This is a genomic window from Nocardia sp. NPDC050435 (assembly GCF_040655395.1).
Taxonomy (GTDB): domain Bacteria; phylum Actinomycetota; class Actinomycetes; order Mycobacteriales; family Mycobacteriaceae; genus Nocardia.
Genome location: NZ_JBFAJW010000008.1, coordinates 341,186 through 398,297, shown reverse-complemented (window position 1 = coordinate 398,297; position 57,112 = coordinate 341,186). Strand labels below are relative to the sequence as shown.

General features: G+C 67.5%; 53 protein-coding genes, 1 pseudogene and 1 riboswitch (2 of these 55 cut by a window edge). Of the genes and pseudogenes, 31 read left to right on the top strand and 23 right to left on the bottom strand.

Annotated elements, in window-relative coordinates:
- Positions 1-179, bottom strand: the 5' end (the start) of a protein-coding gene (locus AB0I43_RS25615) for a CrcB family protein (RefSeq protein ID WP_356974216.1). It extends 271 nt beyond the left edge of the window; only the first 179 of its 450 coding nucleotides appear in the window; its start codon is at positions 177-179; the stop codon falls past the left edge of the window.
- Positions 180-560: 381 nt separating this feature from the next.
- Here AB0I43_RS25615 and AB0I43_RS25610 point away from each other — a divergent pair, with 381 nt between their 5' ends.
- Positions 561-1,226: a PAS and ANTAR domain-containing protein gene (locus tag AB0I43_RS25610; RefSeq protein ID WP_356974217.1), complete on the top strand. Its 666-nt coding sequence runs from the start codon at positions 561-563 to the stop codon at positions 1,224-1,226.
- 27 nt (positions 1,227-1,253) lie between these two features.
- On the opposite strand, the gene AB0I43_RS25605 is transcribed toward AB0I43_RS25610, so the two are convergent.
- The gene (locus AB0I43_RS25605) at positions 1,254-2,087 is read right to left on the bottom strand and encodes an SDR family NAD(P)-dependent oxidoreductase (protein WP_356974218.1); all 834 of its coding nucleotides are present in this window, start codon (positions 2,085-2,087) and stop codon (positions 1,254-1,256) included.
- Positions 2,088-2,161: 74 nt separating this feature from the next.
- Here AB0I43_RS25605 and AB0I43_RS25600 point away from each other — a divergent pair.
- Positions 2,162-2,518 (top strand): annotated as a pseudogene (locus tag AB0I43_RS25600) (helix-turn-helix domain-containing protein); the annotation flags it as partial.
- Positions 2,519-2,548: 30 nt separating this feature from the next.
- Here AB0I43_RS25600 and AB0I43_RS25595 read toward each other — a convergent pair.
- The 4 genes from AB0I43_RS25595 to AB0I43_RS25580 all read right to left on the bottom strand — a co-directional run bounded on the left by AB0I43_RS25595 (position 2,549) and on the right by AB0I43_RS25580 (position 6,550).
- Positions 2,549-3,316, bottom strand: coding sequence for a 2-phosphosulfolactate phosphatase (locus AB0I43_RS25595; RefSeq protein ID WP_356974219.1), 768 nt, complete (start codon positions 3,314-3,316; stop codon positions 2,549-2,551).
- 78 nt (positions 3,317-3,394) lie between these two features.
- Complete coding sequence (locus AB0I43_RS25590; RefSeq protein WP_356974220.1) at positions 3,395-4,411, bottom strand: NADP-dependent oxidoreductase; 1,017 nt, start codon at positions 4,409-4,411, stop codon at positions 3,395-3,397.
- Positions 4,412-4,456: 45 nt separating this feature from the next.
- Positions 4,457-5,251 carry an SDR family oxidoreductase gene (locus AB0I43_RS25585; RefSeq protein WP_356974221.1) on the bottom strand — a complete coding sequence of 265 codons (795 nt, stop codon included), beginning with the start codon at positions 5,249-5,251 and terminating at the stop codon, positions 4,457-4,459.
- A gap of 78 nt (positions 5,252-5,329) precedes the next feature.
- On the bottom strand, positions 5,330-6,550 hold the full coding sequence (locus tag AB0I43_RS25580; protein WP_356974222.1) for a cytochrome P450: 1,221 nt from the start codon (positions 6,548-6,550) through the stop codon (positions 5,330-5,332).
- Positions 6,551-6,791: 241 nt separating this feature from the next.
- On the opposite strand from AB0I43_RS25580, the gene secY reads away from it, so the two are divergent.
- Positions 6,792-8,102: a preprotein translocase subunit SecY gene (secY, locus tag AB0I43_RS25575; RefSeq protein WP_356974223.1), complete on the top strand. Its 1,311-nt coding sequence runs from the start codon at positions 6,792-6,794 to the stop codon at positions 8,100-8,102.
- A gap of 25 nt (positions 8,103-8,127) precedes the next feature.
- The gene (locus tag AB0I43_RS25570; RefSeq protein ID WP_357432701.1) at positions 8,128-8,955 is read left to right on the top strand and encodes a response regulator transcription factor; all 828 of its coding nucleotides are present in this window, start codon (positions 8,128-8,130) and stop codon (positions 8,953-8,955) included.
- Here AB0I43_RS25570 and AB0I43_RS25565 read toward each other — a convergent pair.
- Positions 8,952-10,610 carry a hypothetical protein gene (locus AB0I43_RS25565; RefSeq protein ID WP_356974225.1) on the bottom strand — a complete coding sequence of 553 codons (1,659 nt, stop codon included), beginning with the start codon at positions 10,608-10,610 and terminating at the stop codon, positions 8,952-8,954. The two genes, AB0I43_RS25570 and AB0I43_RS25565, sit on opposite strands and share 4 nt — an antisense overlap.
- A 257-nt stretch (positions 10,611-10,867) precedes the next feature.
- On the opposite strand from AB0I43_RS25565, the gene AB0I43_RS25560 reads away from it, so the two are divergent.
- Complete coding sequence (locus AB0I43_RS25560) at positions 10,868-12,382, top strand: AMP-binding protein (RefSeq protein WP_356974226.1); 1,515 nt, start codon at positions 10,868-10,870, stop codon at positions 12,380-12,382.
- Between the two features lie 22 nt (positions 12,383-12,404).
- The gene (locus AB0I43_RS25555) at positions 12,405-13,268 is read left to right on the top strand and encodes a LysR family transcriptional regulator (RefSeq protein WP_356974227.1); all 864 of its coding nucleotides are present in this window, start codon (positions 12,405-12,407) and stop codon (positions 13,266-13,268) included.
- A 7-nt stretch (positions 13,269-13,275) separates the two neighbouring features.
- On the opposite strand, the gene AB0I43_RS25550 is transcribed toward AB0I43_RS25555, so the two are convergent.
- Positions 13,276-13,479 carry a hypothetical protein gene (locus AB0I43_RS25550; RefSeq protein WP_356974228.1) on the bottom strand — a complete coding sequence of 68 codons (204 nt, stop codon included), beginning with the start codon at positions 13,477-13,479 and terminating at the stop codon, positions 13,276-13,278.
- A 214-nt stretch (positions 13,480-13,693) separates the two neighbouring features.
- Between AB0I43_RS25550 and AB0I43_RS25545 the strand changes: the two genes are divergently transcribed.
- The 4 genes from AB0I43_RS25545 to AB0I43_RS25530 all read left to right on the top strand — a co-directional run bounded on the left by AB0I43_RS25545 (position 13,694) and on the right by AB0I43_RS25530 (position 20,640).
- Complete coding sequence (locus tag AB0I43_RS25545; RefSeq protein WP_356974229.1) at positions 13,694-14,269, top strand: molybdopterin-binding oxidoreductase; 576 nt, start codon at positions 13,694-13,696, stop codon at positions 14,267-14,269.
- Between the two features lie 204 nt (positions 14,270-14,473).
- Positions 14,474-15,262: an rRNA adenine N-6-methyltransferase family protein gene (locus AB0I43_RS25540; RefSeq protein ID WP_356974230.1), complete on the top strand. Its 789-nt coding sequence runs from the start codon at positions 14,474-14,476 to the stop codon at positions 15,260-15,262.
- Positions 15,263-15,379: 117 nt separating this feature from the next.
- Positions 15,380-19,276: an amino acid adenylation domain-containing protein gene (locus AB0I43_RS25535; RefSeq protein ID WP_356974231.1), complete on the top strand. Its 3,897-nt coding sequence runs from the start codon at positions 15,380-15,382 to the stop codon at positions 19,274-19,276.
- A complete protein-coding gene (locus tag AB0I43_RS25530; protein ID WP_356974232.1) occupies positions 19,273-20,640 on the top strand; it encodes an MFS transporter in 1,368 nt (455 codons plus the stop codon). Before AB0I43_RS25535 ends, AB0I43_RS25530 begins: the two co-directional genes overlap by 4 nt.
- Here AB0I43_RS25530 and AB0I43_RS25525 read toward each other — a convergent pair.
- Together AB0I43_RS25525 and AB0I43_RS25520 are read right to left on the bottom strand one after the other, a co-directional pair.
- Positions 20,637-21,608, bottom strand: a complete 972-nt coding sequence (locus AB0I43_RS25525) for an alpha/beta hydrolase family protein (protein ID WP_356974233.1) — start codon at positions 21,606-21,608, stop codon at positions 20,637-20,639. The genes AB0I43_RS25530 and AB0I43_RS25525 overlap by 4 nt on opposite strands.
- A gap of 70 nt (positions 21,609-21,678) precedes the next feature.
- Entirely contained in the window at positions 21,679-22,221 is a 543-nt protein-coding gene (locus tag AB0I43_RS25520) for a tetratricopeptide repeat protein (protein ID WP_356974235.1), read from the bottom strand.
- 211 nt (positions 22,222-22,432) lie between these two features.
- Here AB0I43_RS25520 and AB0I43_RS25515 point away from each other — a divergent pair, with 211 nt between their 5' ends.
- Complete coding sequence (locus AB0I43_RS25515; protein WP_356974236.1) at positions 22,433-23,038, top strand: nitroreductase/quinone reductase family protein; 606 nt, start codon at positions 22,433-22,435, stop codon at positions 23,036-23,038.
- On the opposite strand, the gene AB0I43_RS25510 is transcribed toward AB0I43_RS25515, so the two are convergent.
- From AB0I43_RS25510 to AB0I43_RS25495, 4 genes are all read right to left on the bottom strand, one after another.
- Positions 23,008-24,540: a hypothetical protein gene (locus AB0I43_RS25510; protein ID WP_356974237.1), complete on the bottom strand. Its 1,533-nt coding sequence runs from the start codon at positions 24,538-24,540 to the stop codon at positions 23,008-23,010. The two genes, AB0I43_RS25515 and AB0I43_RS25510, sit on opposite strands and share 31 nt — an antisense overlap.
- Before the next feature lie 230 nt (positions 24,541-24,770).
- Positions 24,771-25,244: a GrpB family protein gene (locus AB0I43_RS25505; protein ID WP_356974238.1), complete on the bottom strand. Its 474-nt coding sequence runs from the start codon at positions 25,242-25,244 to the stop codon at positions 24,771-24,773.
- Between the two features lie 193 nt (positions 25,245-25,437).
- Positions 25,438-26,028, bottom strand: coding sequence for a LysE family translocator (locus tag AB0I43_RS25500; RefSeq protein WP_357432735.1), 591 nt, complete (start codon positions 26,026-26,028; stop codon positions 25,438-25,440).
- Positions 26,029-26,438: 410 nt separating this feature from the next.
- Positions 26,439-26,801 (bottom strand): MerR family transcriptional regulator, encoded by a 363-nt coding sequence (locus AB0I43_RS25495; protein WP_356974240.1) that lies wholly within the window; start codon positions 26,799-26,801, stop codon positions 26,439-26,441.
- Between the two features lie 58 nt (positions 26,802-26,859).
- Here AB0I43_RS25495 and AB0I43_RS25490 point away from each other — a divergent pair, with 58 nt between their 5' ends.
- Complete coding sequence (locus tag AB0I43_RS25490) at positions 26,860-27,627, top strand: SDR family oxidoreductase (protein ID WP_356974242.1); 768 nt, start codon at positions 26,860-26,862, stop codon at positions 27,625-27,627.
- 104 nt (positions 27,628-27,731) lie between these two features.
- On the opposite strand, the gene AB0I43_RS25485 is transcribed toward AB0I43_RS25490, so the two are convergent.
- A complete protein-coding gene (locus AB0I43_RS25485) occupies positions 27,732-28,331 on the bottom strand; it encodes a hypothetical protein (protein WP_356974243.1) in 600 nt (199 codons plus the stop codon).
- Between the two features lie 689 nt (positions 28,332-29,020).
- On the opposite strand from AB0I43_RS25485, the gene AB0I43_RS25480 reads away from it, so the two are divergent.
- Positions 29,021-29,521, top strand: coding sequence for a YbjN domain-containing protein (locus AB0I43_RS25480; RefSeq protein ID WP_356974244.1), 501 nt, complete (start codon positions 29,021-29,023; stop codon positions 29,519-29,521).
- 322 nt (positions 29,522-29,843) lie between these two features.
- Here the strand turns inward: AB0I43_RS25480 and AB0I43_RS25475 are convergent, their stop codons facing one another.
- Entirely contained in the window at positions 29,844-30,440 is a 597-nt protein-coding gene (locus AB0I43_RS25475) for a TetR/AcrR family transcriptional regulator (protein WP_356974245.1), read from the bottom strand.
- A gap of 142 nt (positions 30,441-30,582) precedes the next feature.
- Here AB0I43_RS25475 and AB0I43_RS25470 point away from each other — a divergent pair, with 142 nt between their 5' ends.
- Complete coding sequence (locus AB0I43_RS25470) at positions 30,583-31,002, top strand: VOC family protein (RefSeq protein ID WP_356974246.1); 420 nt, start codon at positions 30,583-30,585, stop codon at positions 31,000-31,002.
- A 345-nt stretch (positions 31,003-31,347) separates the two neighbouring features.
- Here AB0I43_RS25470 and AB0I43_RS25465 read toward each other — a convergent pair whose 3' ends face one another.
- Positions 31,348-31,623, bottom strand: coding sequence for a hypothetical protein (locus AB0I43_RS25465; protein ID WP_356974247.1), 276 nt, complete (start codon positions 31,621-31,623; stop codon positions 31,348-31,350).
- Positions 31,624-31,988: 365 nt separating this feature from the next.
- Here AB0I43_RS25465 and AB0I43_RS25460 point away from each other — a divergent pair, with 365 nt between their 5' ends.
- Positions 31,989-34,631 (top strand): SMI1/KNR4 family protein, encoded by a 2,643-nt coding sequence (locus AB0I43_RS25460; protein ID WP_356974248.1) that lies wholly within the window; start codon positions 31,989-31,991, stop codon positions 34,629-34,631.
- A 1,336-nt stretch (positions 34,632-35,967) separates the two neighbouring features.
- On the opposite strand, the gene AB0I43_RS25455 is transcribed toward AB0I43_RS25460, so the two are convergent.
- Both AB0I43_RS25455 and AB0I43_RS25450 read right to left on the bottom strand, forming a co-directional pair.
- Positions 35,968-36,933 carry a hypothetical protein gene (locus tag AB0I43_RS25455; protein ID WP_356974249.1) on the bottom strand — a complete coding sequence of 322 codons (966 nt, stop codon included), beginning with the start codon at positions 36,931-36,933 and terminating at the stop codon, positions 35,968-35,970.
- Between the two features lie 31 nt (positions 36,934-36,964).
- Positions 36,965-37,546 carry a hypothetical protein gene (locus tag AB0I43_RS25450; protein WP_356974250.1) on the bottom strand — a complete coding sequence of 194 codons (582 nt, stop codon included), beginning with the start codon at positions 37,544-37,546 and terminating at the stop codon, positions 36,965-36,967.
- 205 nt (positions 37,547-37,751) lie between these two features.
- Here AB0I43_RS25450 and AB0I43_RS25445 point away from each other — a divergent pair, with 205 nt between their 5' ends.
- The 12 genes from AB0I43_RS25445 (at position 37,752) to AB0I43_RS25390 (ending at position 48,769) form a co-directional block, all read left to right on the top strand.
- Positions 37,752-39,128, top strand: coding sequence for a helix-turn-helix domain-containing protein (locus AB0I43_RS25445; protein ID WP_356974251.1), 1,377 nt, complete (start codon positions 37,752-37,754; stop codon positions 39,126-39,128).
- 446 nt (positions 39,129-39,574) lie between these two features.
- Positions 39,575-40,387 carry a hypothetical protein gene (locus AB0I43_RS25440; RefSeq protein WP_357432700.1) on the top strand — a complete coding sequence of 271 codons (813 nt, stop codon included), beginning with the start codon at positions 39,575-39,577 and terminating at the stop codon, positions 40,385-40,387.
- Between the two features lie 169 nt (positions 40,388-40,556).
- The gene (locus AB0I43_RS25435) at positions 40,557-40,787 is read left to right on the top strand and encodes a hypothetical protein (protein WP_357432699.1); all 231 of its coding nucleotides are present in this window, start codon (positions 40,557-40,559) and stop codon (positions 40,785-40,787) included.
- A gap of 203 nt (positions 40,788-40,990) precedes the next feature.
- A complete protein-coding gene (locus AB0I43_RS25430) occupies positions 40,991-41,701 on the top strand; it encodes a GAP family protein (RefSeq protein WP_357432698.1) in 711 nt (236 codons plus the stop codon).
- A 163-nt stretch (positions 41,702-41,864) separates the two neighbouring features.
- Positions 41,865-42,081: riboswitch (cobalamin riboswitch) on the top strand.
- 28 nt (positions 42,082-42,109) lie between these two features.
- Complete coding sequence (locus AB0I43_RS25425; protein WP_357432697.1) at positions 42,110-43,147, top strand: ABC transporter substrate-binding protein; 1,038 nt, start codon at positions 42,110-42,112, stop codon at positions 43,145-43,147.
- Positions 43,144-44,142 carry an iron chelate uptake ABC transporter family permease subunit gene (locus AB0I43_RS25420; RefSeq protein WP_357432696.1) on the top strand — a complete coding sequence of 333 codons (999 nt, stop codon included), beginning with the start codon at positions 43,144-43,146 and terminating at the stop codon, positions 44,140-44,142. The genes AB0I43_RS25425 and AB0I43_RS25420 overlap by 4 nt, the downstream gene beginning before the upstream one ends.
- Positions 44,139-45,206 carry an iron chelate uptake ABC transporter family permease subunit gene (locus AB0I43_RS25415; RefSeq protein ID WP_357432695.1) on the top strand — a complete coding sequence of 356 codons (1,068 nt, stop codon included), beginning with the start codon at positions 44,139-44,141 and terminating at the stop codon, positions 45,204-45,206. Before AB0I43_RS25420 ends, AB0I43_RS25415 begins: the two co-directional genes overlap by 4 nt.
- Positions 45,203-45,991: an ABC transporter ATP-binding protein gene (locus AB0I43_RS25410; RefSeq protein ID WP_357432694.1), complete on the top strand. Its 789-nt coding sequence runs from the start codon at positions 45,203-45,205 to the stop codon at positions 45,989-45,991. The genes AB0I43_RS25415 and AB0I43_RS25410 overlap by 4 nt, the downstream gene beginning before the upstream one ends.
- Positions 45,988-46,617, top strand: coding sequence for a (2Fe-2S) ferredoxin domain-containing protein (locus tag AB0I43_RS25405; protein ID WP_356974260.1), 630 nt, complete (start codon positions 45,988-45,990; stop codon positions 46,615-46,617). The genes AB0I43_RS25410 and AB0I43_RS25405 overlap by 4 nt, the downstream gene beginning before the upstream one ends.
- 225 nt (positions 46,618-46,842) lie before the next feature.
- A complete protein-coding gene (locus tag AB0I43_RS25400) occupies positions 46,843-47,229 on the top strand; it encodes a hypothetical protein (RefSeq protein WP_356974262.1) in 387 nt (128 codons plus the stop codon).
- Between the two features lie 443 nt (positions 47,230-47,672).
- Positions 47,673-48,050, top strand: coding sequence for a hypothetical protein (locus AB0I43_RS25395; RefSeq protein WP_356974263.1), 378 nt, complete (start codon positions 47,673-47,675; stop codon positions 48,048-48,050).
- 233 nt (positions 48,051-48,283) lie between these two features.
- Positions 48,284-48,769 (top strand): hypothetical protein, encoded by a 486-nt coding sequence (locus tag AB0I43_RS25390; RefSeq protein ID WP_356974265.1) that lies wholly within the window; start codon positions 48,284-48,286, stop codon positions 48,767-48,769.
- Between the two features lie 123 nt (positions 48,770-48,892).
- Here the strand turns inward: AB0I43_RS25390 and AB0I43_RS25385 are convergent, their stop codons facing one another.
- Together AB0I43_RS25385 and AB0I43_RS25380 are read right to left on the bottom strand one after the other, a co-directional pair.
- A complete protein-coding gene (locus AB0I43_RS25385) occupies positions 48,893-49,744 on the bottom strand; it encodes a PHP domain-containing protein (protein WP_356974267.1) in 852 nt (283 codons plus the stop codon).
- 174 nt (positions 49,745-49,918) lie between these two features.
- Entirely contained in the window at positions 49,919-50,398 is a 480-nt protein-coding gene (locus AB0I43_RS25380) for a hypothetical protein (protein ID WP_356974269.1), read from the bottom strand.
- 28 nt (positions 50,399-50,426) lie between these two features.
- Here AB0I43_RS25380 and AB0I43_RS25375 point away from each other — a divergent pair, with 28 nt between their 5' ends.
- Positions 50,427-50,669 (top strand): hypothetical protein, encoded by a 243-nt coding sequence (locus AB0I43_RS25375; protein ID WP_356974270.1) that lies wholly within the window; start codon positions 50,427-50,429, stop codon positions 50,667-50,669.
- 145 nt (positions 50,670-50,814) lie between these two features.
- Here the strand turns inward: AB0I43_RS25375 and AB0I43_RS25370 are convergent, their stop codons facing one another.
- Positions 50,815-51,363, bottom strand: coding sequence for a hypothetical protein (locus AB0I43_RS25370; protein ID WP_356974271.1), 549 nt, complete (start codon positions 51,361-51,363; stop codon positions 50,815-50,817).
- A gap of 369 nt (positions 51,364-51,732) precedes the next feature.
- Here AB0I43_RS25370 and AB0I43_RS25365 point away from each other — a divergent pair, with 369 nt between their 5' ends.
- Entirely contained in the window at positions 51,733-52,839 is a 1,107-nt protein-coding gene (locus tag AB0I43_RS25365; protein ID WP_356974272.1) for an IS110 family transposase, read from the top strand.
- Positions 52,840-53,008: 169 nt separating this feature from the next.
- Here the strand turns inward: AB0I43_RS25365 and AB0I43_RS25360 are convergent, their stop codons facing one another.
- Positions 53,009-55,360 (bottom strand): helix-turn-helix domain-containing protein, encoded by a 2,352-nt coding sequence (locus AB0I43_RS25360; protein ID WP_356974273.1) that lies wholly within the window; start codon positions 55,358-55,360, stop codon positions 53,009-53,011.
- Between the two features lie 500 nt (positions 55,361-55,860).
- On the opposite strand from AB0I43_RS25360, the gene AB0I43_RS25355 reads away from it, so the two are divergent.
- Both AB0I43_RS25355 and AB0I43_RS25350 read left to right on the top strand, forming a co-directional pair.
- Positions 55,861-56,790, top strand: coding sequence for a carbon-nitrogen hydrolase family protein (locus tag AB0I43_RS25355; protein WP_356974275.1), 930 nt, complete (start codon positions 55,861-55,863; stop codon positions 56,788-56,790).
- Positions 56,791-56,876: 86 nt separating this feature from the next.
- Positions 56,877-57,112: the beginning of a GNAT family N-acetyltransferase gene (locus AB0I43_RS25350; RefSeq protein WP_356974276.1), read on the top strand. 292 nt of this gene lie beyond the right edge of the window; 236 of the gene's 528 nt are visible here — the first part of the coding sequence; it begins with the start codon at positions 56,877-56,879; its stop codon lies beyond the right edge, outside the window.

Sequence of the window (57,112 nt, the reverse complement as noted above, 5' to 3'; positions counted from 1 at the left end):
ACGTTGATGGTGAACACCGCCCAGGGGAAGCCGCCCGGCGACGCGGGCCAGGCCAGGGTCAGTCCGTAGCGCCCCAGCGCCCCGAGCGCTCCGCCGAGCGCGATCACGACCAGTACCGCCGCGACCGGTTCGCCGCGGACGTTTTCGGTGTCGGGATCGACGGGCGGGTCGGCGGGCACGGTCGTCTCCTACTCCATGGTCGCCCGGAGGTGAGCCGTCGATCCTAGGCCATCGCCGGTGTGCGCGATCACGCCACACGCCCGAAATGACCGAGCTATCAGATAGCGGGCCTGCCGAAATCATCCGTTCGCCGCAGTTTTTCACCGTTCAATACACAGTTCTTGGATTCGCTGGCGATACGCTGGGGCCAGCGTGCCGGTTCCGTCGACTGCGACGGAAAACCGCTGTGGCACCGATTAACAACCACGATCTCGGGATATTCGAACAGGGCCGGTCGGGGTTGAGGAGCCCAGCCCCTCCGGCGCGGGACCCCCGCCCCTGCCAGGCTCCGCACCCGACGCGGCATCGCACCGTCGCACGACGAAGGAGCCGACTCGCCGATGGAAAAGGCGACAGATATCAACGTCCTGCTCAGCACCGGCGGCCCGAGCGTCGGTAGCTTCCGTTTCTGGTTCGCGACCCAGCGCTGGGAATGGTCGCCGGAGGTCTACCTCATGCACGGCTACACCCCCGGTGAAGTGGAGCCGACCAGCGAACTCCTGCTCTCGCACAAGCATCCCGACGACGACACCGACGTGGCCGAGGCGATCACCAGCGCCCTGAGCCGCGGCGAGCCGTTCGTCGGCCGGCATCGTTTCCTGGACACCACCGGGAAGGTGCGAGAGGTGATGCTGGTGTCGGACAGCATCCTCGATCCCGCCGGCGGCGTGGTGGGCACGACCGGCTACTACATGGATCTCGGCGAGACCATCGCCACCGCCGAACGCGCCACCCTGGACACGGTGGTGCCGGACCTACTCGAGGCGCGCGCGGCGATCGAGCAGGCCAAGGGCGCGCTGATGCTGATGTACTCGATCAACGCCGAGCAGGCCTTCAAGATTCTCATCTGGCGTTCCCAGGAGACCAACACCAAGCTACGCGACCTCGCCGAGGCGCTGACCGCGGCGGTCCCCAAAATTCCCCCGCTGCAGGCGAGTTCGATCACCGCGTTCGACCACCTGCTGCTCAATATCCACGAGAACCAACCCCGGCAGGACGATTCGTGACCGCGGAGCAGGCGGTCGCCGACGGGCTCATTCCGTCGGCGACGCGCTCTTCGCCAGCAGCAGCGCGGTGAGTTCCGCGAGCCGCCGGGCGGCGACAGGGTCCAGCGTCGGCAGCGACAGTGGCAGGCGGCGGCCGCGATCGAGGGCGGTGAGCGGCTCGGCGGGCGGCTGGTCGACCAGCGCGTGCAGCGGCCGGACCGCCGCCTCGACCGGTTGCGCGGCGACTCGGCCGAGCACCCGAATGATGGTGCTCGCGAACGGGTTCAGGACCGACAGGTCACCGCTGCGGGTGAAGCCGGGGTGGTAGTGCACGAACGGCACCGCGCCGCCTGCGTTCCCGGCATAGGAGACGCCGAGCAGGTCGTTGGCGCGTCCGGCCTGCAACTGGGCGCGCACCGTGCTGAAGCCGCGGGTCAGCTGCGGGTCGTCCCAGTGGATCGCGCCCTTGGTCGTGCCGACGCCGCCGACGCTGACGATCACCGGGCGGTCGGCGCGCCGCAGTAGCGGAGTCAGGTTGTGCGCCAGCAGGTATCGGCTCAGGTAGTACAGCGCGAAGGTCTGCTCGAAGCCGTCGGGCGTCTCCTGCCGCCGCCGGCTGAGCCGGTTGGCGAACAGCAGCAGGGCGTCGATCGCGCCGGTCCCGATCGCCTCGACGACGCGCTCCACCTCGGCCACCACGCTCAAGTCGGCACGCAGGAAACGCAATCGCGGCGCCGCCGGGCCCGCCGCGCGCACCAGCGCCGCGCCCTTGGCCGGATTGCTGCCGATACCGATCACCCGGTCGCCGCGGGCGAGCCGTTCCAGGGTGAAGGCGCGGCCCATTCCATCGGTAGCCCCACTGACGACAACGGTTCTGGTCACGGTTCCTCCATTAGGCTCGGTGCTACTGCTTCGATCCTCGGCACATCCCGCCACCAGCGGAAGAAGGCACTTTCATGACCGATGCGCACACCGATGTGCCTGCCCTGGTGGCCCACCGCCTGCCCACGCCCGTCCCGCTCGCCGACTACGAGGCGTGCCCGGTGAGCGCGGTGTTCCGCCGCGTCGGCGACAAGTGGACGCTGCTCGTGCTGGTGCTGCTCGGGCGTCGTCCGCACCGCTTCAACGAACTGCACCGCGCGATCGAGGCGATCAGCCAGCGGATGCTCACCCGCACGCTGCGGACGCTGGAGGACGACGGCCTGGTGACGCGCACGGTCTTCCCCACGGTGCCGCCGAGCGTGGAATATCGCCTGACGCCGCTGGGGGATTCACTGTTGATCCCGTTGTCCGCCATGGCGGACTGGGCTGTCGCGCACGGTCCCCAACTCACTCGCGAACGGTCAGGACGCGTCGATGAACGCGCCGTCGACCAGCAGCGGGACGGCGGTGCTCACGCCGAGTTCGACCGCCACGGCGACATCGGCGGCGAAACCGATGGCCGCGAGTTCCCGGCCGGACGCGGAGTCGGCGATCAGCGCGGCGACATCGGCGAGCCCGTCGTAGGCGGCCGCGGCGGCCCGCGCCTCCGGTGACAGCGGCCCGGCCCCGTGCCCGGCGAGCGCCGAGATGACGGCGGCCGCGCCGAGCCAGTCCTCTATGGCGGGCCGCAACTCGTCCTGCCCCGGCCACTGCTCGCCCGCGGCGATCACCGCGACCGGCTGCCGCTCGGTCCCCCAGCCCTGCCGCACGATCCAGTCCGCCACCGCGGCCGCGTTGCGCAGGCACGCGGCCAGCACCGGCGTGCCGGCGACGGCGGCCGCGATGGCCGAGCCGTTCGGCGAGGGCAGGACCAAGCGCTCGGGCGCGGGCGCGGCGCGCAGCGCGGCCGGCGAGAGCGACCACGGTTGCCGCGCGGTGGCGGCCGTGCGGCCGACCGCGAGTTCGGCGTGCCGACCGGCGGCGAACGCCGCGGCGGTGGCGTCGCGCCACCGATAAGGGAACACCCGGGTCCCCGCCTCGACGGCGACCGAGACCGACGTCGTGAACGACAGCACGTCGACCACGACCACGACCGCGCTCTCGGGCCCGAGCGCCCGCGCCCCCGCCTGCCCCCACTCGATCCGCACTCCCGCACGCGATTGCTTCGACCAGTCCGGAAACTCCGCCATTCCACCCTCCCGCACCAACCGGCACAGCCTGCCGGACACGCACCACCGCAACAGTATTCGAATCGGCGCGAGCCGAAGTCAGCGCACGCGAACGAGTTGCTTGCCGAGGTTGGCGCCTTCGAACAGACCGCGCAGTGCCGACGGCGCGGACTCGAGACCGTCGACGACGGTCTCCGCCAGGACGATCCGTCCCGCGCTGTGCCAGCCGTGCAGGGCGGCGAAGGCCTCGGGGAAGCGCTCGAGGTAGTCCAGGACGATGAAGCCTTCCATCCGGGCGCGTTTCATCGCCAAGGCCATGTAGTTACGCAGGCCGGTGGCGGGCGCTTCGGCGCCGTAGCCGGAGGCGATGCCCCCGCACAGCACCACTCGGGCACGCAGCGCGAGCCGCTCCAGGCCCTGGTCCAGCAGCGCGCCGCCCACACTGTCGAAGAAGACGTCGATGCCCTCGGGGGCGAGGTCGGCCAGCTGCCGGCCCACCTGTTCGTGCTTGTAGTCGATCGCGGCGTCCAGGCCCGCGGTCTCGGTGAGCCAGGCGCATTTGCGAGGACCGCCCGCGATGCCGATCACCTTGCACCCCAGCGCTTTCGCGAGCTGCGCCGCGACGGAGCCGGTCGCGCCCGCGGCCGCGGTGACCACCACGGTCTCGCCCTCGGCGACGCGGCCGATGTCGACCATGCCGAAGTACGCCGTCAGGCCGGTCACGCCGAACAGGCTCAGCATCAGCTTCGGGTCGACGCCCGGCGGCACGATGTTCAGCCCGAACAGGCCCTGCCCCGAGGCCACCGCGTAGTCCTGCCAGCCGACCATGCCCGCGACCCAGGCCCCGACCGGATACTCCGGGTTGTCCGACGCGACGATCTCACCGACGCCGCTCCCCCGCATCACCGTGTCCAGGGGAACCGGATCGAGGTAGTTCGCCCCCGCGTTGAGCCAGCCCCGCTGGGTGGGGTCGATGCCGAGCCAGTGCACCCGCACCAGCGCCTCGCCGGGGCCGGGCACGGGCACGGCGTTCCGCACCAACTCGAAATCCTCGTCGCGCACCGCACCCTCGGGCCGGCGGCGCAGCACCCACTGCCGATTGCCGAACTCAGTCACTCGCCGCAGTGTGCCAGCCTCGCCCGACGCCCGGCCAGCGAATAATCACGGCAGGATCGAGTCGACGTAGCCGCCGTCGACCCGCAGCGCGCCGCCGGTGGTGGCGGAGGCGAAGGGCGAGCTGAGATAGACCACCATGTTGGCGATCTCCTCGGGCTCGATCAGGCGCTGCAATAGCGATTGCGGGCGATGCCGGACCATGAACTCGTGCTGGGCCTGCTCCCAGGGCAGTTCGTCGCCGACCAGCTCGCGCACGAAATCCTCGACGCCGCCGGTGTGGGTGGGCCCGGCGATCACGGAGTTGACGGTGACGCCGGTCCCGGCGGCTTCCTTGGCGAAGCCGCGGCTCACCGCCAGCAGCGCCGTCTTGGTCATGCCGTAGTGGATCATCTCGGCCGGGATCGCGACCGCGGAATCGCTGGCCAGGTTGAGTACGCGGCCCCAGCCGCGCTCCCGCATCGCCGGCAGGTAGGCGCGGATCAGCCGCACGGCGGCGAGCACGTTGACCTCGAAGTAGTCGCGCCACTGGGCGTCGTCGATCTCCAGCGCCGGGGTGGCCCCGAAGATGCCGAGGTTGTTGACCAGGATGTCCACCCGCGGCACCAGGTCGAGCACGGCTCGCGCGCCCGCCTCGGTCGCCAGATCGCCTGCGGCGCCGTCGATCTCGGCGTTGCCCGTCTCCGAGCGCAGCTCGGCGACGACCTTGTCGACCCGGGCGCTGTCGCGGCCGTTGATCAGCACCCGCGCCCCGGATCGGGCCAGGCCCGCGGCGATGGCGCGGCCGATGCCCTGGGTGGAGCCGGTGACCAGCGCGTCACGTCCGGACAGGTCGATGTGCACGGGTGCTGCCTTTCGTCGCGGGGCCGTCCGCGGGCACCGTAGCGCCGAATTCGCGCACCGGCAAAGGCGACATGCGTGTCACTCGTAGGCGACTTCCCAGCGCTTGATGCCGTTCAGCCAGCCCGAGCGCAGATGCTCGGGTTCGGCGAGCTGGCGCAGGTTGGGCATGGCGTCGGCGATGGCGTTGAACATCAGGTCGATGACCAGGCGGGCCAGGTTCGCGCCCAGGCAGTAGTGCGTGCCCGCGCCGCCGAATCCGACGTGCGGGTTGGGGTCGCGCAGGATGTCGAAGGTGAACGGGTCGGTGAAGGCGTCCTCGTCGAAATTGGCCGAGCCGTAGAACATCGCGACCCGCTGTCCCCGCTTGATGAGCTGGCCGCCCAGTTCGACATCGCGGGTCGCCGTGCGCTGGAACACCGAAACCGGAGTCGCCCAGCGCACGATCTCGTCGGGCGCGGTGCGCGGGCGTTCCCGCTTGTACAACTCCCATTGCGCCGGATGGTCGACGAACGCCTTCATGCCGTGGGTGATCGAATTGCGGGTGGTCTCGTTGCCCGCCACCGAGAGCAGGATGACGAAGAACGCGAATTCCTCGGAGCCGAGATGCTCGCCGTCGATATCGGCGTGCACGAGCTGGGTGACGATGTCCTCGGCCGGGCAGGTGCGGCGCTCCTCGGCCAATTTCCAGGCGTAGCCGCTGAGTTCGAGTCGCGCGGTGACCGATTCGCCGGCGAATTCGGGATCGTCGGAGCCGATCATCGAATTGGACCAGTGGAAGAGCATTTTGCGGTCCTGCTGCGGCACGCCGAGCAGTTCGGCGATCGCCTGCAACGGCAGTTCGGCGGCGACCTCCTCGACGAAGTCGCCGCGCCCGGCCTTCTTGGCCTCGGCGACGATGCGCGCGGCCCGCTCGGTCAGGGCGGCGCGCAGGCCCTCGATGGCGCGCGGGGTGAACCCTTTCGAGACGATGCGGCGATTCTTGGTGTGCGCCGGGGGATCCATGTTGAGCATGATCACCTTTTGCATGTCGAGCTGTTCGCGGGTGGTCTCGGCGGTGTAGCGGACGATCGCGCTGTTCTCGGCGGAGGAATAGATTTCCGGGTGCTTGGAGATCTCCCGGATGTCGTCGAGTTTCGTGACGGCCCAGTAGCCGCCGTCGGGGAATCCGCTGTCGCGCTGCTCGCACCACCACACCGGCGCGACACGGCGGAGCTCGGCGAATTCCGCGGCCGGCCTGCGGTGCGCCCACAGGTCGGGATCGGTGAAGTCGAATCCGGCGGGTATCGACGGTGTCGCCATGGCTGTCTCCCACTGCTCCGCGCGTGTGATCTGGAACACGTTCTACGGCTCGATTGAAACACCGAATCCCGGTGCGCCACCGGGCTACCGCGAAATTCGCTCGCCTCCCCCGATCGGGGGATCCGGAAATCGGTCTGCGGGCCGACGCCGATGACCAGCCGTTTTCCTACCGTCGACAGGACCCTGCCGAGCCGGTCCCGTGCGGACGCGGAGCGGCCTCCAGCGTCTGTCAGGAGTCGCAGTGCCTTCCGCTTTCGTATCGGCTGTCCGGAGCCCGGAATTGCGGCGCAAGGCGGGGTGGACGCTGGGACTGCTCGCGCTGTTCCGGCTCGGGGCGGCCCTGCCGGCGCCGGGGGTGGACTTCGCGGCCGTGCGGGTCTGCGTCGAACTCAACACCGGCGGCGAGGCGGCCGGGATCTATCAGCTGATCAATCTGTTCTCCGGCGGATCGATGCTGCATCTGACCGTGTTCGCGGTCGGGATCATGCCCTACATCACCGCGAGCATTATCACCCAGTTGCTGACGGTGGTGATCCCGCGCTTCGAGGAACTGCGCAAGCAGGGACAGACCGGGCAGGCCCGGATCACCCAGTACACCCGGTATCTGGCGATGGCGCTGGCGCTGCTGCAGGCCTCGACGCTCATCGCGCTGGCGGCACGCGGTCAGCTGCTGCGCGACTGTCCCGAGGACATCCTCGCCGCGGACTCGCTGTTCGCCATGATCACCGCGGCGCTGGTGATGACCGCGGGCGCTGCCCTGGTCATGTGGTTCGGCGAGCTGATCACCGAGCGGGGCCTCGGCAACGGCATGTCGCTGCTGATCCTGGCGGGCATCGCCGCGCAGCTGCCCGCCCAGGGCCGCTCGATCCTGGACAGCCAGGGCGGAATCGCCTTCACCGGAGTGTGTTTCGCGCTGGGCGTGCTGCTGGTGGGCGTGATCTTCATCGAGCAGGGGCAGCGGCGGATTCCGGTGCAGTATGCCAAGCGGGTGGTCGGGCGCAAGAGGTACGGCGGGTCGTCGACGTATCTGCCGCTGAAGGTGAATCAGGCCGGTGTCATCCCGGTGATCTTCGCCTCGTCGCTGCTCTACATCCCCAACCTGGTCGCGCAATTCGGTCAGGGCAGTTCGGGCGCGCTGCGGGAGCTGATCCAGAAGTACCTGGTCGATCCGAACCATCCGGTGCACATCGCCGCGTATTTCGGCCTGATCGTCGGCTTCAGCTACTTCTATGTGGCGATCACCGTCGACCCGCGCGAGCGCGCCGAGGAGATGAAGAAGTACGGCGGCTTCGTTCCCGGCTATCGCCCGGGCAAGCCGACCGCCGATCACCTGGGCCACGTGCTGAACCGGATCACGCTGCCGGGCTCGTTCTACCTCGGCGCCGTCGTGGTGCTGCCGAACCTGGTGCTCGGGCTCGGAGCGACCGGCTCCACCGCCGGTCTGGCGTTCGGCGGCACCTCCGCGCTGATCATGGTGAGCGTCGCCCTGGACACCGTGAAACAGCTGGAAAGCCAAGTGCTGAACCGGAACTACGCCGGGTTCCTGCGTTGAGTACGCACCTGGCCATCGGCGCCCGATGAGCATACGGTTCGACAGCATGGTCCCGATTCCCTCGAACCACCCGCTGCTGCGGCTGGTCTCCTCGCTCGTCCTCGCGATCACCGCGATGGCGCTGTCGGTGCCGGCCGCGCACGCGGATCCGCGCGCGCCCAGCTGCGCCGCAGGCGAACTGCCCGGCCCGCGCCCGCCCGCCGCGGGCACCGGTGCGACCGCGCCGATCACGGTGCTGCTGGCCGACGGCCAGGTGTTCTTCCGGCTCGGCATGCAGGCGGCGATCGCGGGCCAGCCGGATCTGGCCTGCGTCGCGGAGGTGGGCGACGGGGCGGCCGCGGTGGCCGAGATCCAGCGGCTGCGCCCGGATGTCGCGCTGGTCGACCTCGACCTGCCCGGACTGGACAGCGCGGCGCCGGCCGATTTCGCCGCCACCCGGGTGCTCGCGCTGGCGGGCGAGCACACCGACGAAAACCTCTATCGCGCGCTGCGTCTCGGCGCCGCCGGATTTCTCCCGCGCTCCGGCCCGGTGGACGGACTGCTCGCCGCCGTCCGGACCGCGGTGCACGGCACCGTACTGCTCGACCCGGCCCTGACCCGGCGGCTGGTCACTCGCCTGTCCGCCGGCGCCGACCCGTTCCCGGCGGCCCCCGAACTCGGCACGCTCACACCCCGCGAGCGTCAAGTGCTCGGACTGATCGCACACGGGAAGACGAACCCCGAGATCGCCCAGGCCCTCGGCATCGGCGAACAGACCGTCAAAACCCACGTCTCCCGGGTGCTCACCAAGCTCGGTGTGCGCGACCGCGTCCACGCCGCCGTGTACGCGCACACCCACCGGGTCGAAATCTAGTTCGCTCCGGCGATTTCGGCTCGGAAGGGCCCGCCGACACTGTTGAACAGCAGGTCACCGTCGGGCAGGCCCTCGACGATGGCATAGGCGCCGTTGCCGAGGTTGGACTGGCCGAAGATGGTGCGGTGCACGGTCTCTCCGGTCTTCCAGTCCAGGCCGGTGACCTCCCAGCCGTCGGCCTCGCTGTAGCCGTTGACGAAGACGATGCCGGTCGTGCTGGAGGTGGCGGGCACCATCGAGGTCGACACGACATCGCCGCGGGCCCACACCGAATTCCAGTGGTGCGCCGCGGAATCCCATTGGAAGCGCTGCACACCCCGCGGCGGGGTGGCGACCGGCCCGTTGGCGAGCACGTCGATCAGGCGGTCGGGCTCGCCACCGCCGCCGATGTTCTGCACGACGAACGCGCCGTCGCCCTGCACCACGACCGACTGCTCGGACTGGACGAACTTCGGCAGCGGCTCCGGCAGCCCGGCCGTGACCTGGATCTGATCGGCGATCCGGTTCGAGGCGGTGCCCGGTTTCTGGGTGAAGCCGCCGGGAATCTCGTTGCGCCAGAACGCGACCAGATGCATCTGATTCGCGCCGTCGGTGAGGACGACGAGCTCGTCGGAGGCGCCGTCGAAGCCGAGCAGCGTGGGCGTCGAGCCGGTCCCGGTGCCGAACTTCACCGCCGGCGGCTGTTCACCGGAGTCGTAGGGCGAGGACCAGGCGCCGTCGGCGGCGTCCGTCGACAGCTTCGAGCCGGTCCACACCACCTTGCGCATGAGCTTGTCGGAGGCGATGTAGATGCCGTTGTCGGCGTCGACCGCGATCGAGTTCGACACGGTCTCGTCCTCGCCGAAGCGGACCTGCTGCGGTTCGGCGTCCAGGTGCTCGCGATCGAAGGCCAGCAGTTCGCGCGAGGCGGCGACCAGCAGGTGGCCGTCGTAGGTCATGCCGACGCCGACCACGTTCTCCGGAATTCCGAGCGAGGTCGTTCCGGTGCCGAGGAACGGTTTCAGATCGACGTGCTGAACGACCTCCACGCCTTCCTCGGGCCTGTCCTGGTTCTTCAGCCCGAAGACGTACAGCTGGGAGTCGCTGGTCGTGTAGTAGACCCGGTTGTCCTTGTCGACCAGGCTGTAGACGCCGTTGGCGATGCGCTGCCAGGTGGCCCCGCCCCAGTCCTGGGCGACCGCGTTCTGGATCTGGGCGACATCGGTGAACCGCTGATTCAGCACGGTGTCGAGCTGCTGCGCGGAGATCGGGGGCACGCCCGGTGCGTCCAGGCCCGCGACTTCCCGGAAGCCGCCGTCGGACACGTCGACGTAGCGCACACCGGACGAGGACGAGACCCACCGGTAGTCCTCGTCGGTCGAGGCCAGGGTGATGATGTTGACCGGCCCGACCGGCACCCGCGGCATCCGCGCCGGATCGACGCGGAAGGTGCCGCGCGGGACGGGGTCGGTGAACGAGTCGGACTGGCCGGAGTCCAGATGCGTGATCGCGTACTTCTCCGCCGCCAGATACGGGTTGCGCGCGGGTCCCGCCGGAGCCGGACCGGTCGAGGAAGCCGAGCCGGTGGAATCCGCGGAATCGTCGCCACAGCCTGCCGAGATCAGCAGCACAGTCGACGCGATCGCCCCCGCCAGCCGATATCGCCGCTTCCGCACGAGTCACTCCTCACGATCGATGACGTCAGGAAAGAACCAGGTGAACAGCGCCTCGGCCGGAACCCGGGCCACGGGAAACTAGCACGCGCGTCCCGGCCCGGTGGGCGAAGGTTGCCAAAGCGTTGCCATCGGTGTTTGCCACTGCGCGGTGCGGCTCCGTGGCAGCCGGGAATCGCCGACTTCGGCGAAATCCGCGACCGAACCGCCTGCGCTACCGAAGAATCCACCCTGAGCGCCAACCCATTCGGAGGGACCCGATGCAGTTTCCACTCACCGTGAACGACTTCCTGGATCGCGCGTGCACCACCTATCCCGAGCGGGTGGCGATCGTCGACGAGCCCGAGCAACCGGCGGCGTCCTGGGGCGCGATCACCTATGCCGAGCTGGGGGCCCGGGCGCGGGCGCAGGCGGCGGCGCTGGACGCGCTGGGTGTGCGGGCGGGGGCGCGGGTGGCGGTGGTGTCGCAGAACAGCGCCCGGTTGCTGAGCTGCTTCTTCGGGGTCAGCGGTTGGGGGCGGGTGCTGGTGCCGGTCAACTTCCGGCTCGGCGCGGACGAGATCGCCTACATCGTGGAGCACTCCGGCGCGGAGGTGGTGCTGGTCGATCCGGCGCTGCAGCCCGCGCTCGATCGGCTGGACTGCCGATTCCGGTTCGTCTTCGGCGAGGACGACGACAAGATCTGGTCCGAGGCCGCCGAACCGCTTGCCTGGCACGAGATCTCGGAGATGGCGACCGCCACCATCAACTACACCTCCGGCACCACCGCCCGCCCCAAGGGGGTGGAGCTGACCCACCGCAACCTCTGGCTCAACGCCACCGTCTTCGGCTGGCACGCCGGAGTCGACGACCGCGACGTCTACCTGCACACGCTGCCGATGTTCCACGCCAACGGCTGGGGCCAGCCCTTCGCCGCCACCGCGATGGGCGTCGCGCAAGTGGTGATCCGGCAGATCGACGGGGCGGAGATCCTGCGCCGCGTCGCCGCGCACGGCGTCACCTACCTGTGTGCCGCGCCCGCGGTGATCAGCGCGGTGCTCGAAGCCGCGCGCACCTGGGACGGCCCCATCCCGGGCCGCGACCGCGTCCGCGCCATCGTCGCCGGCGCGCCCCCGCCGACGCGGGTGATCGAGCAGGTGCGCGCCGAACTCGGCTGGGAATTCATCCAGATCTACGGCCTCACCGAAACCGCTCCGCTGCTGACGATCTCGCGGATGCGCGCGGAATGGGACGAGCTGCCCGCGCCCGCCCAGGCTCGGCTGCTCGGCCGGGCCGGGACCCCGGCGCTGGGCGTGCGCCTCGACATCGACCCCACCGGCGAGGTGCTCGCGCGGTCCAACCACAACCTGCGCGGCTACTGGAACAATCCGGAGGCCACCGCGCAAGCGCTGGCGGGCGACTGGTTCCACACCGGCGACGGCGGCACCTTCGCCGACGGCTACCTCACGATCAGCGACCGGAAGAAGGACGTGATCATCACCGGCGGCGAGAACGTCTCCTCGATCGAGGTCGAGGACGTCCTGCTGCAGCACCCGGCGGTTCGCGAGGCCGCCGTCATCGGCATTCCGGACGAGAAGTGGGGTGAACTGGTGACCGCGCTGGTCGTGACCGGGGCCGAGGTGAGCGCGGCGGACCTGCTGGCGCACTGCCGCACCCAGCTGGCCGGCTACAAATGCCCCAAGCGCTTCGAGTTCCGGACCGAGCTGGCGCGCACGGCGACCGGCAAGCTGCAGAAGTTCAAACTCCGCGAACAGTTCGCCGCCGAAGGCGACTGACCGGCGGGACTACCATCGCGCCATGGAGTTCAGGCAGGTCGAGCACTTCCTGGCGGTCGCGCGGACCGGGAGCTTCACGGCCGCCGCCGCGCAGGTGCACGTGGTGCAGTCGGCGCTGAGCGCCTCGATCCGCAAACTCGAAAGCGAGCTCGGCGCACCGCTGTTCGAGCGCACCACCCGCCGGGTGATGCTGACCGAGGCGGGGCACGCGCTGTTGCCGCTGGCTCAGCGCATTCTCACCGATGTCGGCGCGGCCCGCGACGAGGTCGCCGCGATCGCCGAACTCACCCGCGGCCGGGTCGCCATCGGCACCATCCAGACCCTGACCGCCATCGACCTGCCCGCGCAGCTGGGGCGGTTCCGGCAGCGCTACCCCGGCGTGCACCTGCACGTGCGCGACGGCACGGTGCCCGCGCTGGCGGCGGCGGTCGGCAACGGCGAACTCGATCTGTCGTTCCTGGCCGGGGTGGAGCCACTGGCCGATGGCCTGATCAGCTTCAGTCACTGGAATCAGGAGCTCGTGCTGGTCTGCCCGCCGGGGCATCGGCTCGGCGCGCGGCGGCGGATCGCGCTGGACGAGCTGGCGGACGAACCGTTCCTGGTGTTCCGGCGCAGCGGCATCCAGGAGTTGCTCGAACAGCAGTGCGCCGCGGCCGGGGTGCGGCTGAATCCGGTGTGCGAGGCGACGCACGTGCCGCTGCTGTTCGAGCTGGTCGCGGCGGGCCTCGGGGTGACCGTGCTGCCGCGGCCGGTCGCCGAGCGGTCCGGACTGCCGTGCGCCGGGTTCGATCATCCCGGGTTCGAGCGCGAGATCCACCTCGCCGGGCGGGAACGGACGCCGTCGAATCCGGCCGCGCGCGCCCTGCTGGCGCATCTGCTCGGCTGACGGCGGTTCAGTCGCGCAGCCCCGCCCACAGCAGCGCCGCGGCCCCCGCCCCGGCGACGGCCGCCAGGATCGGATAGCCGCCCAGCGCGACGATCACCGCCAGGACCAGCGCATACACCCCGAACCGGCGGAACAGCCAGCCCGCGGCGGCGCGTTCCCCGGCCGCGCCGGGCTCGGCCTCCAGAGTCGACTCCCCGAATCTCTCCGCCATCAGCAGCCTCGATCCGTCGTCCGCGACCAACCGCGGAATCCAATCTATCCCTCGCAGTATTCGACCGGACCCCACCCTTCGTCCAACGCTCATAATCGCTCACATTGAGCGATTTGATCGATAAATCTCAGATGAGGTTCTGATGGCGAAAAACATCCGTGAATGCGTGAGTTAGACCTAGCAAAGTACCGATTATCAGCGAGAGGATGAGCGGGTGAACTCTTTCTCGTCGACACTCCGCACCGCGACCCACCGATCCCGGATCGCGGCGATCATCACCCTGACCTGCCTCGCACTCGTAACAGGCTGCGGCACAAACGATTCGAGCGACGCCACACCCTCGGTGACTCCGCAGAACGTTTCGGCCGTCGACGGCGTGCGGCTCGAAGGGGCGCTCGGCGCTCCGCAGGCGCTCACCCTCGACGCGCTGCGCGGGTTCGCTTCGCGATCCCAGCAGGTGTCCTTCGACTCCAGCGCGGGCCGCCAGACCCACAGCTACGACGGGCCGCTGCTGCTCGACGTGCTGAACACCGCGCAGCCGAAGGCCGATCCGGCCGCGAAGAACGGGCTGCTCCGCTTGGCGATCGTCGTGACGGGGGCGGACGGCTACAGCGCCACCCTCGCCTGGGCCGAGATCGCACCGGAATTCGCCGGGCAGCAGGTGCTGCTGGCGCTCAGCGAGGACGGCCGGCCGCTGGCCCGCCCCAGGCTCACCACCCCCGGAGACCGCAAGGGCGGGCGCTACATCTCGGAGGTCGTGCGCATCCGGGTCGTCGACGCCGCGAGGTAGCGCGCGTTAAATCGGTTGCGGGGCGGCGGCGGTCGTTTCTAGGGTGGCCACCATGTATTGCCGTGTCGCCCCGTACTTCATTCGTCTGCGCAGCGCTCGGGCTCTGGCCCGCTAGCGGACGCGGAGACGACTGCTTCGGCGTCCGCGAGCGCGCCCAGGGCCCTTCGAGATCCATTCACTCGAAGACCCGAAGGAGCAAGCGCTGTGGCGCAAGATTTCGCATACCGGAACTATTCTCATACGCAGGGCAAGGTCAAGAACGGCGGCGGCCGCGCGGCGCGGCAGCGGTCCGGGCCCGAACCGACCCGGCATGTCCTGATCGACCACGACGCCGCGGCGGCCGTGGTGGCGGTGGCCGATCCGCGCGGGCCGATCCTCGAACCCGAGGCGGGGCAGGGGCTGCTCACCCGGGCGCTGGCCCGCGGCGGAGCCGAGGTCACCGCCTTCGAGCAGGACCCGCTGCTGGCCGCCAAGCTGGGGGCGCACACCCGCGGAATCCGCGTGGTACGTGCCGATTTCGCCGGCGTCAAGGCGCCGCGCGCGGCGTTCGCGGTGGTCGGCGGACTCACCTCGGCACGCGTCGTGGACTGGTGCCTGGCCGCGGCCGCGCTCACCTCGGCGACGCTGGTGATCCAGGCGGCCGCGCTGTCGGGCGAGGGCCCCTGGGATCTCGCGACCGTCCGCAGCTGGCCGTGGTTCGACTGGCAAGCGCACGGAAACGTGGCGCGCACCGCGTTCCGGCCCGCGCTCGCCGGCGACGCCACGATCGTGCGGATCACCCGCCGAGCCGAACCGCTGGTGCGCGACGGCGACGCCTACCTGGCGATGATCCGGGCGGCTTTCGCCGGACCGGACACCGTGCACGCCGCCCTGGGCGTGAGCTACCCCGGCTTGGACGCGGCGCTGGCGGCGGCCGGAGTGGACGCCGCCGATCCGGCCGGCCGGGTGCATCCCGCCCGATGGGTGCGGCTGCACGAGCGGCTGAGCGCGTGAACGCGGGCGGGCCGCCCGATCCGGGGCGGCCCGCCGGGCCGGGTTCACGGTGGCCGCGCGCACGGTGCCGTATCTTTGCGCCAGCATTTGCCCTGCATTTGCCTGGTGCCAGGAGGCGTGTTGACGGTCGTCCCAGAAGCTGCGGTGTGCCCGAGTTATCCGCTGTCGCAAGCACAGTGGGCCTGGTGGCTGGCCCAGAAGCTGCATCCGCGGGTACCGGTCACGGTGGCGATGTACCTGGATGTCACCGGCGACCTCGACCTCGACCTGACCGAGCGGTGCGCCCGGCAGGCGGCCGCGGAACTCGGTGCGGCGCAGCTGCGCTTCCGGATCGTCGACGGCGCGCCCCGGCAATACCTCGATCCCGACGCGCGGTTGCGCCTCGAGGTCGAGGACCTGACCGCCGAGCCGGATCCGGTCGCCACCGCCCTGGACCGGATGGAACGCGACTACAGCACGCCCCTGGACCCGCTGGCCGACGAGCTGACCGTCGCCAGGTTCTACCTCGTGGGTCCGCGGCGGCGCCTGCTGTATCTGCGCAGCCATCACATCGTCCTCGACGGGGTCGGCGCGGCGGCCGTCCTGCGCCGCACCGCCGACCTCTGCCGGGCGGAGCCCACCGGCCCGCCGCCGGAGTCCGGCGCGCTGACGATCGCGCAGATCCTGGCCGACGAACGCGCCTACCGGGAATCGGCGCGTGCCCAGGACGACCGCGAATACTGGCGGGGCCAGCTCGCCGGAATGGGCGACCCGATCGGACTGGGCGGGCGACCGGCGCCGCCGACGGTCCGGCCGCACCACGTCACCGGCACGCTCGACGCCGCCACCGCGCGACTGCTCGCCGCGGCCAAAGCCCGCTACGGCGCGACCTTCCCCGAACTGGCGATCGCCGCCTTCGCCTGTTTCCTGGCGCGCATGACGGGCACCACCGAGGCCACCCTGACCATGCCCGTCGCCGCGCGGCCCACCGCCGCCCTGCGGCGATCGGGCGGCTCGATGTCGAATGTGGTGCCGCTGCGCATGACCGGGCTCGACACCGCCACCGTGGGCGCGGTCATCGCCCAGGTGCGCTCGAAGGTCATCGCCGCGTTGCGGCACCAGCGATTCCGGCACGAGGACATGCGGCGCGGGCACGAGGCGGTGGTCAGCGGTTTCGGCCCGGTGGTGAATCTGCTGGGCCTGGTGGAACCGCTGCGTCTCGGCGCGGCCGAGGGGCAGGCCCGGCTGCTCGCGCTGGGCCCGGTGCTGGACCTGCAGATCAACGGCTATCAGGCCGGGCCGGACGAGACCTCGGTCAGCCTGGACTTCCAGGCGAACCCGGCCCGCTACCGCTACGAGACGGTGCGCTGGCGGCACCGCATGTTCCTGGACTACTTCGCCCGCTTCCTCGCCGCCGACGCCGAATCCCCGGTCACAGCAGTGGAATCCGCGCCGGCCGCACCGGCCGTAGCGCCACCGGCCGGTCCGATCCGGACGCTGCCCGAGCTGTTGCGCGCGGATCTCGCGCCGGCGGCGGTCGCGGTGCGCTGCGGCGGCCGGAGCATGACCTACCGGGAACTGGACGCGGCGTCCGCGCGGTGGGCGCGCGTCCTGCTGGCGGGCGGCGCGGGGCCCGGCGCGTTCGTGGCGGTGGCCGTCGAGCGGTCGCTGGAGTCGGTCCTGGCGCTGTGGGCGGTGGCGCGGTCGGGCGCGTGTCTCGTGCCGCTCGATCCCGCCGACCCACTCCCCCGCAATGCCGCCGTGCTGGCGGGTTGCGGTGCGCGCCAAGGGTTGACGACGCAGGCCGCGTACCCGCGGCTGCCGCACGCCGACGTGCCCGGCATCGACTGGCTACTGCTCGACGATCCCGCACCGGCCGGGCGGTTCCCCGGCGACCCGATAGCGGAGGCCGAACCCCCCCGCCCGCTGCGGCCGGGCCATCCCGCCTATCTGATCCACACCTCCGGCACGACCGGACAGCCCAAGGGTGTTGTGGTCAGCCACCGCGGGCTCGGCTCGCTGACCGCCTATCTGCTCGAACACTATGGCATCGGCACTGATTCGGTGCTGCTGCACTCGCACACCTCGACCTTCGACGCGCACCTGCTGGAACTGCTGCCGGCCTTCGCGGCGGGGGCCCAGGTCGTGGTGGCCCCGCCGGCCGTGGTCGCGGGCGAGCCCCTGGCCCGGTTGATCCGCGACAGCGGCTGCACCCTGCTCCAGACCGCGCCCGCGGTGCTCGCCACGCTCGCGCCGGAAGCCGTTCCGGCGGTCCGGGTCGTGGCCATCGGCGGCGAAGCCTGCCCGGCGAAGGTGGTGGCGGAGTGGGCGCCGCGGGTGCGGCTCTACAACGGCTACGGGCCCACCGAGGTGACCGTGATGACCACCGAAACCGCGGCCATGACCGCCGACGAACCGGTGACGATCGGCGTTCCGCTGCCGGGAGTTCTTGCGGCGGTATTGGATACACGATTGACCCGGGTGCCCGACGGGGCCCGGGGCGAACTCTATCTCGGCGGCCTCGGCGTCGCGGACTACTACCTCGGCAACCCCGCCGCGACGGCCGCGCGGTTCGTCGCCGACCCGTTCGGTTCCGGCGGACGCCTCTACCGCACCGGCGATCAGGTCGCCGTCGGACCCGACGGCGGGTTCGCGTTCTTCGGCCGCCTGGACGGTCAGCTCGAATTGCACGGCCGCCGCATCGAACCGGCCGAGATCGAAGGCGCGCTGCTGGCCGAACCCGAGATCGCCTACGCGGTGGTGACCATCGCCGACGCCGGACAGCCCGAGGCGCGCCTGGTGGGCTACGTCGTCGCGACACCGGGCGGCCGGATCGACACGGCCGCCACGCTGCGGCGGTTGCGCGCCGAACTGCCGTCGGCCCTGGTGCCCTCCGCGCTGGTGCCGCTGGATCGAATTCCGGTCGCGGGCAACGGAAAAGTCGATCGTGCGAGTCTGCGCCCGCCCGTCGCGGTGCGCCGGCCCTACGCCGCGCCGCAGACCGAGCTGGAACGCCTGATCGCCGCGCGCTTCGCCGCCACCCTCGACCGCGACGCGGTCGGCCTGGACGACGACTTCTTCGAGCTCGGCGGCAATTCCCTGCTGGGCGTGGTCGTTTCGGCCGCCCTGGAGGAAGCCACCGGCGCGCCCGTGACGGTGCGCTGGCTCTACACCAGCTCCACCGTGCGCCTGCTCGCCGAGGCGATCGCGAACTACGACCCGGCCGGCGCCGCCGACGACGACGCGCTCGGCGCGCTGCTGGTGCTGCGGCGCGGCGGCTCCCGGCCGCCGCTGTTCTGCGTGCACTCGGCGGTGCCGCTGGCGTGGTGCTATGCCGGGCTGGCCCGCTACCTGACCGATCGCCCGATCTACGGGTTGCAGGCGCCGGTGCTCGCCACGGGCGTGGATTCCGCCGCGACCGTGGACACGCTCGTCGACAGCTACATCGACACGATGCTCGGCGTGCAGCCCGAGGGCCCCTATCACCTGCTCGGCTGGTCGCTCGGCGGCCAGCTGGCGCACGCCATCGCCGTGCGGCTGCGTGAGCGCGGCGCGACGGTGGCGGTGCTGGCCATGCTGGACAGCGTCGTCATTCCCGCCGGAGCCGAGCCGCCGGCCGCGCCGCGCATGCGCGACCTGCTCACCCATCTGCTCGGCGACGAACCCGAGGACGCGGACGCGGCGCCGGAGATCACCGCCGCCGAAGCCGCCGCCGAGCTGGCGGTCGCGGGCGCGTCCTTCGGCACCGGGCTCTCGGCCGGGCAGCTCGAGCGGCTGCATCGCGGATACGTCAGCGGCGTCCTGCTCGCGCACGGCTACCGCCCTGCGGTGTACGACGGTGACCTGCTGTACTTTTCGGCGACCCGGGGCATCACCGAGTCCTTCGACGCGCAGATGTGGCGGCCGTATGTCACCGGCGCGCTGATCGAGCATCCGGTCGCGGCGACGCACGCGCAGATGACCAACAGCGAGGTGGTCGCCGTCATCGGCCCGATCCTGGACGGGCATCTGGCGCAGGCCGCCGGGGCCCGGTGAGCGAGGAGCGCGCCGCGTGGCTGTCGTTCACCGGCTGCTTGATCGCGGTGTTCATGCAGATGATCGATGGCACCATCGTCATCACGGCGCTGCCCAGCATCACCGCGGATCTGGCGGCGTCGCCGCGGGCGCAGCTGCTGGTGGTCTCCGGCTACGCGCTGGCCTTCGCCTGCACCCTGCTCACCGCCGCCCGGATCGGCCAGCTGATCGGGCGGCGCACCATGTTCCTGGCCGCGGTGACGGTGTTCACGGCGGCCTCCGTGTGGTGCGGGATCTCCTCCAGCGCAACCGAACTCGTGCTCGCCCGGGTGGTGCAGGGCAGCGCCGCGGCGGGGATGGCCGCGCAGACCATCGCCATCGCCACGGCCGGTTTCCCGCGGCACCGGCACCCGCGGGTGTTCGCGATCTACGGGGCGATGGCCGGGTTCGCGGGCGCGCTCGGACCGATGCTCGGCGGCGCGCTGGTCATGGCCGACGTCTTCGGGCTCGGCTGGCACGCGGTGTTCCTGATCAACCTGCCGCTCGGGCTGATCGCCATCGCGCTGGTGCTGCGGTATCTGCGGCCCGGGCGGCCGGAGCGGCGCGAGTGGCTCGACCTGGCCGGCGCCGGGCTGTCGACGGCGAGCCTGTTCGCACTGCTCTACGCGCTCACCGATATTCAGCAGCACGGCTGGCGGCCCGGACCCGTGGCGCTGATCGCGGGCGCGCTCGCCGGCGGCGCGGTGTTCGTCGCTCAGCAGCGCCGGGGGCGCGCGCCGCTGGCGCGGTTCGATCTGTTCACGGATCGGCGGTTCGCGGTCGGGTCGGCGCTGCTGACCGTGTTCTTCGGGTTGTTCACGGCGTTCGTGTTCGCGGTCTCGGTCACCGTGCAGGAGGTCCTGGGGTTCTCGCCGTGGCGCACGGGCCTGCTGATGACCCCGTTCGCGGTCGGCGCGTGCGCCGGGGCGCTGCTGTCGCCGATGCTGGTGCGACGCTGGGGAGTTCGCGCGCTGGTCGCCGGGATCACGATGTTCGGACTGTGGGTGGGGGCCGGTGCGGGCTATCTGGCCGTTACCGGCGGCGCGGTGTCGGTCGCGCTGGTGCTCGGGCCGGTGCTGCTGGCGGGAATGAGCGTCGGCGTGTTCTGCGTTCCGCTGCAGCCGATCATGCTGTCCGGGCTGGAGCAGCCGCAGATGGAGGCGGCCTCGGGGCTGCTGCCCACCCTCGAGCAGATCGGCAACGCGCTGGGGCTCGCGCTGCTGTGCGCGGTGTTCTTTCGCGCGCACACGCTGGCGGGCAGTGTGACGATGTTCGCGGCGCTGGCCGCCGTCGCGCTGGGACTGGGCCTGCTGACCCGTGCGCTGCCGGAATCGGCCGCGCGCTAGACGCCGAGCGCGGCGGCGAACACCGGCCACGAATCGTGCAGATCGTCCTGCCAGTACGGCCAGGCGTGGGTGCCGTTGCGCAGCACCACCGTCGCCGGGATACCGAGTTGGGCGAGCCGGTCGGTCAGGGCCGTCGCACACCCGCGCACGAAAGTCTCCATCCCGCCGCCCACCAGCATGCGATCGGCCAGCCGACCCGCGTCGCCGCCGATGGTCGGGTCGGCGAGGGTCTCGTGCACGCCCGCCGCGCCGTTGCCGGCCGAGATGTAGAGCGCGACGCCGCGCAGCAGCTCGGCGTTGCGCACCGGATCGTGCGCGGCCCAGGCCGGATTGTCCGGGCCTCCCCACATATTGGTGGCGTTGGCGCCGTAGAGGCCCAGCTGGTAGTGCACGTAGGCGCGCGCCATCGGATCCTCGGTGCGCGGGCAGCCGCTGTAGGCGCCCACCGCCTGATACCGGCCGGGCGCTTCGATGGCGAGGTTGAGCGCGGAGGTCGCCGACATCGAGGTTCCGGCGACGGCGTTGCGGCCGGTCATGCCGAACTGGTTCTCCAGCAGCGGGGGCAACTCGTCGATGAGAAAGGTCGACCACTTGGCCCGGCCGATCGTCGGATCGTCGGCCAGCCAATCGGTGTAATAGGACGCGCGACCGCCGATCGGCTGCACCACGTTCACCGGTTTGTCGGCGAAGAACCGCGCCGCGTCGGTGCGCTGGGTCCACGGGCCGCCGGTCTCACCGCCGTCCACCGCGTTCAGCAGATACAGCGCGGGCGCGGGACCACCCGGATGCGACACCCACACCGGGATCGGGCGACCCATGGCCGCCGAGTAGACCACGACCTCGAACTCGCGCCCCCCGAGCGGGCGCACCTCGAGGATCGCGGAGCCGGGATCGGCCGTCGCCGGCGGCGGGAACAGCACGGCGGAGGCAGCGAGCACGGCGAGCAGGCAGCGCGGGAGCCGGGGCATGCTCGGAGTATGCCCCGCCGATCCCCGATTTCCGGTGATCGGCAGGCGTGTTCGCGCGTCGTCGCGATCCTCAGTCGGCGCGATCCGGGAACAGCAGGCGCAGCAGCTCGGTGGCCGGGCGCCGCGCCTCCCGCAACAGCAGGCGGTCGTACAGTTCCCGCGACTCCACGGTGAGCCGGTGGTCCGGCCCGTAGACGACCTCCCGTCCGCGCACGGCGATCGACGCCTGCGTCACCGCCTCGGTGGGTTGCCCGGCATCCCCGAGCACCGCACCGAGCTGGTGATGCCAGTACAGCGTGTTCTGCCCCGTGGCCCCCTCCATCTCCGTGCACATCCGCAACATCGCGCGCATCAGTGGAATCGCCGCCGCGTACTCCCCCGCTGCCCGCAACCGCCGGATCCGCGCCGCCCGCAGCCGCGCCCGCCGATGCGCCCACAGCCCCCGCCCGACCCCATACGCCAGCCCCGCCAGCACGAGAATCCCGACATCGACCCAAGGCCGAGGCAGCCCCTCCGCCCCCCACCGCCCCAGCGCCCACTTGATCACGAACGCCAGCCCGAACCACACCACCATCTGAACCAGCAGAGCCTGCACCGAAATCCGCATATCCATCCCCCCGTTCCGCGCGCCCTCCACCGTCGCGCTCTCCCCCGACCATCCCACGCACCCGCTACTCCCACAACCGATTTCAGCGCACCGCGAACACCGGGCAAACCCTTTGCTCAGGTGCCTAGGTCGGCATCGAAGCGCTCCCCCGCACCGGCATGCTCGTACCTTGCAATTTGAGCTACTATTTAACGTAGTAGAAGGAATCGGGGGAGGAATGAGGATTACCGTCACTCCCGCAGCGCACAGGCTGCGTTCGAGGCCGGTCGAGGCGGGCAGTCGACCCGGATGGTTCGTCAGGACCTATTCGGCTATCGCCGCCCGTCGCCTACCGAGAATTGTTTCTCGCCACATCGCATGGAAACTCGATCCGTTGTTGTTGCGAATCACTCGTGGCCGGCTGGCAACGACACTCGTCTTCCCGACGGCGATCCTGGAGACCGAAGGCGCCAAGACGAAAGCGAAACGGCGCAACGCCATTATCTACTTCGTCGACGGTGACCACATCGTCATCGCGGCCTCCAATGCGGGCAGCTCGCGCAATCCCGATTGGTACTACAACCTTGTGGCCAATCCCGATGTCAGGTTCGCAGGGGCCCCGATGCGTGCTGCGGTGATCGACGACGACGCCGAGCGCCAGCGACTCTGGGCTATCGCCGATCGGGTTTTCCCGGCCTACATCGCGTACCGCCGCGAGGCCGGCCACGCGGGCCGAACGATCCCGATCGTCCAACTGACCTGGACGAACCCAACCAGCACGCCAGACCGAGGCGCGGGTCGCGGCACCACCGCTCACTCTTGCTGGCCGAAGTCAGCGGGATAGGCCCCGGACGAGCGGCGAGACTTATCGACCAGTGCTGCCACGTCCAAACGGTCCGGCCACCGCATTGTTTGGACGGGAATGGCACGGACGCCGTCGGCGGTCACCCACACCGCGTTCGCACTGTCGATTGTCACTCCGGGTCGGGTGGTGAATATCGGTGTGCTGCTGACGGGTTCGAGTGTGGTGGCGTCGAGCAAGGTGAACAGCCAGAACTGACGTACGGAGTCGTTTTCGATGGGGCCGGGCAGTGGCCACCACCCCGATGATCCGGTTCCGTCCGGCGGATGACCCACGATCCAGACGTAGTCCCCGACCTGTCCGCCCCGCAGCGGCAGGCGGGGAAGACGCTGCACGGAGCCGATGTTCAGATCCGGCGAGACCCGCCACGCATTCTCGCCGCGAAAAACACGCAACGGTGGACCGGTCAGGTAGGGCAGGTTGGGTCCTGGAGCGCCCGGCAAGATCGGGCCGCTGGTCATCGATCCGGAGGTATCGACGCGCACCAGTCGAATACCGGATTCTTCGTCGGAGCCGAAATGCCGAAGGAGGACAACGAAGCCGCCGTCGTCCACAGCGATCGAGGTGACATGCCCGTCCGGTGCCGTGAGCTCGACAGGTTGCCTGCCGGGCCTGTGCAGAACCCACGTCGACCCGGAGGTGCAGGAAAGAAACGTTTCACCGGCTACGGCACCCGCGATCACCGAAAGTCTGTCTACGCGTCGGGGTATGCCGCCGGCGGTACAGTGATAGGTCCCGTCTTCACCGCCCACCCAACACCCGGTGGGGGTGGCCCAGATGCTTCGGGCCGGACCGACCGGGCCCGGCAGAAGATGTTCGGTCGGCATGTGTTCGACGTCGAGACTGACCACGAGCGGGAGCTCGCGGTCTGCTACCCACAGCAGCTCCTCCGACGCGGACACGTCTCCGGGTACGAGGCTGGATCGTGTCGGCAACTCGGGCACATCGTCGAGGTCGAGCTCGACCAGCGCCGCGACCTCGTGATCCACTTCGCCGGATTCTTGCGCGAACATGCTGCTATCGAAGAAACGTGGCGCAGCCTCGACATCTCGAAGCGTCCGGTACCCCGGTATCTGCTCCCACGAACCATGCGGGCCGGACCCTAACCGGTATCGCTCACTGACCAGTTGCACGCGGGTGACGCGCCCGCGTACCCGGCCTGCCGTGTCGTAGCCCCAATCCGCGTAGAACCGGCCGTTCAGCTCCACTTGCCCGGTGAGCGGACGAAAGCCGCGCCACGAGGCGGTCCATCCGTCACCCTGCAGCAGCCCGTTCCACTCCCACCGGCGCGGCTCGTCCTCGCGTGTGTATTGCAGAATCAGGTCACGGCCACTCGGTTTCAGCAGTGCACGCACTGCCGCCACGGCACCGTCGACGGGCGACGATTCGACGAAGCGAAGTGGGAATCGGATCACCGAACCGATCCGGGGCGGCGGGATCGCACCATCGCCGATTATGGTCCCGTCGATCTGTACGACGATCATGCGGCGGTGGCCGCATGCGTCTTGCGACCCTGTCACGAGAAACGAACATATCAGGCCACACTCCGAAGAGCTCTTGCCCTAGAGCCGATTTCAGGCGCCGTCGCTCCATATATCGATGGAGATTGCTCACCGCAGCGCACAATCGGCCGCGGGCTCGTAAGTACAGATCGCGCGCTCCGCGGCAGAACAGCGCGTTCGGCTCGCTGGCCGGATCGGCGCTGCTGTGCACTTCAAAGTCGTAGCGTCACTTCTTCTCCCACACGGGGCGGTGTGCCGGCTTCAACGATCCGCCGTTTCAGCTGGGCGTATCGCTCGGCTTCCTCAGGATTGGCACGCAGATAGTCGCGCAATAGACGCTGATTTCGAAAAGGCCAGCTCGCCAGGTCGACAACGTGCAGAATGTGGGTCCTGGTGTCCTCACGGGCTCGAACGTAGATGAGCCGGTCATTGATCCCGTTGCGGTGACGCCGATAGCCCAGCACTACCAGTTGCGCTTCTCTTCGTTCGACTTCCGCCAGCTCCGCCGCGGCTGCCATCAAATCGATCACGGGCTTCGCTACAAGGCCGGGTACTGCGGTTGAACCGATGTGCTCGACCTCTGCCAAGAGGCTCGGCCACAGTGTGCGGAGCTCTGAAATCGCGTCCTCCGCCAGCCCAGGCCAGCTGGGGTCGTAGTCGACGATGCGAATCTGATCTCCTGCCACAGTCCAATCATGCTTGGCCGTTCATTGTTCGAAAAGCCGATTTCGACGGCGCCGCGCTCGGCCGACACCGACGCATATTCGGCAGATCCAGACGTTCTGAGCCGCAACAGCTTTGGTCCGCCGGCCGCTGCGGGATGGCCGCTTCGCCTAGCGCGCACAGCGGCATGACCGTGCGTTCACTTCTCTGCCCGAGCTATCGGACTTCGGCAGCGAGCTTGACACCCAATCCGATGAGCACCGTCGCAGTAACGCGATCAAGCCACCGCCGGACCTGCTGTCGTTGCAGCCAGGTCCGCGCCGTAGCCGCCCACCAAATCAGCGTCGGATACCAGACGAATGTCGCCGCGAGGTGTATGGCGACCAGCAACATTCCCCACCCACCAGCGCCTGGTCCGACTGGCAGGAACTGCGGCAACAGACTGATGTAGAAGACGCCGACCTTGGGGTTGAGAAGATTGGTCAACAGCCCAGCCCGCAAGGCGGCGAATCCGCCCCGCGAGGCACCCATCGGCGAGTCGACTTCATCACCGCGGTACGAACCATTGTGGGCCAGCGTCTTTCGGAGCGCAGAGATGCCGAGCCACACCAAATACACCGCGCCCGCGATACGTACAGCGTTGTACGCCACCGTCGAGGCTGCTAGCAACGCGGTCAGGCCGATCAGACTGGCGCTCGCCCACACCAGGCAGCCGAGACCAATACCAACCAACACCATGAACCCATCACGTCGACCCCCGAGCACGGTATGTCGAAGCACAAGCAGTGTGTCGATCCCTGGAGTCATCACTCCAACCAACGCCACGACCACCCACCCGAGTAACGCCGCACTCGACATACAACCTCCCCACCACGCGTCGCGTCTTCATCCATGACATCACAGAAACGCCGAGGGCAAGCTACGGCCGTCGCAAGAGCAGGCCGACTAGCCAACCTCCACTGGTCACGTGCCAGACACCCGCAATTCGGTGTGAGCGCGCACCCGCCGGCCGGGCCTGCGGCCTGATTCCGGTCGCGCGCTCCGGGAGCCATTACCGCTCACTCCTCCTGACGGAAGTCAGGCGTGGACGCGGGCCACCGTGGAATCGAACCGCGGTCGCGGCACTGCAGATATACGCGCCCAGCCTGGGGGCGATTCTCGCGAATCGTCGCAGCCGGATGCCGCTGGCTAGCGGAGGTGTGGGATGCGGGCTGGCGTTAGGCCTTCGTAGGCGGGTCGACCGCGAGGATCGACTGCAGAATCGAGCGAGCGGCCGTTCGTTCGGCGATGTCGCGGTCCATGCGATCGAGCTCGATCCGAAGGTCCTCGGCCATCTCCTCGCAGGTGGGCGCCAGGTAGCGACCTTCATCGACCATGCAGGGCAGTACCTCGGCGATCACCCGGGTCGGCACTCCGGCCGCGATCAGGATGCGGATACGCCGCACGGATTCCACATCGGACTCGGTGAACTCGCGGTAGCCGCTGGCGCGCCGCTGCGGTCGCAACAGGCCCTGTTCCTCGTAGTAGCGCAGGCCTCGCACACTCATGCCGGTTCTACGGGACAGCTCGCCGATCCGCATGTGACCCCCGTCTCAGGTGATTGACTCTCACGTCAACGTCAGACTTTAGCGTAGCGACATGACCAAAAACCAAAGCTCACATCCCCTCGCCGGCAAGAAGGCCGTAGTCACCGGTGGCACACACGGTATGGGCCTGGCCATCGTCCAAGCCCTGGTGGATCGCGGCGCGGAAGTGGTGCTCACCGGCCGCAACCAGGCCGGGATCGAGAAGGCGCGCGCGGAGCTGGATCCGGCCGCAGCGCATATCGTGCGCTCCGACGCGACGAAATCCGCAGACATCGATGAACTCGGCCGGGTGGCCGAACAGCGCCTGGGCGGCATCGACTACTTGTTCGTCAATCACGGTGTCGCCGAGTTCAAATCCCTCGACGAAGCGACCGTCGAGCATTGGGACCGCGTCTTCGACGTCAATGCCAAGGGGGCGTTCTTCACGGTGCAACGACTGGCCCCACTGATCAGCGACGGGGGCAGCATCGTGTTCACGACGGTGTCCAACGACCGGATCTTCCCCGGGCTCAGCGCCTACTCCGCAGCGAAGGAGGCCGTGCGCGCGTTCGCGAAAGTACTTGCCGCCGAACTGCTGCCACGCAATATCCGGGTCAATGCCGTCGCTCCCGGTTTCATCCTGACGCCAAGCATGGGTGTGGCGGAACTGACCGAGCAGCAGCGCGCGGAGTTCATCCGTGACGGGAAGGCGACCACGCCGATGGGTAGACCGGGCACCGTCGACGAGGTGGCCGCGGCCGCACTGTATCTCGCTGACGCGACCTTCACTACGGGCACCGAATTGGTCGTCGACGGTGGGTTCGCTCAAGGTCTCGGCTGACTCCGCGTTCCGCGCTAAGGGGGCCTCAGTCCAACCACACGGCAGAGGTCGGCCAAGGACAACTCGACCCATCCTGAAATCGGCATGATGGTGCGTTCCGTCGATCAGCGGCGCAAATACCGATGCCCGGTGTCGAGATGAACCGCACGCATCGACGCACCGGTTACTTCGATCGCGACTGTCCATGCAGCGTCGCCATCGAGCGGGTCTCCGGGTAGCGGTGGGGTGAAGTCCGCGTCTTTCAGCCGCAGTCCGAGCTCTCGTCGGTAGAAGCGTTCGGCCGCGGCGGGGTCGCGGGATTCGTGGACGACCGGGCCGGGAGTCCGTGGCCCCGGGGGGTGTGACCACCCGGTGAATGTCTGCGGTTGCCACAGCGACACGACCGCACCGAAAGGGTCGACGATGGTAGCGAGGGTTCCTTGATCGGCGATAGGCGTCGGAGCAAGCAGGCTGCTCGCTTCGTGGCTGATGGCCAGGCCGTGCACGGCTGCCGCATCTACGACACCGAGGTAGTAACTGACATGCGGTGGTGTTCCGGGCGGATAGAGCGGGTTATCGAGATTGCTTATCCCGGCGACCCAGTGGCGATCTGCTCGCGCCTTGATCGCACCCCGCCAGTCGTCTGGATCTACTAGGCATTCCCAACCGAACTCGTCAGCGAAAACCCGGGCGGCCACATCAACGTCCACCGACTTGAAGTCCATCCAACAGAACTCCCCATGCAGCCGTGACGTAGACGAATGTCGGTGGACCAAAACAACTCCTATCGTGGGCGCACCATTATCTCGAACGAGCGGCACACGCCGCAGGGCCGTGCCGGGCGACCCTCTGGCGGTACAACATGGCAACGCCGTGAGCACTCGTATCGCCATGTGCGTGCACTGAAACGGCCTGAGTTCAACTCTGGTCGTCGATCATCCGAGATGCACCGGTGGCTGCATGGGCACGCCCGGGTCGCGGCATGTCAGTGCGTTGGCCGCCCGGGGTGCGAACAGGCCAGCGCGCCTGTCGAGTCGGCGATCAGCGCGGAAAGAAACCAGGCAATTCGGAGTCCTCGTCATCGCACGCCGAGCATCCCCACCCTGCGAGCTCTCGTGCATGACAAACTGCGGTCTAACGCTGCCAGTTACGGCGCGTGTTCGATGATGTGGACAACGAGTAGTCCGAGAGAGTCCTTTCTGATACAGCTGGGTCCCGCCCTAGCTCACCGCCACCCTGTCCGCCGGCACCGCGCTCCGCCTCAGCGGAGCGCGGCGAAGCTTCGCGTGGGCCGATGACACCACCGCTTCGAGTCGGTGGCTCGAATACGCCTTAACGCGAACCTGATCCGCAAATTTGCGGCCTCCAGCAAGGAGCTGACAAGGTAGCCTTCTCCGACAAAAATGGGGTACAGATGAGCATCGACCGGGGCCAGACGCCGAGTTCGGGAGCTACGCAGGACGACAGCGACCTGAGGAACACGGTGGTCGTACCCAGCCCTGACCTGCTTGCTCGAATACTGGAGATGCAAGGACTGAAGTACATCGCGCTCGAGAGCGGGCCTGTCGTCCTGCTGTACGAACAGCTCGAAATGTACGTCGAATTCGTTGGCAAGGCAGAGAACAACGAGGAGCAGATCGTCTCCCTACGGCTGGACTACCATCGTCGATACCGACGAGAGCACGCTACGGACATCCTCTGGATCGTTAACACTTGGAACCAGCAGAACCGGTGGCCGAGGCTCGCGGTCGACCGCAACGACGACGCCGTTTCCGTCACAGGCGACGCGCACATGCCCGTCGGGTCGGGGGTCGGCCTCATGCACTTCCTCGAGACATTGAGGACCTGGATGCAATGGGCGATGGTAGCCGACGAATATCTCGGCTCGGCGGTTGACGACTCGATGGAGGCATAGCCCGACCCGCACCAGCTTCTCGTCGCCCCTCCGGAATTCTTCGACAGTCTGTGCTCGAACCCACGAAGTTCACCCGTGCATCCGGCCTCAGTATTCGCGTCGGCCCGCAACTATAGACGCGCACATCGGCATGAGCAGATGAGCGGAACCGGCCGGCCGACAACTGCGGCTTGGCCGGTTCTCTCGGCGCGCTCAGCGGCATGAGCAGGTATGCCCGCGCTGGACGCGTATCTCCTGTTGGTGCGTCCGCGACGTTGCTCGCAACTGCCCGCACCGGCACCGAAGATGAATCTGCCACCACGCTCCAGCGCTACGTCCGCAATCAAGCACCCGAAAACCTGGGACGGGGGCCGATCCCGGCGAACAGCGCGTCGAAAACCGCGTCGGCGAACTCGTGGGTGAGCGGCTCGTGGGCGATGAGGAAGCGGTAATAGAGGGGGCCCGACAGCAGTGCCATCGCCAGACCGAGGTCGACGTCGGGCGATAGCTGCCCGGCGTCGCGCGCGGTGGCGAGGCGGGCGATGAGGCGTTCGGCGGTCGGGTCGATGAAGCGCTCCTTGAGCGCGGTAGCCACGGCCGGGTCGTTCTGAGCCTCTCCGATGAGGGTCCGCAGGAGCGGTCCCATCGGTGGCGCGGCGAGTTGGTCGACTACTTGGCGGGTCTGTTCGCGCAGGTCAGCGCGCAGATCACCGGTGTCGGGGTAGGTGAGAGCGGGTTGGTGCAGAGATAGCAGAGCATCGAGCAGGAGGGCGCCCTTCGAGGGCCACCGGCGGTAGAGCGTGTGTTTGCCCGCACCGGCCCGCGACGCCACGGCCTCCATGCTCAGTTTCGCGTAGCCGACCTCGCGACCGAGGTCGAGCGCGGCCTGCATGATCGCGTCCGTCCGGTCGGCCCCCCGGCGTACTGGTTCGTTACTCACGCCACAATCCTATCGGTACGGCACGTGCCGTACTTGCCAATGGGCATCGGGGGCGCTATGTTGTTCTTATCGGCACGGCACGTGCCGTTCACATAAGGAGACAGTCATGATCAACCCAATCCCGGCCGAGTACAAAGGCGGCGTGCCCTACCTCAACGTTCACGACGGAGCCGCCGCCGTGAAGTTCTACGAAGAAGCATTCGGCGCACACATCGTGATCGAGATTCCCCGCCACGACGGCAAGCTCGCCCACGCTGAGTTCCGCATCGGCGATGCCGTTTTCATGCTGCGGGACGAGTACGCCGACTACGGCTTCCGCAGCGCCCGCGAGCTCGGCGGAACGCCGGTCAACCTGATGGTCTTCGTCCCCGACACGGCCGCGCTCACCGAGCGGGCTGTGGCCGCCGGCGCCACGATCGTGCGGCCGGTCGAGATGCAATTCCACGGCGACCTCCAGTCGGAGCTGCTCGACCCCTTCGGCCACTCGTGGTTCCTCACCACCCGCGTCGCCGAGATGACCGCTGACGAACTACATGAAACCGCCGAGGCCGTCAGCCTGTGAGACTCGGACGGGGTCCGGACGTCCGGACCCCACCGGCAAGCCCCCCCCCCGCCGAAACCGCATCTCCTGGAACGGAACTCGCGGTGGACTTTAGGCTCTTCCGCAAGAGGGAGCAGTGGTTCAGTCGCTTCCGCTATCAGGTATTCGTGTTCTGGATAGGCCCGGGGTGGTGCGGCCCTGTTCGCTTTGTCATCCTCTGGCTCGACGAACGTCCCTGCACCCGATGTTTTTTGCTGACAGAGCAACACAGCACATCGTATAATCGGCAGTTCTGCGCGTTCGCCTGCCGAGAACCCGCGGCCGGTTCGGAACGCCCAGGGTCGCGGCAACGCAGGATGTTCCCACTCAGGCCGACGGCAGGCCAGGGTTCGCCGTACGGATCTCCCTGCGCTCCTTGGTAAATACCAGCGTGCCATCGGTCATCGCGACCGGCCGCACAGGTCCCTTCCAGCCGCACCAACCGCCGCACTCCGCGACATCTTGGCTCTCGACCCGATTGTCGTCGAACTCCGCAGTGATGCGCCACGCACGAGACGGATGACCGCAGACCGGGCACTGACCGAGATAGTTGAGAATCTCCTGCACCTCGGAGGCGACGACACCTCGCTGGCGACCAACCACCCTGACCACCTCCCGGCCCGAGACTATTTCGGGCAACTGGCCAAGGCCCCCGATTCGGCACAATGTCGCCAATCACATCACTGCGTCTCAACCGGTCAGACGGCCTTGTACGCGGCAGTACGGTGTATTCGAAGCCGCGACGCAGAGTGCTTGCGCAGGGCATCAGACCCGGCCTCTTCGTGTCAGTGGGCTTCTCTACGCTGCCGCCCATGACCCGTTCCCGAACAAGGCCGCACCACACCCTTTCCGACACCCTCGCTATCGAGCTGGTCGGCACTGCCCCTGGCAAGAGGAACACCCCCGCGTCCTGTGGAGCCACGCTGCCGGACGAAGGCGCGCTCTCGCCGGTGGGGATGGTGTGAGCAGTGTTCAGACTCGATGGCGAAGTGCACGTCTCCTGCGGTCAGATCTATGTCGAAAGTGACCCCAGCGACAACGGCCGACTCATGCACGAGGCGTTCGCCGGGCAGAACTCAGGACTGTGCGGTGCCGCGGTACCCGGCGCACTTTTCCTGCACACCGGTTTACACAGCGGCGACGTCGGCTTCACCGTCGAGGTGCGCGGCCAGGCTCCCGCACTGGCTCCGGCATGGGAAGACGTCGTGGAGGTCTCCTTCTACCCGCTCTCGGATCAAAGCCTGCTGGTGCAGTGGCCGGGCGAGGACTCCTGGGAACTGGAATTGAAAGAAGGGCTCGACTACCGGGTGCGGTACTGCGCCCAAGGCATGGACCAAGCACGCGAAAAGGCCGTCCGACTAGACGACGAGCCACTGCAGGATCGATACCTCCTACAGTTCTGGCCCGCCCCACCCGAACCGGACCGCATCGTGCGCCAAACCTCGCAGACCGCGGCCTACTGGCACGAGAATGCCCGGCGGCAATCGGATGCCGAGCACCGGGCGCGCAGCATCATGGCTCAACGCCGGGCACAACTCACCCCTGAAGGCACCGAATCGTTCCCCAGCACCGAATTCCCACGCGGGACCGCCGATATCGCGGTCATCTCGCGCGAGGCCGATCTCCAGTCTGTCCGCGAGCAGTTGAGTGCGCTGAGTTCCTATCCCGCAGCGCTGTCCTGGGATTGGGTCACCACCTTCGTCCGGTCTGCCGGCGATCGCGTCGGCTACATCGAAGCGTTCCTCGAACAGATCGGTGAGCACGCCTTCGCCCTCGGCACTGTCCTGGCATCGCTGGACTCCGGATACGACTACTACCTGGCCTTCGTGACACCGACCGAGTTCGAACAACTCTCACAGCTGCTCACCGCACACCGGATGAGCGCTGAAAGCATGCGGTCCGGACGTGACGATCGCAGGATGCACGTCAGCCCAGTCGAAGAGTCCTGGCGACGGATCGACTCATGGCTCGCCGCGCACGCGCCGCGTACCTTCGCCTCTTTGCGCCCACCCGCCACACGGGAGGCCATCAGCGCCGCGGCTACCGAACTGGGGGTGGAGTTCCCTGCGGATCTGGTCGCTTACCTGCGCCACCACGACGGAGTCTCGCCTGGGGCGCGGGGTTTCGTCTCCCCCGAGGAGGGCGGTTTCAGCTTCCCCGGTTTCGAGCCCTACACCCTCGCCCAGATCCTCTCCGCAGGTCTAAGGCGACAGGAATCGTGGGTTGAGTATGAAGACGACCCGCTGATGGAGGGCTTCTGGCACCACGATTTCGTACCCTTCGCCCGCGATATCAGTGCGGACGGGCTGTTCGTGGACTGCCGTCGAGGCGAGTCGTTCGGCGCGGTGGGCTGGCAGCGGGAAGCCGATACGGTGAGCTTCGGAGATTGGGGAAGCCTCGCGGCCTTCTTGGAACAGATCGCCGAATCCCTCGAGGGCGGAACCGTCATCACAGTCGGACTATCGTATGTGCCTGTCGTCGACGACGGAATGTTGTTGTGGGAGCGGGCACTCGAACCGCGTGTCGAGCCTCGGTCCCTGTTCGACCTCGCGCTCACCGACCCGGTCATCGAGCCTGCCCGGACGTCTTCGGAGGCCACGCCGAACAAGACCTGGCCCAGCGGTTACGACAATTTCTGCCTGACCTACGCCCAGGACTTGGACGAGACCGAACTCCTGCGCCGCTTCGGTGCGTTGCCCCAGACCCGGCGCCCACGACGGCGGGAGGAAGCCGCCACAATTCCGGACAAGCCTCGGGACCCTCGCGTGGTGCTGCCGGTGATCCGCGTGGGAACCCACGGCGGTTGGGCGTTCGGCATCGAGGAAGGTCGACATCTATTCGAAGGCACACGCGAGGAGGTGCTGCGCCGTGTATCCGCCGGCACCCGCGTGGTGTCGGTGGGCTATCGGGACGACGCCACGACTTCGGTGTCGCTTTTCGACAACGGCGAATTGGTAACGAAATACGACACCCGATCGGTCGCCCCTCCCGGCGCGCGCGACCCGTTCGAGGTCTTCCCCGGTCTGCCGGCACCGGTTGCCGAACCCGCACCCGAGCAAGGGCAGGAACGGCTGCTGGCGGTGTGTGAGTCGGTCGTTCGCCGCTATGGCATCGCACTGCCACCGCCCGGCCTGGACGGGGAACTCGACAGCGCGCGGATCCTTCCTTTGCTCCCGGACAACAACTTCGGGTACGCGGAGGACAACTTCAGGATACCCGTGCCTGAGCGGTTCGCCGCCCTCGTCGAAGCCGCGTCGCCCGAGCGCCTGCGCCGCGTAATCGCCGCCCAGATGTCGTCACTGGCCGCCGAGACCAGACTCGATACCTACGACGAGGTCACTGCCGCACTGGCACTGCTGAGCGAGGAGGATCACCCAGGCATGACCGACAATTCCGCCCTCGACCTGACGCTGCGCCGCGTCCACGCCGAGGCCCAGGTGACATACGCCGAGTGGAAAGACCGGTCGGTCTGGCAGGACCGCGCGATGGCCGCTCGCGCCCTGGCCGACGTGCTCAACCTGTCGGCACGGGAAGCCATGGGCTTGGTCGTGGGGCTGCGTCAGGACCCCCATTGGCGGCAGCAGCTTCGCAAGCAGTTGACCGACGACTGATGGCCCAGCCGGCACGACGAGCGCAGGCAGCGGCCGGTAGCGCGCGTTGAGAACTGCTGTCTGCAAACAGGTGGGGCGGCTGACCAATGCTCGGGTCGCGGCTAAATGGGGTCCGGGTGGCGCCGCGACCTTCGGAGCCCTCGGCCACACTGCGCCACGGCCCGCTTCGATCCTGCCCACCGCGACGGCGTCGTACGGATATGTGCTGGTCGTGTCCGGCGGCACTGTCTTGGAACCCGCTGTTCCACGGGGTGGATCCGCGATATAGGTGATGTCGTTGCCGCCGACAGAACTCTTGCCCTGGAGCCGATTTCAGGCGCCGTCGCTCCATGCATCGATGGAGATCGCTCACCGCAGCGCACGATCGGCCGCGGGCTCGAAAGTACAGATCGCGCGCTCCGCGGCATGAGCGTATGAGCGCGCCCTGTGCGCATTGATCCAGGAAATTGATTCGCCATCCGAGTAAGCATGTGATTGTGTGCCCTGATGCTCAGAGAACGTGCGGCTCGCGAACTATGGAGTCGGATGTCGCCGGATGCCCAAGCTCGGTTCGACGAACTCCTTACGTCCGGTGCTCCCGTTCACGCCGTCGCCTTGGTGCGTGACCACCTCGGGGAACCCCTCCCGCATCTTCACGACTGTATGGACCTGCTCGTTGTGCGAGCCGACGAACTTGGCCACCATCTCCCGGGCAGACCTGACCCCAGCACCGAATGAGATCAGATCAGACCCCACGCCGGCGGTTGCTAATACTCTCGCTCTTGGTGTTGTCGCGAGAGCGCCTGCTCAGGCCGCGGCGTGTTGTAAGACCCTAAAATCCGGGAGAACGCGATGAGTCGCACTGGGCCTCCGCGCCAAGGGAGGCCCGCGATGACCGAGAACGTGGGGTGATGCGACCTTCGCTCTCCGCGAACGGGTGGCCCATCACCCAAATGTCAGCGATGAACTGCATGCGGAGTTGATCGAGGCCGGCACCTGCCGTCGCCCTCACGGGTGTCCGGAGCCGTGGTTCTACCGCAACTGCTTCGAAAACGCCCGCACCTGAGCACGGCGGGAGTGACAACTCGCCCGGCATGCATCCACGACACTCCCTCGGATGTTCGTGGGGTAGGGGTGGGCGGCGATGATCTGGTCGATCAGTTTGGGGTGGCGATCATGGAACACGCCGTAGGCGAACGAGCCAGGTTCTCCGGCAAGGATCGGCGGCGCAGGGTTCAAGGTCACGAATCCTGTCCTGCCCCATCGGTGGTTCGCGGGCTCGCACCGGTTTCGATGCGCAGAGTCGTTAGGTAGGTTCGACGACGCGACTCGCGGACAGCCACTGCGCACGCTGGCCTCAATCCCCGCGAGCGATCCCGCGTTGCTGTTCCCGATGTCGCGCCTCGGTACCGGCCTGGGTGTGTGACTTCACGGTCTCGCTGGGATCGGCGCTCGAGGACCAGATGTCCAGGCTCTGCCCCAACCCGAGCAGTCGCTGGATCTCGTGCGGTAGCCGCGCAGCGGCACGAGCGGCCTCTCGACGTTGTTCGGCAATCCGCGTCGCGGTCGCCTCGCGCTCGAGCCGCGCGCGCTCTATCTCCTGACGCTGCGCCTCAGCCCTATCCGCGGCCGACGGTGCAGGCGCCGGCTGTGATGCAGACGGAGTGAGGAACTGCTGGACGAACTCTTTGGCGATTGCTGTCGCGGCCGCCAGGCCTCGATCACGCTGCTGCTGGCGGGCGGCGGCCTCGTCGCGTTCGCGTTGCTTCTGTACTACTGGATCGGCTCGATCGCGCTGCAGCTTCAGTCGCCCGAGCTGCTGGCCCAGAGCGTTTCTGGCCTCACGCTCCTGGACGCGTTCGACGACCCGCGCGGCCTGGAAAGCTGAATTACGTTCCGCGCGTGTGAGTTCGATGGCTTTGACCATGCCTCCGGTGTCACGCTCGGCGCGCGCGAGCATCCTCGCGACTTCCTTGGGGATCTTGCCTGCTGCGATTTCCCAGGTGCAGCGGATGCCTTTCTCCTGCGCGAGCCGGACATCTTTGGCCAGTTGCTCGCGCAGGTGAGATGTGTTCTTCAAGCGGCCTTTGGCGACCTTGGTTTCGACGGTCTCTTCGACCAGGCCGGTGCCGGGGTTGGTCCATGCGTTGTCGGCGACCCGGAAGGTGCCGTCAGCGACCTCGATGACGACTTCTTTCTGCCAACCTTCGCGCTCGGTGCGGCCGGTTTGCAGGGCACGGCCGTCGCGAAACCGGTTGCCCGTCTTGCGCGGTTCCGACCCGCCGCGGCCGCGCTCGCGGTATCTGTCCTCGTCCTCGTCCACCCCGGCACCCCCACGTGCCCGCGGGCAGTGTTCAGCCCTGCTGTAGCGCCTGCGCCCTGCCCGCGAAGTATTCGTAGAAATGTCGGAAGATCCGGCCGCTGTCTTTGTCGTCGCCGGCTTTCAAGAACTGGCCGGGGGTGACTCCGGTCTCGGCGTAGTCGGCGCGGATGATCGGGCTGAGCGTTCGGGCAGACTCGACCGGCGAGTGCCACTGGGCCAGATTGATCCACTCCCCGCCGAGTGTCCGTCGGTAGGTTTCGCCGATGTACCTGATGAACTGGTCGGCGATATCCGGATCGGGAAACGGCGCCTTGCGGCTCGGCCACAACACACGCCACACCGCCTCAGCCCGATCCAGGCCCTCGACGGTGAACGGGTCATCGGGCATTTCCGGCACGGTCTCGGTGAAGAACCGGTTCAGCTGCTCGGTGAAACGTTGCGGCGCAACCCATTCCAGCCATACATCCGAATGCTGGTCGGCTTCGTGGCGTGCGTAGTCGGCTTTGGTCCATTTGCCTACCCGGCCCATAACGTCGTCCCCTCGTCGTGGTGATCTGCACGGCTGGCTGTTCACGGTAGCGACTACCGCTTTCCAGCCGAGGGACGAACGCACCTACACGGCTCCTCATCGCCCACCAGCTTCTCCGGCCATTCCGCACTGCGCGCCACTCTTGCGCCCTTCCAGGACACCTCCCGTGCGCCCGGCAGTACAGAGGACTTGCAGGGCATGACATCTCGTTTGCAGACCATGCAAATCTGCCACCCACCGCGCTGTCGGGCCATAGCATCGATACCTGGCTCCGGAGGGGTATGCGAGCATGGACCCGCACGAGATGATCTGGCACCAGCCCGCCGTGCGTGCGGCTATCAGCAGCGGCGACAGCGGCGCGATCGTGCGCGCGGTGCGCCGGGCCAGGCACCTGACCCTGGCCGATCTCGCGCAACGAATGACCTACTCGATCTCGACGTTGTCGCGGCTCGAACGCGGCCGCCAGCCACTGGCCGATGTCCGTATGCTGCGAGCTCTGGCGCAGGCGCTGTCGATCCCGGCACCGTTGCTCGGATTGTCCGACACGACCGCCACCGCAGGGCACACATCGGGGTCGGGCGCTATGGTCGCCATGAAGCCGGCCTCGGAGCAGGAGGACGATCCTATGCGGCGTCGCACAGCCCTGACCGGGCTGACCGGCCTGGCAGGGGCCGTGATCCTGGGCAACGCCTCCGCGCATTCACGCGAGGCCGAGCTACTGGATCCCCTCGAACGCGCCCTGCTCCTGGGAGCCCGCGACGGCCGTCCCATCAGCCGCGCGCACCTTTCTGAGGAGCTGCACACTGTGCGCGCGTTGTTCGATCTGGGCCGCTACGCCGACGTCAGCGCCCGCCTTCCGCAGCTGCTGGCCCACGCAACCGCGTCCCGGGAGCATTCCCACACCGACGGCCTTCCCGCGACGAACGCGCTACTCAGCCAGACCTATACGCTGACCTCGCGGCTGATGGTCAAGCTCGGCGCCGACCAGCTCGCCTGGACCAGCGCAGACCGCGCGGTCAGCACCGCCGAGGCCAGCGGGGACCTGCTCGCTGGCGCCGCCGCGCGGCGGGTGTGGGCGATCGTGCTGCGCCGGGCCGGACACACCGACACCGCTCAGCAACTAGTCGTCGACACCGCCGCGAACTTGGCAGGCGAACTCGGCCACCACCCCGCGTACCTGACGACCTACACCTCGCTGCTGTCGACGGCCGCCTACACCGCCGCTGCCGCCGGCAACCGCGACACCGCCGACACGTTGATCAGCGAAGCCACCGACGCCGCGACCCGGCTTGCGCACGAGCCCGCCCTCGCATCCGCTGGCGGTGCGACCTTGTCCGTGCAGCTCTACCGAATCAGCATGGCTCGGGTGCTCGGCGATTTCGGGACTGCCGTCGAACTGGCGAAACGTGTCGATCCTACCGAGATCTCGACCCCGGAAGCCCGCGCGCGCTACTGGTCCGATGTGGCGCGGGCATTGCATCACTGGCGGAAATTCCCGGCCTGCTACCGGGCGCTACTGGCCGCCGAACGCGCGGCACCGGACGAAGTTCGCTACCGCAAACCAGTCCAGCAGATCACCACCAGCCTGCTTCGCCATCCCAGCGCCACGATGCCGGGACTTCGTGAATTCGCCTACCGCACAGGAGTATTCGATAGCCGCGGTTGAGTCGCACAATCCGGACGGGTCCGTTCTACGCAGAGGTCCCGCAGTTGAGGCCTGGACCAGGGCTCGCCTGGCCCGAGATCCCCTGCGGGGCTGTCCGGGACGCCGGCAGTGTGTTCAACAGGTGAGCCCGACGCCGGATTCCGCGGGTGGGTTTGATCCCCACCGCCTGGCGGCAATCCACCGTGCGGCGTCCCTTGGAGCTCTGCCGATCCTGCGCACGGTCGACTCAGCTCGTGCCCGTGAGATACTGGGAAAGATCGCCCCGGTTGCCCTGAGCCTTTCCGTCTCCTCGGACAGCGCTGAGGTTGTCCGCAAGGTCGCGAACTCACTGCGCCTCTCGGCGGGTAGTCGCTCGCAGCGACGAATGGAGTGGGGCCAGTTCGTCGTGGACCATGAGCGCTCGGCGATTGCCTCTCCGCCGGATCGCAAGCGACAGGGAACCATTGATGCCTGAACACCTCTCGCGCGTTCCACCATCCGATCCGATGGCTGTCCACGGTCCGTTCGGGGTTGCCGCTGATCGAGCGACCGAGGGCTTTCCGGAAGAGATGTCGCTGTCGCGCCTGCCTTTCGACTTCGAATGGGATGAGTCGATTCGGAATACGTTGCTCGACGACGATGACGAACGCGACACAGGATTGGCGGACCAGCTCGGCATGCTGCGGGACGAGGCGATTTTCGGCCTCGCGATAGCTGCCGCACAGTGGGTTGTGGCGCGCGTGGACGGCGTGGCGCCGGCCGCGGATGTGCGAGACGCCCGCCAGCGCATCGAGGCCGTGTGGGCATTGTGCGCGGACTTGCACTACGCACGTCTCACCGATCCTCCGGAGTTCAGCGGGCAGGCGCCGCCGAAAGCCGAGGAGCCGCTGTGGGTCTGCCGGACTTTGCTTTTCTGGATTTACGGTTCGGCCGTCTCCGGCGAAGATTTGCAGAGCGAATGCATGTCGCTGATGCTGCTGGCCCGCCAGGTGATGGGGTCGCACACCGGGTTTTCGACATGGCTGAGCCAGGCCATCGAAAAGGCCGAGACGCAGTATGCCCTCGCCGATGACGATCCGGAGGACGAAGACTCCCAGCTGATTTGGAAGCCCGTGCCTCCGGAGTTCTTCTGGCCGGCTTTCATCTGGACGACGCAGGAAGCGGCGCAGGAGCTCGTGGATGCCTACCTGGCCGGGCTCGACCCGGCGACCAATGCGTATCTGCGCGACGCCCACGATATGAGCACCCACGGGTTCGAGGGCAAGCCTTACGGTCGCTGAAGGCTCCGCGGTCAGGGGCGGTGGCGCCAGCCCGGAACTCAGATACTCGAGATGGCTACCCCCCCGACTACCAGGGGCCTGGAAACGAGGGGCTGTGCGCGCCAGATGCTCCGGCATAGCGTCATCGGCGCTGCCGCCAATCCGAGAATGCCAAAGCAAGGGAACTTTGATGAAACGATCATTCGCCACCGCCGTCCTCGCCGGTGCCCTGGCGTTGGCGCCGAACGCCACCGCCAACGCCGACAACGTCACGCCGAGCGAAACCGCGGCTCCGGTCGGCTCCGGCTCATCCAGCGCCAGCGGCGAGTACCAGGCGTGCATGGAATCCTTGGAAGGCCTGCGACACGGATGCCCCAGCCCGCTGCAAGTTCTCCTCGGTAGCGGTTCCGCGAAGAGCTGACGATCCCGCCCCCGGCGGATCGCTTCAAACGCGCGGCTCGCGACAGAAGCCTGCACTCGGGCCGACTGCTCTGAAGCGCGCCCTCGAACGGTGAACTCGTATGAGCCGCAGCGGATATGCGACCCCCGGTCCTCCCAAAGGAGGACCGGGAGACAAGATCGGCTGCACGACGATGGGGACAGATATCGAACCGAGAGGAACCGATGACTGTCACCCTAGCTGTCGCGTTGATCGCCCTGGCACTCGTCGACAGCACCAGTTTCGGCACACTGCTGATCCCGATCTGGCTGCTGCTGGCGCCAGGACGGCTGCGAGCCGGGCGAATCGCGGTCTACCTCACAACGATCGCGACCTTCTACCTCGGAGTCGGCATCCTGCTGGTGCTCGGCGCTGACACAGCGCTGACCGCAGTGCGGAGCATCGACATCCCGCCGGTACCGCTCCGGATCGCGCAACTGATCCTCGGCGCACTCCTCATCGCGCTGAGCTATCGGCTCGAGGCCAGAGCCGCACAGCGCGCCGGCAACCCCGGCAAGATCCAACTCTGGCGGTCCAGGACCATGTCGGGTACCGGCAGCTCGGCCGGCCTCATGAAACTCGCGCTCGTCGCGGCCGCGCTGGAAGTCGCCACCATGCTGCCTTACCTCGCCGCGGTCAGCCTGCTTGCCAACGCCGATCTCGCCTGGCACCTGATCGGAATCACGCTCGCCGCCTACTGCATCGTCATGACCCTGCCCGCCCTCGCCTTGGCCCTGGCCCGCTTCGCCGCGCACCAACGGGTCGATCCCCTCCTGCAACGAATCAACGAATGGCTGAGCCGCAACAGCGCCAAAGCCCTCGGATGGACCGTGGGCGGTATCGGTATCGGCCTCACGCTCAATGCCGCGATCGCCCTGGCCTTCGACCCGGCCTGAACCGACATGATCCGTCCATCTTCTGGCCCGGAAACCAGGACTGCCGACCCTGAATATCCGCGAGTCGGTGCGGGCTCAGGCGGTCAACGCACCACCTCTTCGAGTGCTTCTGATGGTGGGAGTAGATGTATCCGCATTCTCCGCATTCCCAGTGCGGTCGTCCGACCTCGGGTGTGATCTTGGTACAGTCCCGCCAGCCGTGGTGTTCGGGAAATCGGTGTGAAACCGGTGCGGCCCTCGCCACTGTGATCGGGAGCGACAGATCGTCCCGGGCGAGTGACCGTCGTCCGGAGCCACTGGGGCACAGCGCCCTGGGAAGGTAGATCCGCCGCGCACACATCCCGTCAGCCAGGAGACCGGCCACGGCCACGCAGTACCCATTCCACGAGGACCTGGAAGGCCGTCATCTTGACTCCGTCTGTTTTCGCGCGCCTACGCGGCGTCGCGCTGATCGCGTGCGCGACCGTCATCGCCGGTTGCGGTGCGCAACCCGGACAAGCGGCGAACGGTGCGAACGCCGTGACGCGCGCGAATTGTGGCATCGACGTCATCGTTCCTGAATCGCCGCAGCGGATCTACGCCGCGTACCAGCCCGCGATCGAGATCGCGCACGCGCTCGGTGTCACCGATCGGCTTGTCGGTACCGCGTTCCTCGACTCCACCGTGCTGCCCGAATACCAGGACGCGCAGGCGAAGTCGGTCTATGTCGAGAAGCTGCCCAGTCGCGATGAGCTGCTGGCACAGAACCCGGACTTCGTGCTGTCCGGATTCAACGGAGTGTTCGCCAAGTCGGCGCAACAGAGCGTGGGCACCCGCGCAAGCCTCAACAGCCTCGGGGTGCGGACCTGGGTGTTGAGCCCGCTGTGCCCGAGCGCCGACGGTCTGGCCGACGAGGCGATCGACCCGAAGACCGTACGGTTCGACAACGTCTACGCCGACCTGCGCGACCTCGGCGCGCTCTGGGGTGTGCCCGACCGCGCGGACGACGTGGTCGCTCAGTTGAGCGCGCGGATCGAGAGGGTGCGCGCGACCGTAGGTACCGCGCAGCGGCCCCGGGTCGCCGTCGTCACGCCCAAGGACGACGGGTCCTATCAGGTGGCCGGCGGGCTCGACTTCATCACCCAGATCATCGAAGCGGCAGGCGGTGTGAACGCCTTCGCCGACCTCACCGTGCGGCGCAATGTGCCGATCGGTGCGGAAGAGCTCATCGCCCGCGATCCCGACATCATCCTGACCAGTCAGTGCTGCGACGCGTCCTTTACCCGCGCTGATGCGCAACCGCAGGTGGACCGGATCGTCGGCAATCCGGCCTTCGCGAACTCGACCGCCGTCCGGACGGGGAAAGTGCACCCGTTCTTGTTCGCGGACCGGGCCGCCGGCGTCCGGATCGCCCACGCGACCGAACTGGTCGCCGAGTTGATCCATCCTGACCTGTTCGGACGGTGACCCGCGCCCGTCACGGCACCGGTTTGCTCGTTGCCGGTGCCGCGCTCGCCGTGGCCTGCGCCGCTTCGATCCTGATCGGTGCCCACGCCCTGTCTCCGGGCCAGGCGATCGCGGCGTTCGTCGACTTCACCGGTGCCGACACCGATCGGATCGTGCGCTACATCCGGCTGCCACGCACTGTCGCCGGTGTCCTGGCCGGCTTGGCGTTCGCGCTGGCGGGCGCGGTGATGCAGGGGTTGACCCGCAATCCGCTCGCCGGACCCGGGCTGCTCGGGATCAACTCGGGCGCCTCGCTGGCCATCGTGCTCGCCATGGGCGGGTTGGGCGTGGCGACGCCGACCGGCTATGTCTGGTTCGCCTTCCTCGGCGCCGCGGTGGCCGCCGTCTTCGTCTACACGCTGGGCTCGCTGGGTTTCGGCGGTGCGACACCGGTGAAGCTCGCACTGGCGGGTGCCGCGTTCGCCGCGCTGTGCGGCTCGATCACCACCGCGATCACGCTGCTGGATCGGACCAAATTCGAGAACTTCCGGTTCTGGGTGGTCGGGTCGTTGACCCGCGCCGACATCGAATCCGTCTGGGGCATCACACCTTTCATCACACTCGGCGCGGTGCTGGCGTTGCTGGTGGCTCGTCCGCTCAATGCGATCGCGATGGGCGACGATATGGCGCGCACCCTCGGGACCCGGTTGAGCGTGGTGCGCGCCCTGGGCGCGATGAGCGTCATCCTGCTGGCGGGCGCGGCGGTGGCCATCGCCGGGCCGGTCGCGTTCGTGGGACTGGTGGTGCCCCACATCGCACGGTTCTTCGCCGGCCAGGACTATCGGTGGGTGCTGGCCTGGTCGGCCGTGCTCGGCCCGACGCTGCTGCTGGCCGCCGACATCCTGGGCCGCGTCGTCGCTCGCCCGGTGGAGATCCAGGTCGGAATCGTCACCGCGTTCGCGGGCGCGCCATTCTTCCTCTACCTGGTGCGCAACCGGAAGGTGGCGACTCTGTGACCCGTGCCGAACACTCCGTGCTGCCCAGCGGCACCCTGCTGCTGCGCTCCCCGGGACGCCGCGTCGTACTCCGGGTGCAGCGGCGGTCCCTGCTGCTGACGGTGCTGCTCGCCGCGACCGCGCTGACGGTGGCGGCCTACTCGCTCACCGTCGGTCACTACCCGCTGACGGCCGGCGACGTGCTGCGTGTGCTCGGCGGTGGTGGCACGCTCATCGAATACGACGTGGTCGTCGCCGATCGACTGCCACGCGCGCTCACCGCATTGGGTGTCGGCGCCGCGTTCTCGATCTCCGGCGCCATTCTGCAACGCATTGCGACCAATCCGCTGGTGAGCCCCGAGATCATCGGCATCAACGCCGGTGCTTCCCTGGGCGCGCTGGTGGTGAGCGTGCTGCTCGGCGGGACCGGGGTGGCGCTGGTCGGCGGCGCCATGGCGGGCGCGTCCGTGGCGATGGCGCTGATCGTGGTGGTGGCCACCAAGGACGGCCTCGACGGCTACCGGCTGGTGCTCGTCGGGATCGGGGTGACCGCCCTGTTGACCTCGGCCATCTCGTATGTGCTGACAACTGCCAACGTCTACCAGGCGCACACGGCAGCCATGTGGCTCACCGGCAGCCTCGCCAACCGCGACTGGACGCACGTGTGCTTCGCCGCCGCCGCGCTGCTCGTGGTCGTGCCGCCACTGCTGGTGCTCGCCCGCTCGCTGCCACTGCTCGAACTCGGTGACGAACTCGCGAATTCCCTTGCCGGAAAACGCGGCCCGCACCGCACCACGCTGATCGTCCTCGCGGCGGTCGCCGCCACCCTGGCCACGGCGGCGGCCGGGCCCGTCGCCTTCGTCGCCCTGGTCGCTCCACAGATCGTGCGGCGGCTGCTCGCCGAACGCGGCGCCGGCCTCGCCCCGGGCGCCGCGACGGGCGCCCTGCTGGTGGTCTCCGCCGACCTGGCGGCCCGGCGGCTGTTCCCGGCGGAGTTGCCCGTCGGCGTGGTGACCGCCCTGCTGGGCGCACCCGTCCTCGTCTATCTCCTTGCCCGCGCAACCCGGATCGGACATGCTGGATGACCGCACATCTCACCACCGAGGGACTCGCCCTCGCCTACGGCAACACCGCGATCGTCTCCGACGCGACCGTCGACTTCCCCACCGGCCAACTCACCGTCATCGTTGGACGTAACGGGTGCGGCAAGTCGACCCTGCTGCGCGGCCTGGCCCGGCTGATCCCGCCGAGCGCGGGCGCGGTCCTGCTCGACGGCACCGATATCGCGACCCGCCCGGCACGGGTGGTGGCGCGCCGGCTCGGGATGTTGCCGCAACAACCGGTGGCTCCCGACGGTGTGACCGTCGGCGAACTCGTCGGGCGCGGCCGCCACCCGCATCAACGCTGGTTCCAGCAGTGGTCGGCCGCCGACGAGGCCGCGGTGCGCACCGCGCTGACGCTCACCGACACCCTCGACCTCGTCGACCGCACTGTCGACCAGCTCTCCGGCGGGCAGAAACAGCGGGTGTGGCTCGCCATGGCGATCGCGCAGGAGCCGGAGGTGATGCTGCTGGACGAGCCGACCACCTTCCTCGATCTCGCGCATCAGCTCGACATTCTCGACGTGCTGCGAAACTTGTTGCCGCGCACCATCATCGCGGTTCTGCACGACCTGAACCTCGCCGCCCGCTACGCCGACCACCTGGTCGCCATGAAAGACGGCCGGGTGCTCACGCAGGGCACACCCGCCGAGATCGTGCGGCCCGACCTGGTCGCCGACGTTTTCGGTGTCGAGTGCGCGGTGATCGAAGACCCGATGACCGGCACACCCCTGGTGGTTCCCGCCGCCCGTCCGGTGCGCGTCGCATGAACCGCCGCCACCTGCTCGTTGCCCGCCCCACGCCGTCGGGAGTCGACCTGCCTGCCGTCCAAGCGCTCGCCGCGTCCTGCGGCATCGGTTACGCCCTGCTCGACCAGGGCGAGCCGACGATCCACGACGCCCTCGACACCGCCGCCCTCGACGACATCGCAGTCACCCTGATCCCGCTGGCCGTGCCGCGCGACCGCTACCTGGAGACCTGGATCGCCCGTGCGGTGGCCAACTGGCGCGAAACCCGCGCCGCCGATCTCGATATCCGCGTCACCGAGGGCCTGGAAACCGCACCAGGATTCATCGACCTGATCCGCACCCGCCTGCTGGAGGACGGCGCCCCCGTCTCCGCAAGCCCGCGCGCCTTTCGCAGCCCGGCCTGGTCGTCGGTCCCCGAGCACACGGAACACATCCTCGTCTGCCGCGGCCCCCGCTGCACCGTCTACGGCGCCGCCGACCTGCACCGCACCCTGCGTCAGAACCACCCCGACGCCCTCATCACACCCACCGGCTGCCTCAACCCCTGCAACCTCGGCCCCCTCTATATCAGCTATCCCGACGGAACTTGGCACACGAACGCCCTCGCACCCGAGGACGTGCCTTCGTGCACCAATGGCGCCCGATGAGCGAACGATACGAACATCCTCGTCGGCGCGGTCATCGGCGTGCTGTGGTGGGCCGGCGGTGGACGGACTGCTGCTGCGCCAACATCTTCCCCGGCATCTGGACCTACGCGGCCGGTCGCCGATGCCCGCACTGTCCGGGCCGGACTCTCCCCCGCTTCGCACATCAGTTCGCCTTGCTGAGAAGATGTTCGGTGTCGGGATCGCCCCAGGAAAAGGGACATACCAATGCGACGAACAGCTCTTATCGCGTCGGCGCTGATGGTCGCCACCTGCGGTCTGACCGCGGTTGCTGGTAGCGCGGGAGCGGTCGACGACAAGGCGACCTGCGCCGCCCTCAACGAGGCCTGGACGGGTTTGAACAACCGACTCGGAGCGCTCGACGGTCCGGCCTCGTTCTCCGAACTGCGGCAGATCTACCTCGACACCGCCGGCGACCTCCGCGTGGTGGCGGACGCCGCAGATCCGGGCGCGCTCAAAGACGCGCTCAATACTGCTGCAGCACAGCTGAGTCGGCTCGAGAACGCGACAGACCTCGACGACTTCCACAGGGTGATGGACGATCCCGCTCTCACCGCGGCCTTGGACGAGGCCGGCACGCCCTGCGGTCTCTGATCTCGCTCGGCGGCATGACCGGCCCGTCGTCGTCGCCCGTCTCGTCTCGTCTCGTCTCGTCTCGTGAGTGCACGTCGCGTAGCGATTTCAGCGCCGATCGAGACAGCTCGGAGTCGACCGTCGAACAATCCCGAGTTGTCCGGTTTGGTCAGCGCGCCATGCGGCATCTGCGTACGCCTCGGCGCTCTCGGGCGGCACGTCGAATCTGGGCTTCGACAGGTGAAAGTCGCCACGCACCGCGAATTCGCTTGCCTGATGCGCTACTCGGCCGGCTCTGGACAGCGACGCGCTCGCACGGGATGACGAGTCCCTGCGCGGAAGTACGCTCGAAACCCCAGGAATGCCAACAGCTTCCAGACTCCTGTAACGCGTCGGTTGGTGTCCGCGAATTCGTGGGTGACTGCACCGCCGACCACGGTCAGTGAAGAAACAAGGGGTATTCGATGGCTCCGAAGAATCCGCGGCCACCGGACCAGGCCATGATCAACTGGCACGGCGTCCTGGGGGTCGTGCTGGTGATCGCCGCCGTAACGATCGCGCTGGTGCGGCAGTGGGACGTGCCGTGGCTGTACTTCCTCGCGGCGATCGTCGGATATGTGGCGGCTGTACTGAGCCTGACCTTCGACTTTGCCGGCTACACGCGCAGCGGCGACCGGTTCGACTTCCTCCGGGTGCTGTACGGCTCGCACCTGTCGTTCCTGTTCCTGATCTTCGGCCTCGTTATACCGTTCGACGGGTTCTGGGCTGGCCTGGGGGTCTTCATCGCGTCGATCGCAGCAGGCATGGTGATCCCATTCCTGTTGGTGAACAGAAAGAATTGATCACATCGCGTCAGGCAAGTGCACTGATCTCTTCCTCGACAGTAATCGGGGTGGTGCGCCACCAACTCCGGTCGTTGACCACGGAGTGTTCGCCCCATCGCCCGGCAATGCCGACGCGTACGTCTCGGGCCAGGTAGCGACCACCCTGCCTGCGCGGTAATCGGTATGAGCGTGCATCCGGTTGCTACGAATTCGAGCTGCGACCTTATGAGTTGAACTGGCAGCATGGCGAGATGTCAGATCTGCTGTGGGGCGCGGTCAAGAACTTTTTCAACCCCGACCTGATGGGGACACTGCCCGATATCTACGTGCACGACACTTCAGTCGAAGACTGGCAGGCAGTGTTCGATCTCATCCAGTCGAAGGGCTGGCCCTTCGAGTACTCCGAGGGCCTGCGCCTGCGGCAGCTGCCCTCGGCGGCAGAGGTTTTGTCGCGCCCTGACGACGCGGAGATCGTCATGGTGCGGGTCTGGCCTGTTCCGGATGTGCTGGCGATCTTCCGTCCCTGGTCTGCCACCGAGATCGACTTCGATGTCGATCTTCGCCAGTTGCAGGGCCAGGCCGGAGTGAATGCTCTATGCGATTTGCTGGCCACGGTCGGCCGGCGGGTGGGCAAGGCTGTATCCATGACTTCGGAAGGCAGCTCCTACTTCCCGGTACTCGGTTATCAGCCAGCCGCCGACCGCGTGGTGCTACTGGCAAATCCGCAATTCGACTGACGTTCTGCCGCCTCGGACCCACCGGCGCACTGCAGCCTCAGGATCGAGCGCTTCGCGGCATGAGGGTGCGCCCGTGATGACCTGATCAAGCCGTCGCGACCCGAGCGGGTGAGACGAACGCGACTACCGCGTCCACATCTCCTCGGGTGTACGCCCTGGCCGAAACCCGCAGTGGATGACCATGTCGATTGCCTCGGGAAAGTTTTCGGCGAGAGCTTCGGGCACATGGGCGTCGCTACCGAAAGTGATCGCGCGGCCACCTTCTTCTGCCCACCAGCGCGGTATCCACGAACGAAGGTGACGGGTATTGATCTCTAGTGCCCGGCCGCTGTCGGCGAGCGCCCGCATCCCCGAGCGGAAACCCTCCTCGAACTTTCGCGGATCGAAAGGGCCTGCTGTCGCGGTCGGCCATGCCCGCACCGCGTAGTCGATGTGGCACAACACCTCGAACGAGTCCGATCCCGCGATCATCTGCGGGATCTCTTCGAGGTACGCCCACATCACCCGCTCAGCGGTCCAGATACGAAACAGGGTGTTCGGTTCACTGCGGTCCTCGCCGATTTGGAGCGTGTGCAGCGAACCGTTGACACGGCCGATGTTTCGCGGGGCCAGTACTCGTTGGGCTTGTTCGTCGAACAGATGTGGCTGGCCGACCTCGACCCCGGTGCCAATCCACAGGTCGGGGAATCGATGTCGGCAGCGTTCGATGCAGTCGAGGTAGCCGTCGAGGTCGAAACGAGGTGGCCGCAGATAGCCGTCGGAGTCCAGCAGATGCTGCTGGTGTGACATCAGGTCATCGGGGGTGGTGCGCCAGGCGGTATCGAAGTCGAGATGTTCGGTGAAGATCACTGCGGGCAAGCCGATTTCGAGTGCGCGCCGACAGGTCAGTTCCATACGGCCCGCTGCGTGTGATCCGGGTCCTCCTGTGTCCCAGGACCATTCGCTGTGGACGTGGCTGTCGGCGGGTAGTTCCACTTTTCGAGCCTAACCTGCCCGAATGAAGCTCCCTTCGGGGCACGCCTCACACCACATAATCGGCAGATCAGCGCGTTCGTGGGCTGGCTTTGATCGCGACAATCGGCGCCACCCCGCCCCCTCCACCAACGCTATCCAGGCCCGCGCCCACAGCCGGGCGAAGACAACCGGCACTCACCATGGTTCGAGATCTTCTTCCCAAGGAGAGACCCGGCCCTTGGCCCGCATACGGTCAGCTCGCTCCCGAATCTCCTCGACATCAGGTGCCATGGCGATGAACCAGTCGGATGTTGACGGCCATACTTTCGCAGCGTAATCGCCATCGACCACGTCCCATACAGGCGGATCATCGAGCTGGAGATCTTGACCATCGATCACGTGAAACGCATAGCCTTGATGCGCGGACAGCACAAGCATTCCGTCCAAATCGCATATCTCGTGATCTAGTTCGACCAGTGCCGCGAGTGCGTGGCTCTTGGTTTCCGAATCGATCACATCCGTTCCGAAGTCTGTGCCATCGAACCAAACGCCAGACCTGCGCCCCAAAAGCCGAAAAATCTCACGCACCGAGGATGATACTTGCCGGCAGCCGTGCGAAACCAAGAACTGCTCGATTTCAGTATCCGAAGCACCGACAAAAGGTTCGCGTTTCAAACCTGACCTTAGCGCACCTTCGAAAACGGTGCGAATTTTATCGACGGATGTTGGATGGTTCAACTTTGAGAAAGCCTTTCATCTTCGTGGTGCGGCCGAGATGTCTTCTTTTGAAGATAGTCTGTTCCGTGTCGATCTCGTCGGGAGCATTGCCCTTGCCCTGCCCTGCCTTGCATTGCGGTACACCTATGGCAACCATTTCCAGCGGCCGCTGCGCGAGCAGGCCCTCGCCGATACCGAGCCCGATCTCTGGCGGGGACGGATGGCTTGAGCCGCGCCGAACTCCAAACAACCAGTTGAGCGCCCAGCGGCATTATCGCTCACCCGTTCTGACTGAAGTCAGCGTGGACAAGCGTGTACCAGAACGTCTTACGCTGATTATCGGGCATTCGTGGGGAGGCATCCCACCAGGGCGGCTAGTGGCTGCGGCACAGCACCACTCGGCGGCCGAGAACCGCTGACAGGACCGCGAGTTGGTCGACGGCGTTCGAATCGATGAAGATCAGCTCATACATATCGTCGTTGCCTGACGACCTGGTTTCGGTCAGCTCGACCAAGGCGGCACCGATCTGCAGGCAACGATCACCGATCTCAGCCACAAGTTTCTCTGCGACCTCGCCCGCGCTCCAACCCGATTCGCGTGAGAAAGCTTCAAACTCCGGAAACCAGTCCCAGCTCAGCGATTCCGGGTGCGAACTCAACGTCTGAAGCCCGCGTCGGAGGCTCTCAGCATCACCCGCCCAGTCGAGGTGCGCGGTGAGTGCCGATCCGCCGTCGAAGGGAGCGGGGTCGGTCAACCAGTGATTCAGCTCGTGCCGAGCTAACGACTCCCACTCTGAAGCGGGGATATCGAAGCCTTCTCCTGGCAGTCCCGTAGCCGCGCGGCGAACGGCCTCAATCAGCTCGGGCCGCCCGTCCAGCAGCACTTCGGCAGCGGCGATAATTTCCTTTTGAACCAGCTCCATGCCGACACCTCCCCTCTCAACGCCAGTCAGCTTAGACGGACCCCGGGTCGCCCGACCGAGACTCTTGTACGCAATTCGGCAGATCAGTGCGTTCGTCCGCCGGCGCCGCGGCTCTCAGGATCGCACGCTCCGCGGCTAGTTAGACACTTGATGGCAGGACCAGATCCCGGCCAGGATCTGATCCAGGTGCCCGGTGGGAAGCTCTCTCATGCGGCTGCCCACCATCACCATCGGTGTGGCTCACTAATGGCTTGCCTCCCACCGGGTGCCGTGCCGGAGTGGCTCGAAAGGGGTCTGCCCCACGCTCGAACTAGCAATGCCCTCCCGGCACGCACACCACTGACAGAGCCGCCCAGGGAGGAAACACCGATGACCGTCATCGTCGGAATGGATCCACACAAACGCTCGGCCACCATCGAAATCATCGACTCCACCGGCCGGATCCTGGACGTCGGCCGCTACCCGACTGACACTCCCGGCTACACCGAGATGCTCACCGCAGCACAACGATTCACCGACCGGATCTGGGCGATCGAAGGGTGTAACGGCATCGGCCGCCATATCGCCCACCGTCTGGTCCACGACGGCGAAACCGTCCTCGACGTCCCCACCAAACTGTCCGCGCAGGTCCGGGTCTTCGCCACCGGCAACGGCCGCAAGACCGACCCGGTCGACGCCCACTCGGTCGCCCTCGCCGCACTGCACGCACCGAACCTGCGCCGCGTCCAGGCCGATCCGGAACTCGTGGCGCTCGGCTTGCTCGCCGACCGTCGCGACGGACTCGGTCACGCCCGCACCGACACCCTCAACCGTCTGCACCGGATTCTGCTGGAACTGATCCCAGGCGGCGCCAAGAAGTTCTTGTCTTCGCGCCAGGCCCGAGAACTTATCGACACGATCACCGCAACCGATCCGGTCGCCACGATCCAGCAGAGACTGGCGATGGAGTTGATCGAGGACCTCGAAACCATCGACCGCAGAATCAAGACCGCGGACAAAGAGCTGCGCCAACTCGTCCTCGACCGCGGTTCCACCTTGATGGACCTGCACGGCATCGGGCCCTCCAGCGCGGCAAGGCTTTTGGCCGACACGGGCGACATCCACCGATTCGCCGACCGAAACCGGTTCGCTTCCTGGAATGGCACCGCACCCCTGGACGCATCCTCTGGTGATCAGCAACGGCATCGCCTTTCCCGCGCCGGAAACCGCAAAATCAACCGGGTCCTGCACATCATGGCCGTGGTCCAACTACGCCACCGGACAGCCGGCCGGGTCTATTACGACGCCCGCCGAACCGGCGGAAAGACCTCGATGGAAGCACTACGAGCCCTCAAACGACGCCTGTCGAATGTTGTGTTCGCGCAGATGCTCGCTGATCAACGTCGTCGTGCTTTGGCGGGCCCGGGAGGGCAATCGGGGGCGACTCTTGACTCCAGCGCGGCCGGCCTTCAACCCGCATACCGGCCCTTCGGATGAGCCACAACCCGGACCCATCAAACAGGCTAACCCCAAGACCCCGACGAGGTCTTGACTAAAGGGGAGCCATTAGCGGATATTCGAACAGCTGCTCTAACCTGCGAAGCAAGTGATGCCAAGCGTCAATCTCGTTGGCGGCGGCAGCATCCTCAGCTCAGCGGAAGTCTCGCTAGTACGGATCGGGATAGCCCTCCTCACACCATGGAGCCGCTGGCGAGCCGTCCGGGTCCAGTCCGTACGGCAGACTCCAACGACCCAGCAGTGCGCGGACTTCACCTGCATCAGCGGCGCGTAGGTAGAGCGATTCAAGCCCCTCTTCGTCCCCGGCTTTTGCCCGCATTCGCTCCAGGTCGCGCAAGATGTAGAAATCGCCAGCTGCGGCAGCGGCCAGGGCCACGGCTTCAGCGCCCGCTTGGTCTCCGGACTCCTCTCGCGACCGCGCCGCGTGAGCAAGAGTAGGTCCGCTGTTGGCCTCCGCGGCCAGCTGAAAGGCTGTTTCGGCACCCTCTAAGTCACCCTCATCGAGCCGTGATCGCCATAGATGCAGGAGCGAGGAAAGGTCACCGCTCGCGGCGGCTTCCTGGGCAATGGCTTCAGCACCCTTCCGGTCCCCTGCTTCATCGCGCATCTCAGCCAGGATCGTGAAGCACAATCTATCGCCATCGCCCGCGGCTTCCCGGGCAACCGCTTCGGCGCCCACAGTGTCCCCAGCCTCTTCTCGCATCATCATCAGTCCGGCTAGCGCATTGGAGTCGCCTGCCTCTGCGGCCTGCCGAAAAAGGACCGCGGCGCCTTCAAAGTCTCCGATCTCTTCCCGGTCCATTGCCACTTCCCGGATCGCATCTGCATCACCGCCGTCAGCAGCCCGCTGGTACAGGGAGTCGGCCTCCTCCTGATCCCCGGCCTCCGCCGCGATTCGGGCCAGGTATTTCAGCGCGCGAGGATCTCCTAAATCCGCAGCCCGCCGATAGAAGGCCGCAGCACCTTCACGGTCCCCGGCTCGTTCCCGCGCCGCGCCCAGCCTGTTCAAGGCGTGGGGATGATCGACAGCGGCAGCCCTGAGGCGTAGATGGTGGGCCCACTGCAAACGATCTCTTTCCCTCGCTGCTTCACCGAGGTTGTTTAGGTCGCCAGCGTCAGTGAGATGGATATCCGCGGCGTGCCAGAAAGATGCTGGTGGACACAAGTGCCGCCGAGTGTTCCTGCCGAGTTGTTCGAGATAGTCGGCTAGGCGGAGCATAACCCCCGACGGTGGGGTTTCAAGGCTGGTTGGAGTCGGGCTGGCCGGAGGGCGACGCGCGGGTCGGGGAATCGTACGGCCTAGCGGGACCTGCTTGCCGTGAACAGGTCGTGCAAGGTCCGCGTAGGCGGCTTCTGCCCAATCGCTCGGGAGTCGGTCCCAGTCTTCGTCACCGAGGTAGTCGGCGGCCGCGTCGGTGAGGAACGCTTGGGGCAGGTGAATTCCCACCCCAAGACGGCGGGCATCCATCGCAGCTTCCAGCAGTGCCTTGACGGTCGGCGTTCCTTGCTCATAACGACGCATCAATTCGGGTGCACCAGCCAGGTCTTGGGCGACGCGGCCGTGTGTGCCGGCACGGGTGAGAGCATCTGCCAATAACCAGTCACCGGCTTGGGCGAGGCTAGCGGCGCTTGCGAGGGCAGCTCGATTAAAGGTGTCGGGGATGGTCACGGTGGCGCCCGCCAGCACCTCCCGGGCTCGGCTGTGCAGGTCAGGGCTGCCGACTCTTGGCAGGGCTGTGTAGTGGTCCGCGTACTCGGGCCAGAGGGTTCCCAGGACGAGGACCGGTGCGCGGCCGGGATCGATGAGCAGGGTGTGCAGGGCGGCGGAGATACGCTCGCCCACTCGGGGATCGCCGAGGTAGTGCTGGGCTTCGTTGAACCACACGACCGTGTGTGGTGCGACACGTTCGAGGTCGGCGAGTGCTGCCTCGGCGCGCGTCGGGTCAAAAGGGTGCCAGAGCCGCCATCCCATCGCGGCGAGCGGCTGAACAGCTTCCCAGCACGCCCGGGTCTTGCCCGTGGACGACGAGCCGACCAGTACCAACAGTCGGCTGTTGCCTTCGATGACGTCGTCCACCGCCTGTGCCAGCACCCGGTCGTGGGCCCGCGTGACATAGCCCGGCAACATTCGGCCTGCGTGCGCAGATGGCGCAGTTTCACAGGGATGGATCTCAAGGTCGTACGGATCCCACTGTCCAATCGGTCGACCGGGAGCCTCGGCACGATCGGTCATGGAATCATTCGACAAGCCAACGGCTTTGCGCCGAAGAACCAGCAGATCAGTTTTCGCCAAGCCGAGCGCTTGGGCGAGTGCCGCGACCGTTTCGGCCGACGGGATCGCACCGTCCGAGCGAAAGACTTCCTGGACGGTCGTGCGGCCGAGACCTGCTCGGCTCGCAAGTTGTGTCTTGGTCAGCCTCCGGCGAGCCAACGCGTCGCTGAGCGTGTTGCGCAACGTGGTCAGCGGGTCATCTCGCCCATCCGGTTCATCCCCCAGCATCCGGCCCCCAGTCGGAAGTGTTTGTCATCGTCCAACTGAACCACGGCGAACATCGGTTCGGCGAGATTCGGTCACGTAAGGGCCCTCCCAAACTCAAGGAGTTCATTGTGACTCGTGTCGCTGTTGTCCTGCTAACTGTCGCTACGGTTATTGTGTTCGCGCTCATGGCTGCCGCTGTCGCGGCCACACTGGCTCGGTTGGACGGCGCCAGCTACCCAGCCGCGTTGATGCGTGCCGCCGCGACCTTCGCCGCTGTGGTCACCATCGCCACTGCCGTGACTGGCGTGCTGGCCCAATGTCTAAGCTGAGTGCGTTAGGCCCGGCCGGTACCGTTATCAATTCTCGACGCTCGGCTACCGGCGATGCATCGTGTCGAGCACTGTATGGCCAGGATCGAGTGCAGCCATACCCACAGACCGTCTCGTCTCAGCTATCTGATCGAGCTCACGCGAACTTTCCGTGGCCGAATTCCGTAGTAGTGCAACGTTTACCATCTATCGATGAGGATCGCTGCGGCGCAGGCTCGGCCTGCATGGCTGGACCCTACGGCGGGAACGAAGGCCGTGGTCGACTGGTTGACCCGAGCGGCCGAGGCCGAAGTGGATCTGCTCGCGTTTCCGGAGACATTCCTGTCGGGCTACCCGATCTGGTTGGCCCGCACCGGCGGGGCCCGCTTCAACAACCCGGAGCAGAAGGCCGCCTACGCCTACTACCTCGACGCCGCGGTCACCCTCGAAGGCCAGCATCTGGCCACCGTGCGCCAGGCCGTCGCGGACCTGGGGGTCTTCTGCTATCTCGGGATCAGCGAACGCGTCCGCGGGACCGTGTACTGCACACTGGTAGCGATCGACCCCGGCCGCGGCGTGGTGAGCGCCCATCGAAAATTGATGCCCACCCACGAGGAACGCATGGTCTGGGGGATCGGCGACGGACACGGCCTGCGTACTCACGAGGTCGCCGGATTCCGAGTCGGTGGCCTCTCGTGCTGGGAGAATTGGATGCCCCAAGCCCGCCACGCCCTCTATGCCGACGGAGAAACCCTTCACATCTCCACTTGGCCTGGGTCGGTCAGGAACACCCAGGACATCACCCGCTTCGTCGCGTTGGAAGGCCGGGTCTATTCCCTGGCGGTGGGGGCCGTGCTCGATTACAGCGATGTGCCAGCGGATTTCCCGCTGCGAGATGCGTTGATCGCGCAAGGCAAGCCGGCGGGCTATGACGGCGGCTCCGCGATCGCCGGGCCCGACGGCGTCTGGCTGGTCGAGCCGGTGAGTGGCGCCGAACGCCTCGTGATCGCCGATATCGATCCGGCCCGGGTGGCCCAGGAACGCCAGAACTTCGATCCCACCGGACACTACGCCCGCCCCGATGTCTTCTCGGTCGCAGTCGACCGCCGTCGCTGCTCCCCGGCGACGTTTGTCGACGAATAACAACTGCGTCACCGCGGCTCCGCCGACTGAACCGACCCGACCTGCAAGCGGCAACACAGGACGTTCTCCTGTGAGAGAGTCCGTTTATGGCAGTGCCAGGGCAAGAGATTATCCTTGAGACAAGTCGCCTGCTACTCAGACCTTGGCAGGTTTTCGAAGCTGTCGTCCAGCGCGAGCTGTGGACCGAACGTGACCCGCGAGTTCCGCCGCACCGCCGGATCGACGCGGACGGACACCCCACAGTCGCCGAGCTCGAGGATTCGATCCGTACCGACCCGACATGGTCTACCAGCTTGCTGGCAGTCGAACGGAGGGCCGACCG

What these genes read in the sequence shown, in the direction of transcription:
- AB0I43_RS25610 (WP_356974217.1), top strand. Translation starts at nt 561, where the DNA reads ATGGAAAAGGCGACAGATATCAACGTCCTGCTCAGCACCGGCGGCCCG.
- AB0I43_RS25595 (WP_356974219.1), bottom strand. Translation starts at nt 3,316, where the DNA reads ATGGCGGAGTTTCCGGACTGGTCGAAGCAATCGCGTGCGGGAGTGCGG.
- AB0I43_RS25580 (WP_356974222.1), bottom strand. Translation starts at nt 6,550, where the DNA reads ATGGCGACACCGTCGATACCCGCCGGATTCGACTTCACCGATCCCGAC.
- AB0I43_RS25570 (WP_357432701.1), top strand. Translation starts at nt 8,128, where the DNA reads ATGAGCATACGGTTCGACAGCATGGTCCCGATTCCCTCGAACCACCCG.
- AB0I43_RS25560 (WP_356974226.1), top strand. Translation starts at nt 10,868, where the DNA reads ATGCAGTTTCCACTCACCGTGAACGACTTCCTGGATCGCGCGTGCACC.
- AB0I43_RS25555 (WP_356974227.1), top strand. Translation starts at nt 12,405, where the DNA reads ATGGAGTTCAGGCAGGTCGAGCACTTCCTGGCGGTCGCGCGGACCGGG.
- AB0I43_RS25550 (WP_356974228.1), bottom strand. Translation starts at nt 13,479, where the DNA reads ATGGCGGAGAGATTCGGGGAGTCGACTCTGGAGGCCGAGCCCGGCGCG.
- AB0I43_RS25525 (WP_356974233.1), bottom strand. Translation starts at nt 21,608, where the DNA reads ATGCCCCGGCTCCCGCGCTGCCTGCTCGCCGTGCTCGCTGCCTCCGCC.
- AB0I43_RS25520 (WP_356974235.1), bottom strand. Translation starts at nt 22,221, where the DNA reads ATGGATATGCGGATTTCGGTGCAGGCTCTGCTGGTTCAGATGGTGGTG.
- AB0I43_RS25515 (WP_356974236.1), top strand. Translation starts at nt 22,433, where the DNA reads ATGAGGATTACCGTCACTCCCGCAGCGCACAGGCTGCGTTCGAGGCCG.
- AB0I43_RS25510 (WP_356974237.1), bottom strand. Translation starts at nt 24,540, where the DNA reads ATGATCGTCGTACAGATCGACGGGACCATAATCGGCGATGGTGCGATC.
- AB0I43_RS25500 (WP_357432735.1), bottom strand. Translation starts at nt 26,028, where the DNA reads ATGACTCCAGGGATCGACACACTGCTTGTGCTTCGACATACCGTGCTC.
- AB0I43_RS25495 (WP_356974240.1), bottom strand. Translation starts at nt 26,801, where the DNA reads ATGCGGATCGGCGAGCTGTCCCGTAGAACCGGCATGAGTGTGCGAGGC.
- AB0I43_RS25490 (WP_356974242.1), top strand. Translation starts at nt 26,860, where the DNA reads ATGACCAAAAACCAAAGCTCACATCCCCTCGCCGGCAAGAAGGCCGTA.
- AB0I43_RS25485 (WP_356974243.1), bottom strand. Translation starts at nt 28,331, where the DNA reads ATGGACTTCAAGTCGGTGGACGTTGATGTGGCCGCCCGGGTTTTCGCT.
- AB0I43_RS25480 (WP_356974244.1), top strand. Translation starts at nt 29,021, where the DNA reads ATGAGCATCGACCGGGGCCAGACGCCGAGTTCGGGAGCTACGCAGGAC.
- AB0I43_RS25445 (WP_356974251.1), top strand. Translation starts at nt 37,752, where the DNA reads ATGGACCCGCACGAGATGATCTGGCACCAGCCCGCCGTGCGTGCGGCT.
- AB0I43_RS25440 (WP_357432700.1), top strand. Translation starts at nt 39,575, where the DNA reads ATGCCTGAACACCTCTCGCGCGTTCCACCATCCGATCCGATGGCTGTC.
- AB0I43_RS25435 (WP_357432699.1), top strand. Translation starts at nt 40,557, where the DNA reads ATGAAACGATCATTCGCCACCGCCGTCCTCGCCGGTGCCCTGGCGTTG.
- AB0I43_RS25430 (WP_357432698.1), top strand. Translation starts at nt 40,991, where the DNA reads ATGACTGTCACCCTAGCTGTCGCGTTGATCGCCCTGGCACTCGTCGAC.
- AB0I43_RS25410 (WP_357432694.1), top strand. Translation starts at nt 45,203, where the DNA reads ATGACCGCACATCTCACCACCGAGGGACTCGCCCTCGCCTACGGCAAC.
- AB0I43_RS25405 (WP_356974260.1), top strand. Translation starts at nt 45,988, where the DNA reads ATGAACCGCCGCCACCTGCTCGTTGCCCGCCCCACGCCGTCGGGAGTC.
- AB0I43_RS25400 (WP_356974262.1), top strand. Translation starts at nt 46,843, where the DNA reads ATGCGACGAACAGCTCTTATCGCGTCGGCGCTGATGGTCGCCACCTGC.
- AB0I43_RS25395 (WP_356974263.1), top strand. Translation starts at nt 47,673, where the DNA reads ATGGCTCCGAAGAATCCGCGGCCACCGGACCAGGCCATGATCAACTGG.
- AB0I43_RS25390 (WP_356974265.1), top strand. Translation starts at nt 48,284, where the DNA reads ATGTCAGATCTGCTGTGGGGCGCGGTCAAGAACTTTTTCAACCCCGAC.
- AB0I43_RS25370 (WP_356974271.1), bottom strand. Translation starts at nt 51,363, where the DNA reads ATGGAGCTGGTTCAAAAGGAAATTATCGCCGCTGCCGAAGTGCTGCTG.
- AB0I43_RS25365 (WP_356974272.1), top strand. Translation starts at nt 51,733, where the DNA reads ATGACCGTCATCGTCGGAATGGATCCACACAAACGCTCGGCCACCATC.
- AB0I43_RS25360 (WP_356974273.1), bottom strand. Translation starts at nt 55,360, where the DNA reads ATGCTGGGGGATGAACCGGATGGGCGAGATGACCCGCTGACCACGTTG.
- AB0I43_RS25355 (WP_356974275.1), top strand. Translation starts at nt 55,861, where the DNA reads ATGAGGATCGCTGCGGCGCAGGCTCGGCCTGCATGGCTGGACCCTACG.